At 57.0% G+C, this 48,131-nt stretch carries 36 protein-coding genes, 3 tRNA genes and 3 rRNA genes (1 of these 42 running past the window's edge); 16 read left to right on the forward strand and 26 right to left on the reverse strand.

Features of this window, described 5'->3' with window-relative positions; genetic code table 11:
- From ACP15V_RS05540 to ACP15V_RS05580, 9 genes are all read left to right on the forward strand, one after another.
- Window positions 1-111: the final stretch of a hypothetical protein gene (locus ACP15V_RS05540; protein WP_424942662.1), read on the forward strand. It extends 306 nt beyond the left edge of the window; 111 of the gene's 417 nt are visible here — the last part of the coding sequence; the start codon falls outside the window, past its left edge; its stop codon occupies window positions 109-111.
- The gene (locus ACP15V_RS05545) at window positions 111-734 is read left to right on the forward strand and encodes a MotE family protein (RefSeq protein WP_424942663.1); all 624 of its coding nucleotides are present in this window, start codon (window positions 111-113) and stop codon (window positions 732-734) included. The genes ACP15V_RS05540 and ACP15V_RS05545 overlap by 1 nt, the downstream gene beginning before the upstream one ends.
- A 75-nt stretch (window positions 735-809) precedes the next feature.
- Window positions 810-1,679 (forward strand): flagellar motor stator protein MotA, encoded by an 870-nt coding sequence (motA, locus tag ACP15V_RS05550; protein ID WP_424942664.1) that lies wholly within the window; start codon window positions 810-812, stop codon window positions 1,677-1,679.
- The gene (locus ACP15V_RS05555; RefSeq protein WP_424942665.1) at window positions 1,676-4,003 is read left to right on the forward strand and encodes a hypothetical protein; all 2,328 of its coding nucleotides are present in this window, start codon (window positions 1,676-1,678) and stop codon (window positions 4,001-4,003) included. The genes motA and ACP15V_RS05555 overlap by 4 nt, the downstream gene beginning before the upstream one ends.
- A 72-nt stretch (window positions 4,004-4,075) precedes the next feature.
- Window positions 4,076-4,858: a transglycosylase SLT domain-containing protein gene (locus tag ACP15V_RS05560; protein WP_424942666.1), complete on the forward strand. Its 783-nt coding sequence runs from the start codon at window positions 4,076-4,078 to the stop codon at window positions 4,856-4,858.
- 6 nt (window positions 4,859-4,864) lie between these two features.
- Window positions 4,865-6,952, forward strand: coding sequence for a flagellar biosynthesis protein FlhA (gene flhA, locus ACP15V_RS05565; RefSeq protein ID WP_424942667.1), 2,088 nt, complete (start codon window positions 4,865-4,867; stop codon window positions 6,950-6,952).
- Entirely contained in the window at window positions 6,949-7,725 is a 777-nt protein-coding gene (locus ACP15V_RS05570; RefSeq protein WP_424942668.1) for a flagellar biosynthetic protein FliR, read from the forward strand. Before flhA ends, ACP15V_RS05570 begins: the two co-directional genes overlap by 4 nt.
- A complete protein-coding gene (locus tag ACP15V_RS05575; protein ID WP_424942669.1) occupies window positions 7,725-8,813 on the forward strand; it encodes an EscU/YscU/HrcU family type III secretion system export apparatus switch protein in 1,089 nt (362 codons plus the stop codon). The genes ACP15V_RS05570 and ACP15V_RS05575 overlap by 1 nt, the downstream gene beginning before the upstream one ends.
- The gene (locus ACP15V_RS05580; protein ID WP_424942670.1) at window positions 8,810-9,160 is read left to right on the forward strand and encodes a hypothetical protein; all 351 of its coding nucleotides are present in this window, start codon (window positions 8,810-8,812) and stop codon (window positions 9,158-9,160) included. Before ACP15V_RS05575 ends, ACP15V_RS05580 begins: the two co-directional genes overlap by 4 nt.
- 84 nt (window positions 9,161-9,244) lie before the next feature.
- Here ACP15V_RS05580 and ACP15V_RS05585 read toward each other — a convergent pair whose 3' ends face one another.
- The 3 genes from ACP15V_RS05585 to ACP15V_RS05595 all read right to left on the reverse strand — a co-directional run bounded on the left by ACP15V_RS05585 (window position 9,245) and on the right by ACP15V_RS05595 (window position 12,539).
- Window positions 9,245-10,981: a DUF2793 domain-containing protein gene (locus ACP15V_RS05585; protein ID WP_424942671.1), complete on the reverse strand. Its 1,737-nt coding sequence runs from the start codon at window positions 10,979-10,981 to the stop codon at window positions 9,245-9,247.
- 128 nt (window positions 10,982-11,109) lie between these two features.
- Window positions 11,110-11,739, reverse strand: coding sequence for a glutathione S-transferase (locus ACP15V_RS05590; RefSeq protein ID WP_424942672.1), 630 nt, complete (start codon window positions 11,737-11,739; stop codon window positions 11,110-11,112).
- The gene (locus tag ACP15V_RS05595) at window positions 11,739-12,539 is read right to left on the reverse strand and encodes a crotonase/enoyl-CoA hydratase family protein (protein WP_424942673.1); all 801 of its coding nucleotides are present in this window, start codon (window positions 12,537-12,539) and stop codon (window positions 11,739-11,741) included. Before ACP15V_RS05595 ends, ACP15V_RS05590 begins: the two co-directional genes overlap by 1 nt.
- A gap of 192 nt (window positions 12,540-12,731) precedes the next feature.
- Between ACP15V_RS05595 and ACP15V_RS05600 the strand changes: the two genes are divergently transcribed.
- Window positions 12,732-13,112 (forward strand): DUF983 domain-containing protein, encoded by a 381-nt coding sequence (locus ACP15V_RS05600; protein ID WP_424942674.1) that lies wholly within the window; start codon window positions 12,732-12,734, stop codon window positions 13,110-13,112.
- Window positions 13,113-13,193: 81 nt separating this feature from the next.
- Here ACP15V_RS05600 and ACP15V_RS05605 read toward each other — a convergent pair whose 3' ends face one another.
- The 4 genes from ACP15V_RS05605 to ACP15V_RS05620 all read right to left on the reverse strand — a co-directional run bounded on the left by ACP15V_RS05605 (window position 13,194) and on the right by ACP15V_RS05620 (window position 20,449).
- Window positions 13,194-14,531 (reverse strand): HlyD family type I secretion periplasmic adaptor subunit, encoded by a 1,338-nt coding sequence (locus tag ACP15V_RS05605; protein ID WP_424942675.1) that lies wholly within the window; start codon window positions 14,529-14,531, stop codon window positions 13,194-13,196.
- Window positions 14,524-16,572, reverse strand: a complete 2,049-nt coding sequence (locus tag ACP15V_RS05610) for a type I secretion system permease/ATPase (protein ID WP_424942676.1) — start codon at window positions 16,570-16,572, stop codon at window positions 14,524-14,526. Before ACP15V_RS05610 ends, ACP15V_RS05605 begins: the two co-directional genes overlap by 8 nt.
- A gap of 44 nt (window positions 16,573-16,616) precedes the next feature.
- Entirely contained in the window at window positions 16,617-18,620 is a 2,004-nt protein-coding gene (locus ACP15V_RS05615; RefSeq protein WP_424942677.1) for a hypothetical protein, read from the reverse strand.
- Between the two features lie 191 nt (window positions 18,621-18,811).
- Window positions 18,812-20,449, reverse strand: coding sequence for a hypothetical protein (locus ACP15V_RS05620; protein ID WP_424942678.1), 1,638 nt, complete (start codon window positions 20,447-20,449; stop codon window positions 18,812-18,814).
- 693 nt (window positions 20,450-21,142) lie between these two features.
- Here ACP15V_RS05620 and ACP15V_RS05625 point away from each other — a divergent pair.
- Window positions 21,143-21,907, forward strand: coding sequence for a helix-turn-helix domain-containing protein (locus ACP15V_RS05625; RefSeq protein WP_424942679.1), 765 nt, complete (start codon window positions 21,143-21,145; stop codon window positions 21,905-21,907).
- Window positions 21,907-22,407: a hypothetical protein gene (locus ACP15V_RS05630; protein ID WP_424942680.1), complete on the forward strand. Its 501-nt coding sequence runs from the start codon at window positions 21,907-21,909 to the stop codon at window positions 22,405-22,407. The genes ACP15V_RS05625 and ACP15V_RS05630 overlap by 1 nt, the downstream gene beginning before the upstream one ends.
- Window positions 22,408-22,430: 23 nt before the next feature.
- Here ACP15V_RS05630 and ACP15V_RS05635 read toward each other — a convergent pair whose 3' ends face one another.
- The 12 genes from ACP15V_RS05635 to ACP15V_RS05690 all read right to left on the reverse strand — a co-directional run bounded on the left by ACP15V_RS05635 (window position 22,431) and on the right by ACP15V_RS05690 (window position 34,804).
- Window positions 22,431-23,195 (reverse strand): sirohydrochlorin chelatase, encoded by a 765-nt coding sequence (locus ACP15V_RS05635; protein WP_424942681.1) that lies wholly within the window; start codon window positions 23,193-23,195, stop codon window positions 22,431-22,433.
- Complete coding sequence (locus tag ACP15V_RS05640) at window positions 23,152-24,723, reverse strand: cytochrome D1 domain-containing protein (protein ID WP_424942682.1); 1,572 nt, start codon at window positions 24,721-24,723, stop codon at window positions 23,152-23,154. The genes ACP15V_RS05635 and ACP15V_RS05640 overlap by 44 nt, the downstream gene beginning before the upstream one ends.
- Window positions 24,698-25,912, reverse strand: a complete 1,215-nt coding sequence (nirJ, locus tag ACP15V_RS05645) for a heme d1 biosynthesis radical SAM protein NirJ (RefSeq protein WP_424942683.1) — start codon at window positions 25,910-25,912, stop codon at window positions 24,698-24,700. The genes ACP15V_RS05640 and nirJ overlap by 26 nt, the downstream gene beginning before the upstream one ends.
- 3 nt (window positions 25,913-25,915) lie before the next feature.
- Window positions 25,916-26,401 carry an AsnC family transcriptional regulator gene (locus ACP15V_RS05650; protein ID WP_424942684.1) on the reverse strand — a complete coding sequence of 162 codons (486 nt, stop codon included), beginning with the start codon at window positions 26,399-26,401 and terminating at the stop codon, window positions 25,916-25,918.
- Window positions 26,398-26,847, reverse strand: coding sequence for an Lrp/AsnC family transcriptional regulator (locus tag ACP15V_RS05655; RefSeq protein ID WP_424942685.1), 450 nt, complete (start codon window positions 26,845-26,847; stop codon window positions 26,398-26,400). Before ACP15V_RS05655 ends, ACP15V_RS05650 begins: the two co-directional genes overlap by 4 nt.
- On the reverse strand, window positions 26,844-27,839 hold the full coding sequence (locus ACP15V_RS05660; RefSeq protein WP_424942686.1) for an Lrp/AsnC family transcriptional regulator: 996 nt from the start codon (window positions 27,837-27,839) through the stop codon (window positions 26,844-26,846). Before ACP15V_RS05660 ends, ACP15V_RS05655 begins: the two co-directional genes overlap by 4 nt.
- Window positions 27,840-27,842: 3 nt before the next feature.
- Window positions 27,843-28,997 (reverse strand): cytochrome D1 domain-containing protein, encoded by a 1,155-nt coding sequence (locus tag ACP15V_RS05665; RefSeq protein WP_424942687.1) that lies wholly within the window; start codon window positions 28,995-28,997, stop codon window positions 27,843-27,845.
- Window positions 28,994-29,362 (reverse strand): c-type cytochrome, encoded by a 369-nt coding sequence (locus ACP15V_RS05670; RefSeq protein ID WP_424942688.1) that lies wholly within the window; start codon window positions 29,360-29,362, stop codon window positions 28,994-28,996. Before ACP15V_RS05670 ends, ACP15V_RS05665 begins: the two co-directional genes overlap by 4 nt.
- Window positions 29,355-30,116: a uroporphyrinogen-III C-methyltransferase gene (gene cobA, locus ACP15V_RS05675; RefSeq protein ID WP_424942689.1), complete on the reverse strand. Its 762-nt coding sequence runs from the start codon at window positions 30,114-30,116 to the stop codon at window positions 29,355-29,357. Before cobA ends, ACP15V_RS05670 begins: the two co-directional genes overlap by 8 nt.
- 282 nt (window positions 30,117-30,398) lie before the next feature.
- The gene (locus tag ACP15V_RS05680; RefSeq protein ID WP_424942690.1) at window positions 30,399-30,986 is read right to left on the reverse strand and encodes a cupredoxin domain-containing protein; all 588 of its coding nucleotides are present in this window, start codon (window positions 30,984-30,986) and stop codon (window positions 30,399-30,401) included.
- Between the two features lie 221 nt (window positions 30,987-31,207).
- Window positions 31,208-33,007 carry a NapC/NirT family cytochrome c gene (locus ACP15V_RS05685; protein WP_424942691.1) on the reverse strand — a complete coding sequence of 600 codons (1,800 nt, stop codon included), beginning with the start codon at window positions 33,005-33,007 and terminating at the stop codon, window positions 31,208-31,210.
- Window positions 33,008-33,127: 120 nt separating this feature from the next.
- Entirely contained in the window at window positions 33,128-34,804 is a 1,677-nt protein-coding gene (locus ACP15V_RS05690) for a cytochrome D1 domain-containing protein (RefSeq protein WP_424942692.1), read from the reverse strand.
- A 925-nt stretch (window positions 34,805-35,729) separates the two neighbouring features.
- Between ACP15V_RS05690 and ACP15V_RS05695 the strand changes: the two genes are divergently transcribed.
- Window positions 35,730-38,849: a bifunctional diguanylate cyclase/phosphodiesterase gene (locus tag ACP15V_RS05695; RefSeq protein WP_424942693.1), complete on the forward strand. Its 3,120-nt coding sequence runs from the start codon at window positions 35,730-35,732 to the stop codon at window positions 38,847-38,849.
- Window positions 38,850-38,865: 16 nt separating this feature from the next.
- Here ACP15V_RS05695 and ACP15V_RS05700 read toward each other — a convergent pair whose 3' ends face one another.
- Window positions 38,866-39,759 (reverse strand): haloacid dehalogenase type II, encoded by an 894-nt coding sequence (locus ACP15V_RS05700; protein ID WP_424942694.1) that lies wholly within the window; start codon window positions 39,757-39,759, stop codon window positions 38,866-38,868.
- An 18-nt stretch (window positions 39,760-39,777) separates the two neighbouring features.
- Here ACP15V_RS05700 and ACP15V_RS05705 point away from each other — a divergent pair, with 18 nt between their 5' ends.
- A complete protein-coding gene (locus ACP15V_RS05705) occupies window positions 39,778-40,470 on the forward strand; it encodes a phosphatidylserine decarboxylase (RefSeq protein WP_424942695.1) in 693 nt (230 codons plus the stop codon).
- Window positions 40,467-41,210 (forward strand): CDP-alcohol phosphatidyltransferase family protein, encoded by a 744-nt coding sequence (locus ACP15V_RS05710; RefSeq protein WP_424942696.1) that lies wholly within the window; start codon window positions 40,467-40,469, stop codon window positions 41,208-41,210. Before ACP15V_RS05705 ends, ACP15V_RS05710 begins: the two co-directional genes overlap by 4 nt.
- Window positions 41,211-41,273: 63 nt before the next feature.
- On the opposite strand, the gene ACP15V_RS05715 is transcribed toward ACP15V_RS05710, so the two are convergent.
- Window positions 41,274-41,350, reverse strand: a tRNA-Met gene (locus tag ACP15V_RS05715).
- 140 nt (window positions 41,351-41,490) lie between these two features.
- On the opposite strand from ACP15V_RS05715, the gene ACP15V_RS05720 reads away from it, so the two are divergent.
- Window positions 41,491-42,015, forward strand: coding sequence for an acyloxyacyl hydrolase (locus ACP15V_RS05720; RefSeq protein WP_424942697.1), 525 nt, complete (start codon window positions 41,491-41,493; stop codon window positions 42,013-42,015).
- Between the two features lie 230 nt (window positions 42,016-42,245).
- Here the strand turns inward: ACP15V_RS05720 and rrf are convergent.
- From rrf to ACP15V_RS05745, 5 genes are all read right to left on the reverse strand, one after another.
- Window positions 42,246-42,360 (reverse strand): 5S ribosomal RNA (rrf, locus tag ACP15V_RS05725).
- A gap of 80 nt (window positions 42,361-42,440) precedes the next feature.
- Window positions 42,441-45,269: ribosomal RNA gene (locus tag ACP15V_RS05730) — 23S ribosomal RNA — on the reverse strand.
- A gap of 404 nt (window positions 45,270-45,673) precedes the next feature.
- Window positions 45,674-45,749 (reverse strand) — tRNA-Ala (locus ACP15V_RS05735).
- A 180-nt stretch (window positions 45,750-45,929) separates the two neighbouring features.
- A tRNA-Ile gene (locus ACP15V_RS05740) sits at window positions 45,930-46,006 on the reverse strand.
- Window positions 46,007-46,171: 165 nt separating this feature from the next.
- A 16S ribosomal RNA gene (locus ACP15V_RS05745) occupies window positions 46,172-47,637 on the reverse strand.
- Together the 16S, 23S and 5S rRNA genes with 2 tRNA genes alongside form the textbook arrangement of a ribosomal RNA operon.
- Window positions 47,638-48,131 lie beyond the last annotated feature (494 nt).

The raw sequence follows: 48,131 nt of genomic DNA on the forward strand, positions 1-48,131 counted from the left end.
CCACCGGAACCTGCCGTATCAGAGACCCCGCGTGCCGAACCAGCGCCCGAAAAACCAAACGTTCCGGTGTTTCTCAGCCATCGTCACAATCATCTGGAGGCCGCAGAGTGATGTTTCGCCGCAAAAAGCCCGACACCCCGCCGCACACCTCGCGCAAACGCAAACGCGTTGGCGGCATCGGAACGATGTGGGTCATTGCGATGCTGTTCATTGCATCTGGCATTGTCAGGCTGGGGGACCACGGGGTTGCCATCGCCAAAGAGGTCTCCGCTCTCGCAAGCCAGGCGTCGGATGCGGGGGCATCGGATCAGACATGTCAGACCGAAGAGGATATCACACGGGTTCTGGAAATCCTGCAGGCCCGCGAAAACAATCTGAACAGCCGGGAGTCAGATCTGGAGAACCGGTTGCAGGCGCTTGCGGTGGCTGAAGCGCAAATTAAGAAAAACATGGATGCGCTGATCGCGGCTGAAGCGGCGTTGAAATCAACTATGTCTTTGGCGGATGGAGCTGCAGAAAACGATCTGGATCAATTGACGGAAGTCTATGAAAGCATGAAGCCCAAACAGGCCATTCCCCTGTTTGCCCAAATGGACCCGCAATTTGCCGCTGGTTTCCTGGGCCGGATGCGATCAGATGCGGCGGCTCAGATCCTGGCTGGTCTCACGCCCGAAAAGTCATATGCAATCAGCGTGATCCTCGCCAGCCGCAACGCAAATGTTCCGACCAACTGACGCGGAAACGCACAATTTCTTAACCTGAATTTGTCAGAGTTTCTGTGACACATCCTGTGCAACGGAGTTAGTTTCATGATTGGTATTATTGGTATCGCCCTGATCTTCATCATGGTCTTTGGCGGCTATCTTGCAGCAGGTGGCAAGATGGGCATTATCCTGAAGTCCCTTCCCTTCGAGTTTACCATGATTGGCGGCGCAGCAGCCGGTGCCTTTGTGATTTCCAATGATATTCCGGCGATCAAACACACGCTTAAGGATGTGGGAAAAGTGTTTAAGGGAACAAAATGGGCACATGAGGATTACCGCGATCTGCTTTGCCTGCTGTTTGAGTTGATCCGGCAGGCCCGTCAAAACGCAGTTGCCCTTGAAGAGCACATTGAAAATCCGGAAGAAAGTGCGATTTTTTCCCGATACCCGAAAATCCTTGAAGACAAGGAAGCAATCGAGCTGATCTGCGACACGTTGCGATCAGCATCCATGAACTACGACGACCCGCACCAGGTGGAAGAAGTCCTTGAAAAACGCATGGAAGCCAATCTTCATCATGCCTTGCACGGAAGCCACGCATTGCAATCTGTGGCAGACGGTCTCCCCGCGCTGGGAATTGTTGCGGCTGTTCTTGGTGTGATCAAGACCATGGGGTCCATTGATCAGCCCCCTGAAATTCTTGGCAAGATGATTGGTGGCGCTTTGGTTGGAACCTTTCTTGGGGTGTTTCTTGCCTACGGATTGGTGGCACCGTTTTCAGCCAAGGTGAAAACGGTTGTCGAAGAAGATGCCCATTTCTACCAGTTGATCCGCGAAGTATTGGTGGCAAACCTTTACAATCACTCGGTGAATATCTGCATCGAAGTGGGGCGCCAGAACACTCCGGGCCATAGTCGCCCCAGCTACTCCGAACTTGAGGAGGCGTTGCGCGAGGTGAAGAAGGCTGCCGCATGAAGATTTGGGTCCGCGCATTCATCATCTTGCTTTGCTTGGTCAGAATTGGCCACGCTCAATCCGTCGCCGTGCGCTCGGGGGAACATGAGGATTTCTCAAGGCTTGTTATTTACACCCAAAGCCCCGGCAGTTGGGAATTTGGTCGTGTGGAAGACGGGTACGAGCTGCGATTGGCCGCGCCGGAGATATCCTTCGATATGTCTCAGGCCTTTGACCTGATACCGCGCACTCGCATTCGTGCCCTTGATGATTTGGGACAAGGGCGGCTGAAGGTGCAATCTGATTGTGACTGCCACGCCGAAGTGTTTGTGGCCGAAGGTGGTCAAATTGTTATCGACATCACCACAGGACCAATGCCGGACAATGCCAAGTCCTATAATGCGTATCTCGACCAGAGACACCCGACGCTGGACGCGCATATCAACCCCGCCAGTGACGCGATCACAGCACGGCTGGGGTTGCCCTTGCTTCTTGCGCCTCAGTCAGGGTCTCAGCCCGATCCGGATGCTCAAATCGACGCAACAGATGCGCACACCGATAAGCAGGTCAACATCCACGAGCCGCCCGTTGCACAGCCCGCGGCGGAGCAACAAGAGATCAAAGATCGCGTGCAGCAAACAGAACTGGCGTTGATTGAACAGCTTGGGCGCGCTGCTGCGCAAGGATTGGTGGATGCAAACCTTTCGACACTCGAAGCAGAGGTTGATCGCGTTATGCACCCCACGACCCCGCAAGCCGCTGAACCGAATTATCCCGATCCTCCCGCCCCGGTCGAGAACCTAGAACAACATCAACACATAGCGGTGCAAACATCGATTGATCGCGAATCCATCGAGCAGAAATCAATCGTTGTCTCGACACAAGAAGGGATGGCCTGTCGACCTGACGAGCATTTTGAAATTGCCGCTTGGGGAGGAGACATCGAAAACGGGGTCGATCTAGCACGTCATAAAGTCGGCTTTCTCGGTGAGTTCGACCGCCCCAACAAGGACATTGCCACGGCAAGGGCCAGACATCTGATTTATCTGACTTTTGGCGCAGAGGCGAAAGTCTTGGTAAATCAATATCGTGCCGACATACACGCCCCGGACGTGCTGATCCAAATGGCCGAGATCATGGATGGGCAACAGTCCCGAAGCGCAACGGCGCTTGCCCCTCAGATGGGATGCGATGGCAAGACCGCACTCTGGGCCGCACTTGCGCAACCCCGGTTCCGGCCCGGTCAGGAGATCAACAAAAAATCAATTGTAATGTCGTTTTCGGAGTTGCCCCTTCATCTGCGAAGGCATCTGGGACCGGATCTTGCGCAGAAGTTTCTTGATTTCGGTGACCCGAAAACTGCCAAAGCACTGCGCGACACACTGGATCGGGCTGGCGAAGATCACGGTGCGGGCTACGAGTTATTGGAAGCACGCCTTGAGTTGCAGAAAGGTGAACACGATACCGCCGAAAACAGGCTTACCGAGATCGTTAACCATGACACTGACATGTCGCCCCGGGCCGCGCTGGAATTTGTAAATGCCCGCTTGTCGCAAAATCGACCGGTCCCCGAACGCATTATCGAGATTGCGTCCACCTACGCGTATGAGCAGAGAGAAACCGCATTGGGGGCAGAACTGAAAATGGCCGAGATCCGTGCTTTGGCCGCAATATCCGATTTCGAAGCTGCCTATGCCCAGATCGAACGAGGCGTTGCCGATGAACAGTTGGACCCGACGCATGTCGCGCAACTGCACAGAGATCTACTTGAAAAAGTTGCCCACAATGGTTCGGACAGCCAATTTGCGAGATACAGTCTTGGCAAAACATCCTTGCTTCAACGGATGGATATGCAACTTCGCATAGACATTTCTCAACGTCTGCTCGACCTGGGTTTCACAAGTTCGGCACGTGCGTATCTGGATGTGGAGGGCAACATTCCCGATGCAAGGCAACGCATGATTTTTGCGGAAATCGCCCTGAAAGAGTTCAAACCGACAGTTGCACTTGGATATCTTGCAGGTCTGGAAAGTGAAGCGGCGCTGATACTGCGCGCCAGGGCCATGACCCTGGCCAAAGACTACGAGGCAGCATCACAACTTTATCAAACCTTGAACGCGCCCGAAGAGCAGCAAGTCGCTGATTGGCGGTCCGGAGAATGGCAATCCCTTTCTGACCAAGCCAACTCGCCTCTACGCGATGCCAGCCGATTGATGCTGACCGCTCAAGATAACCCGGTTCCTGCCCAGCAAGGCTCTCTTGCTCAAAATGCAGCACTTCTTGAGACAAGCGAGAATACACGTTCGATCCTGGAAAATTTGTTGGCTACGATGCCCTCTCCCTGACGGCACTTACCATTTCTAAACTTCTGCACCCTAGGCTGGCATTAACCAACGTCAGCAAGAAGTGCGCGTGCCATGACAAGAAATGTCGATCACCCCGTCCAAGTAGAACATCGGTTCAGATCCGTCGCCGTATTCCTCTTGGTCATTGTGAAATTGCTGTTCCCGCAACCTGCGCTGGCGACAGAAGGGGATGATTCCCATGTGTGCGATCAGATTGCATCGCTGGCATCGGCACAAACCGGCGTTCCACTTTCGGTTCTGAAGGCGATATCCCTAACCGAGACCGGGCGAACCCGCGGAGGGAAAGTGCGCCCTTGGCCATGGACGGTCAACATGGAAGGGAAAGGCGTCTGGTTCGACACAGAGGACGAGGCCAGAGCCTATGTTTACAAGCACTTCAAACGCGGGGCGCGCAGTTTCGACGTCGGTTGCTTCCAGATCAACTACAAATGGCACCATCAGAATTTCTCGTCTTTGGAGGAGATGTTCGATCCTCTGGCCAATGGGCTTTATGCGGCAAAATTTCTATCAGAGCTTTATCAGGAGAAAGGCAATTGGAAGGATGCTGCGGGGGCCTACCACTCGCGGACCCCGAAATTTGCCAATCGGTACAAAGAACGCTTTGCAAAACATCGGGCGACGTATGCCAATCAGGACAATCAACCGATCCGCGTTGCCGACACGACCGCTTCTGGCAGCTATCCTGCCCATAATTCCCCGCCGCCCGGCCTGCTAGAACCCCGGGTGAACAATTTCCCGCTGCTGCAACTCGGTCAAGGACAGCGTGGCATGGGATCTCTTGTGCCGATTTCAGGGTCAAGCGCCACCCCGTTGTTTATGCAAGGCAAAGGGTAAAGCTTGATGTATTTCCAGTTGTCAGAAATCTTCAAACCCACAATTCTGTTGGCCCTCGCTCTCATGGCAGTGATTGTCATGATGATCCTGCCGATGCCGGCCTGGGTTCTCGATATTGGTCTTGCTGCCTCCTTTGCCCTGGCCATTCTCATGTTCACGGTCACATTGTTTATTGAACGGCCTCTCGATTTCTCGGCCTTCCCCACAGTGCTTCTTGCCTCGCTCATGTTGCGGTTGTCGATGAACGTGTCCTCGACAAAACTGATCATCGGGCAGGGGCATACGGGCACGTCCGCCGCTGGTGATGTGATTGAAGGGTTTGCGAATTTTGTCATGGGGGGCAGTGTGTTCCTTGGGTTGGTGGTGTTCTGCGTCCTGCTGATCGTCAACTTTATTGTCATCACCAAAGGGGCCACCCGCATGGCCGAAGTGGGGGCGCGATTCGCGTTGGATGGGATGCCGGGCAAACAACTGGCCATCGACAGCGATATGTCCGCCGGCGCCATCGACCATGCCGAGGCCAAAGCCCGGCGCGAGACGGAACAAGCAGAAACCACGTTTTTCGGGTCACTGGATGGCGCTTCAAAATTCGTAAAAGGGGACGCAATTGCGGGACTTTTGATCACGCTTTTGAACATTATAATGGGCTTGATCATCGGCGTTGCCATGCATGGAATGGATCTGTCGCGCGCCTTTGAAACCTATGCCATCTTGACGGTGGGCGACGGGTTGGTCAGCCAAATCCCGGCCGTGATCATCTCTATCGCGTCTGCGTTGTTGCTGGCCCGCGGTGGGGCGACCGGCTCCACCGATATGGCTTTGTTTTCCCAACTGGGTGGATATCCCGCCGCACTGGGCACCGTGGCCATCTTGATGGGCCTGTTTGCCCTGGTGCCTGGCCTTCCGTTCCTACCGTTCATTGCCGGATCGTTGGCCTTGGGGCTGGCCGCATGGCGGGCGCATGTCAGCGCGCAAGAGAAAGCCAAACAGGCGGAAGCCGCTCAGATGGAGCCCGCCCCCGACGCGCGGCCCGAAAGCATTGGGGACATTCTGGATCTGGACGACATTCATGTGGCGTTTTCCCCCGATCTGGTTTCCATGGTGCTGGACCCTGCAACCGGGTTGGACGCACGGATCAACAATATGCGCAACCATGTCGCCGGGGTGTTTGGCCTGATCCTCCCCGAAATTCGCCTGACCGATGACAGCACCCTGTCACCCGGGGAATATCAGGTAAAAATCCAGGGCGTCGTTCAAGCCGCAGATCGCCTGGAGCCAGAGAAGGTCCTGGTTATTCTCAGTGGCCATGAAATCGACTTGCCGGACGGCGAGGATGTGAAAGAACCGGTTTATGGGGCACCCGCACGCTGGGTCTCTCAAGAGGCCCAGGAAGAAGCTGCCTTGCTGGGGGGCACCATTGTCAACCCGACAGAAGTGCTCGCCACGCATCTTCTTGAAATCATCAAGCGCAACTTCCCGCGCCTTTTGACCTTAAAAGCGCTTCGACGGTTGCTGGATGAGTTCGTCAACCTGTCAGATCCGGCGCGCGCGGAGGCCAATAGACGCCTTTTGGAAGAACTGGTCCCTGAAAAAGTACCCATGGATCTGCTCTTGTCGGTCTTGCGATTGTTGTTGGAGGAGCGGGTCTCGATCCGCAATCTCCCACTTATCCTTGAAAGTGTCGCAGAGGCACGCCCGGTTATCCCGACACCAGAAGGCATCTGTGAACATGTGCGTCATCGTTTGGGGTTTCAGCTGGTATCTGACCTGAAACGATCAGACGGGACCATTCCCCTGGTGCAACTGGCCCCGGAATGGGAAGAACGGTTTTCCTCCCATCAGATCGAAAACGAAAGGGGTCCCCAGGACGTTGCTTTGCCCCCTGAAGATTTCAACCGGCTGGCCAATTCAATTGCCGATCGCATTGCCAAAGCCGGGGAAACGGGAATCTATCCGGCCCTGGTCACATCGACCCGACGCCGACGTTTCTTGCGCACGGTTCTGACGGCAAAGGGTATTGCAAACCCCGTTCTGTCCTTTGAAGAGATCGGAACCGAAGCGCGGCCATCACTTGTCGGAATGGTCCCAGCATGACCGCGCAACTGGCCGAGCTTCTGAACCTTGGGCAATCCGCGTTGATTGTCGGGTTCTTTGTCTTTCTGCGCGTGGGTGCAGCGATGGCGCTTTTACCAGCTTTCGGAGACCAGGCCATCCCAGAACGGGTTCGGCTGATGTTGGGGTTTGCCTTCACACTGATTGTTGCCCCCGCTTCGGCCGCCCAGGTTGAAATCGCCTATGCGGACCCGATCAAGGCCGGAATGATGCTGTTTTCCGAACCCGTCGCCGGGTTGGTGCTGGGGGCTGTGGTGCGCCTGTTTGTCTTGGCCTTGCAAGTCGCGGGCAGCATTGCGGCGCAGTCCACATCGCTGGCGCAGATCTTTGGCGGCACAAATGCCGATCCACAGCCTGCAATTGGCCACGTCCTGTTATGGGGCGGTTTGGCTTTGGCCGTCATGATGGGATTGCATGTCCGTCTGGCTGAGCTTTTCATCCTGTCTTACGACGTCATGCCTGCAGGGCAGTTCCTGGCGGGCGATTTGCTTGGAGATTGGGCGGTTGGGCAGGTGGCCCGGGTCTTTGCACTTGGCTTCACGCTGGCGGCCCCGTTCCTGATTGCCTCTCTGATCTACAATGTGGCTTTGGGCGTCATTAACCGCGCCATGCCACAGTTGATGGTTGCATTTGTCGGCGCTCCGGCCATCACCGCTGGCGGGCTTATCCTTTTGTTTGTCACCGCGCCACTGCTGTTGCCCTTGTGGGTGAATGCTCTGCACGCCTTTCTTGATCAGCCGTTCGGAGCGCCGTGATGTCTGAGGAAAATGACGACAAGCAACATGAGGCGACGCAGAAGAAACTTGATGATGCGCGCAAGCGGGGTGAGGTTCCACGATCAGCCGACCTAACCACCACCGCGGCCTATGGCGGGGTTTTGGTCATTTCCCTGGCTTTGGGCGCCCAAAGCCTGCAAGGGTTAGGTGCGTTTCTGGCCGGGCTTCTCTCCCGGGCCGACACCCTGTCAGTCGACCTTTTTGCGGGGGGGGGACCCGTAGGTTTGGGCAACCTGCTGATGGGGGTCGCCAAACCGACCGCCGCCTGGTTCCTTCTCCCCGCCCTTGCGGCAATCCTTCTGTCCATTGCCACCCGCAGTTTTGTGGTCGCCCCGGAAAAACTGAAACCCAAATTGTCAAAGGTGTCTCCGCTATCTAATGCGAAGAACAAGTTCGGGCGCAGCGGGCTTTTCGAATTCGCAAAAAGCTTTGCCAAATTGTTGATTTACTCAATCATCCTAGGCGTCTTCCTGTTTTCAAAACTCCCGACCATTGTCGGCACGGTTTACCTGACACCGCAAATGGCGACATCGGTGTTGTTGGAGCTGTCGATGCAGTTCTTCGCCCTTGTCTGCGTGGTGATGCTGGTGATCGGCGGCGTGGATTTTTTCTGGCAGTCGCAGGAACATCTGCGCAAAAACCGGATGTCGCACAAAGAGTTGATGGACGAGGTCAAACAAAATGAAGGTGACCCGCATATGAAAGGGCAGCGTCGACAAAAGGGGGTGGAAATTGCCATGAACCAAATGCTGTCAGATGTGCCGGATGCGGATGTGGTCATCGTCAACCCGACCCATTATGCGGTTGCGCTCAAATGGACGCGACTGCCCGGTGAGGCCCCGGTTTGCGTGGCCAAGGGGGTAGACGAGATTGCGGCCCGCATTCGTGAAGCCGCGAATGAGGCAGGCGTGCCAATCCATCGCGATCCGCCCACCGCACGCGCCATTCATGCCTCGGTTGAAATCGGTCAGGAAATCCTTCCAGATCAATATCAGGCCGTCGCCGCCGCCATCCGCTTTGCCGAAGCCATGCGCAAGCGCGCTCGTCGCATCGGAGGGGTGACATGACCAAACAACTGAAGTCCCTTGGCGAATTGTCAGACATGATTTTGGATCTGAAGCTTGCAAAGCTGCAGGATGTGAACCGGCAGGCTGATCACCTGTTGGCGCAAAACCGCAAGATGGAGGCGGCGAAGTTGGCCCGGAACGCAGAGATCGCGGCGGCAGGTGGTCCGGATCTGGCCCAGTTTTGCGGCTGTGATGATGCGTGGCATGACTGGATGGGGCAGGCGAAACAGGCCCGCAACCTACAACTGGCCAAGCTTTATGCCGAACGGGAAGAACGAACCGCCGACGCACGAAAAGCACTGGGTCGGGCGGAGGTGATCAAGACACTTCTGGCGCAAAACAAATAAACCCGAACCACGTACACGTAGGCTGCACGCAACACCGGGGACATACACGATGCCCCCGGTGCAAATTTCGGCAGATCTGTTGGTTTACAACGCCTCGATGCTGCGCGCTGTTGCCACAAGAGAAATTGTGCCCGCTCCAAAATCCGTCTCGGGGATCTTCAAATCCACTGATCCATTGGCGGCCACACTCATTGCTGAGAGAGGTTGCGGGGTCAGCGACACACCGGCAAACCAGACTTTATGTGCCGCCCCGGTATCCGGGTGGCCGGAGAAACCACCTGACCGGTTGGAGTAATTCGCTTGCCAGAACACGCGCACAAAGGCGGTTCCGGGGGCGAAGTTGAACGCGGCATTGGTGCCTGATGTATCGATACCTCCGATATGGGCCGAGACATCATACCAGCTGTCGACCGCCGGTGCGTAGTCCCCGTTCATGGCAACGGCTTTGTCACCGCCGATCCCGCTATTGGCGATTGCGGTCCCGGTGGGCCAAATGCCTGACGGATCATCGGGGTTGCCAAGATTTGCGGGCAGCGGTTGGTTCAGGGTCACCACATGGGTGGTCTTGTTGACCTGCCCCAGGTCAAACAGCCCAGCTTCGACAAAGCGCGAGTAATGGGCATAAGCGCGCCCGGCACTGTCCTTGTAGCCAAAGATGATCACGCCCTGCTGATTGCTGTCACTGGTGCTTTCGTTCCAACCGGCGGCATTGGTCAACGTGATGGTTGTATCCCCCGGCTGCAAGGGGGCCGCCAATGTGGTCAGGCTGTCGGTACCACCGTGATAATAGCGCATGTGATGTTTGCTCTCGATCACGTTTTGATCGGCGTCCAGACAGGTCAGCCCCATATACTGCTGATGACGCTCCCCCTCGGTGAAGGCAGACCAATCCCCTGCCACGCTTTCCTGGCGCAGGTAGGCCCCCAAACGATAGGCGCGGTTCGGATCAACAGGGATCAGTTCCGCCATATGGATCGGTCCCACGTGATAGCCGGCAAAGCAGACCGAACCGCGCAGATCCGGTGTGGTGGACGCATCAAATGCCAGTTCGGTCGGGAAATTGTAGTTGTTGCCCAAGCCACAACCGCCATTTGCCACAAGATCCGCGCCCCGGGCGGTGGCATAGCCGGTGGTGATCAATCCGCCGGTCAGCTTTGCATCGCTCAGGCCGGTCACCCCTGACGGAAAGCTGACCTGCCCGGTGGCGGCATCCGCAACAAAGGCTTGGTGGAATGTGCTTCCGTCATCGCTCACCTTGATCTCAAAATTATCGGTCCCGGCGGTGCCCATTTCAGCACGCCCCGACCAATTGGTCTGGAATAAAAGACTGGCGGTGTCCGCCGATGCAGCCTTGTTCACCTTGATCTGGTGGCCATTGCCTTCGTTGTTAAAAAGCGAAGCGGGCGATGTCACCGACAACCGGTTGGTGGCATCCGCCGTGGCATTCACACCAACCATCGACAGGTTCTGGGTCGAGGCGCTGACGCTGAGCGCGCCCCAAGCGGTACCATCATACACCAGCGGCTGATCGACATCCTCGACATAAGCAATCCAGCCTGAAACCGGGGCCAGGAAAACCCAGGCATTCTCCTGATAAACGGCCAGTTTGCCATCTTCACCAGCCCAATCCCCGGTTGCCCCGGTGGGCACGATATGCCGAAGCCCATCGCTTGGCGCACCGGGCGGCGTTGTGGTGGTGGCGCTGGCCACGGAAAGTTGCACGATGGCATCCAGACGGCGCATCCCTTCGTTATGGGTGACGTGCTTTTGTGCCTGCGAGGCTTGGATATAGGGAAGAGACAGGTTTGCGGAAACGGACATGACACCCTCGAATTGCGAAAATCGAGCCTATATCGTCATCAGTTCGTTAAGATCGGCGCAAAGCAGCGCACGGTTGAAAACAGGTGCGCAACGGGCCCGGACCCCATCGCCGGACCCTGTCGGCACCGTCAGTTCGGGAAGGTCTGCGCGGGATCACCTTCGGCCCACGGCGCATATTTTGTCATCACATTTTGCAAGCGAGGACCGGTCAGAAATCGGTCCAACCAACGCCGCACCCCCGGCGTTGCCTCACCATCAAACCGGGTTTTATCGATCATCGCGAACTGCCGGACAAAGGGCAGGATGGCGAGGTCAGCCAACCGGGGGACATCGCCATAAAGCCACGGGTGTTCAGCAAGCTGCACTTCAAGTTCTGCCAGAATATGCATGGCCCTGGCCCGCTCGGCTTCCGGGTTTTTGTCCGGGTGGCGTACCGCATATTTGGTGTGATCGAGCGCCTGTTTGAACGGTCCATCAAACTGCGCAATCAGGTCGTGACCCGCCTGCGGCATGTCCAGAAGATGCTCTGGATCAGCCTGGTTCAGCGCCCAGATCATCACATCAAGGCTTTCATCAATACTGCCATCTTCCGTGACCAGACAGGGCACCGTGGCACTGGGGGAGGCCGCAAGAAACGCCTCGGGCTTGTCGCGCAAAAGGATTTCGCGCAGTTCAACCTGCACCCCGCTGCTGGCAATCGCCAGACGGGCGCGGATCGCATAAGGGCAGCGTCGGAAGGAATAAAGAATCGGCAGCATCACGCCCCCGTAAATTTGGCCGGACGCTTTTCCAACAGCGCAGTCACCGCTTCTGCGTGATCCTCAGTCTGGTGGCACGCGCCCTGATAGCTCGCCGCGATTTCCAGAAGTTGATCGAGCCGCAGGTTCAGACCTTCGCGCAGCAGACGTTTGTTCAGGCGCAGCTGGCGCGGCGGGTTATAGGCGATACGTTCAGCCAGGGCGTGGGCCTCTGCCATAAGATCCTCGGACGAGGTCACCTTGCTGACCAGGCCCCAATCGAGCGCCATTTGCGCCGAGACAGGTTCGCCGGTAAAGGTCATTTCAGCCGCGCGCGACAGGCCGATCTGGCGCGGCAACAGCCACGCACCGCCGTCCCCTGCAATCAGCCCAACCCGCGCGAAATTTTCGGCAAAGACCGCGTTTTCTGAACAGATCCGGATGTCGCACATACAGGTCAGGTCACAGCCCGCCCCATAGGCCGGGCCGTTCACGGCGGCAATCATCGGCACCTCGCAGTCCCAAACCGCCTTGGCCACCTTTTGAATGCCCGCCTTATAGGCATCGCGCACCGCCATCGCATCGCCCGCAAAGATCGAGCTGCGGTCGCGCATGTCTTTCAGATTCCCGCCCGAGGAAAACGCCTTGCCCGCACCGGTCAGGATCACGCAGCGAATTGAATGATCGCCATTGACCCGCTCCATCGCATCAATGATCGCCCCCATCATGCCTTGATCGGTCAGGGCATTGCGCGTGTCTGGCGCATTCAGGGTCAGGGTGACCACATGGCCGGCTTGGTCAAACAGAAGCTTGTCGCTCATCTCGGATCCTCATCTTGCATGCCCATGGTCTAGCGCGATTGCCCCCCAATCCCAAGGGCGACGCAGCGGATCCCCCTGTGACCATGCGCCTCGGGGGATCATGGCAAATTGCTTTGGCACGAAATGCAAAACACGTTAAAGATCTGAGGCAACGCGCGGCCCCGCTGCCGCACCCTATCTGGAGCCCGATCAATGAGCGACATTCACGCAACCGATCAGATGGAACGCCCGTGGAAACCCGCCGTGGCCAAAGGGTTACGCCTGCGCTGCCCAAATTGTGGGGAAGGCAGGCTTTTGCATTCATATCTGAAGGTGAATGACAGCTGCAGCGAATGCGGGGAAGAGCTGCATCATCAACGTGCAGATGACGGGCCGGCCTATCTGACGATCCTGATCGTCGGGCATGTGTTGGGTATCGCGATGCATATCCTATACACGCAATTCGAACCCGAACCTTTGACCTTTGCGATCAGCCTGTCGGTGATTGCCGTGGCCAGTTCCCTTTGGATCCTGCCCCGCATGAAGGGGCTGATGGTGGCCTATCAATGGGCCAAACGCATGCACGGGTTTTGAACCGGGCATAAGCACCGCAAGACAAAACGCGCCGCATTCCACGGCGCGTTTTCTGGTGTCAGCATTGACCAAATCGCGGGATCATTGCTCGCGGAAGGCCCGTGTCATGCTGTCGGTGATTGGCTTGGTGATATATTGGAAAAAGGTCCGTTCTGCCGTCTGGATCATGATCTCGGTCGGCATCCCCGGCGTGGGAGAGAACCCCGGAACCCGTTGCAATTCGCTACTGGGGATCGACACACGGGCCAGGTAAACCTCTTGCACCACACCCGAGGTTTTGTCCGGAATCGTATCCGCTGATACGTAGTAAACCTCTCCATCCAGCACCGGCGTGGTGCGTTGATTAAGCGCTGTCAGCCGCACCGTTGCATGTTGGCCGGTTTTCACACTGTCGATATCCGTGCGCGGCACCTGCACTTCGATGATCAACGGTTGGTCCGACGGCAGGATTTCGGCAATCGCCTTGCCGCTTTCAATCACCCCGCCTTCCGTGTGGTAATGCAGACGCACAACCGTACCGGCCACCGGGGCACGCACCTCGGCGCGGGTCAGCACACTTTGCGCCTTACGAATTTTTTCACGCACGCTTTCCAGTTCCGCCTGCACCTTTTGCAGCTCGTCCAGGGCAGAGCGGCGGTAGCGGCTGATGGTTTGATCAATCTGTGCCTGATATTTCTGGCTAACCTGATCAAACTCTTTGATCTCGGCTTCCAGACGACCAATGCTGCCTTCTGCCTCGGCAATGGCACGACGGATCGACGATACTTCGACCTTCCGCACCAAGCCTTTGTTCAAAAGCTGCTCCTTGCTTTCGAGGTCTTCCATCAGGATGGAAAGTTGCGTTTCAGTCGAGGCAAGCTGTGTGGCATAGCCCGCCGAGCGCATGCCCAGCGCCTCGATATTGCGTTCCAGAAGCGCGATATCATTGCGCAGCCCCTGAACCGCCACATCAAACGAGATTTTCTGGCTATCGAGAATGGTGGCCACCTCAAAATCCGACCGCATCAATTCAAGCTCTTCCGCAAACACAAGGCGGTCTTCGCCATCATATTCGGCCAGTATCCGTGCTTCGCTGGCCTCAAGCCGCACTTTGCGCAGGAACAATTCGCGCTGGCTGGCCATCGCAGAAGTTTCATCCAGGGTCACGATGATCTGGCCTGCTTCAACCCGATCCCCTTCATTGATATGAATTTGCTTGATGATACCCCCCTCAAGGTGCTGAACGATCTTGTTGCGACCAGTCGCGACAAAGCTGCCTTGCGAAATCACCGCAGCGGCCAAAGGAGCGCGAAAGGCCCAGACGCCAAATCCGCCGAGCGCAAAGATCATCAGCGAGAGGCCAAAGATGATATATTTGGTCACCGAGCGTGGCACGTCGTCATACCATTGGATCGGGGTCATGGAGGTTTGATCAGCCATTGTTCACGCCCCCCTTTTTCAATTGCCCCTGCGCGGTGCGGTCACTTGTGAATTGCGGTGGCGGCTGTTGGTTTCCACGCGTCCTTTGCGCAAGCTGCTCCATCACTTTCTGACGTTCCCCGAAGAGGGCAATGTTGCCATCCGCCAACAGCATGATTTTGTCGACGATGCTCAGAAGGGACGGTTTCTGAGTGATGACCACAACGGTAATCCCGGCTTGCTTCGCAGCCTGGATCGCGCGCGCCAGCGCCTGATCACCCTGGGTGTCGAGGTTCGAGTTGGGTTCATCCAACACCAGCAGGCGCGGATCGCCAAAGAAGGCTCGGGCCAGCGCGATACGTTGTTTTTGCCCGCCCGACAGGGGCGACCCATCTGCCGCGACGCGGGTTTCATAGCCGTGCGGCAAATTGGCGATCATCGCGTGCACATCCGCGAGCATTGCCGCCCGGTGGATCTGTTCATCGGTGGCTTCGGGTTTCATCCGCGCGATGTTTTCCTTGATCGATCCGGGAAACAGCTGCACGTCCTGCGGCAGGTATCCGATGCTTTCGCCAAATTGGCGCGGATCCCAGTTGCGCAGGTCCATCAGGTCAAGGCGCACGTTGCCCGATGTGGGCAGGATCGACCCCACCAACATCTTGCCAAGCGTCGTCTTGCCCGCGCCGGAGTTGCCAATCACGGCCAGGGTTTCCCCCGGTTTCAATCCAAAGCTGAGCCCATTCAGAATCACCTGTTTGGTGCCAGCCGGCACATACAGCAGGCGCTCCACATCCAACCGACCTTGCGGTTTGGGCAGGCGCAGCCGTTCATATTTCACCGACGTTTGCGTGAGCAATGCCTTGATGCGCCCATAGGCGGCGCGTGACAGCAGGAACCCGTTCCACCCTTCGATCGCCCCTTCAATCGGGGCAAGCGCCCGACCGGCAATGATTGACGCGGCAATGACCATGCCCCCGGTGATCTCTTCGTTGATCGCCAGATAGGCCCCCCATCCGAGCATGCCGATCTGGGTCAGAAGGCGCACACCACGCGAGATTGCAGCGGTGATGATATTCCGGTCCTGCGCCCGCACCTGGGCTTTCAGCGATGCCGCCGTGTCCTTGCCCCAGATCGTCACTGCCTCTGGCACCATGGCCAGCGCGTTGATGATCTGCGAGTTGCGCGACATGCTGTCGAGATGCACGTTCGCCCTGGATTGCGACAGGTTCGCTTCGGCGAAAGGCTTGGCGGTGATCTTCTGGTTTACGATCGCGATCACCAGCAGCAGGAGCGCCGTTGCGACGACGATCGACCCGAGGTGCGGGTGTACCAGAAAGATCGCAACGATAAAGAGAGGCGCAAATGGAACATCAAGGAAGGAAATCAGGGTGCCCGACACCAGAAAGGCGCGCAGCTGACCCAGATCACCAAGCGTTTGATATTCCCGGCCATTTCCGTGAAGAGAGGCATGGGCGGCGGCGCTGAGCACCGGTGCGCCCAACTGCGCGGCCACTTCGACCGCCGTACGCATCAGGATGAACCTGCGCACCGCGTCGAGGATGGCCTGCAACAGAACCGCCCCCGCGATCACCACTGTCAACATGACCAGTGTATCGAGAGAGCGGCTCGTCAACACGCGATCCGAGATTTGGAAGAGGTAAATAGGGATCGCGAGTATCAACAGATTGGTGGCGCAGGTCAAAACCATGACAAAGGCCAGGTTGTGCCGCACGGCCTGCACACCGTTTTTCAGACCCTTGGCAAAATCATCCGGGCCAAGGCGTTTGTGAAACCGCGGACGTTTCGGGCCATCACCACCCCCATCTCCGCCACCTTCCAACGGGGCGGGCGGCGTTTTCCGGATCGGCCCGGTATCGCCTTCAATCGGGGGTCCCCCGAGGGCATCTGCGGCGCTCTCTCTAGGGGACTTGGTCTCTTTCGCTCTAAGAGACGGCGAGAGCAGAAAGGACTTGTTTCCAGGCACTTTCTCCGCGGTTGGGCTGTCTTTACTTTCGGGACGTGGGACAGCCGCACTGGCCTCCGGGGGATTCTTAATATTCATGGCAAATGGTGCTCCTGCTAAAAGCCGTTTGCGGTTTCAATGGATCAGGCGAGCATCACCTGAAGGCTGTCGGTTGAGGACGAATCCTCGACCGCGGTGGGCACAATTGCGGGATCGTGCCCTTGCTCGGGATCAGTGGGAATCATGTCGTCGGCTAGAAAGGCGACGGCCTCATTGGCCAGATCGCCGGATGCCAGGCTTACACCAAGCGGGTCGGCATCGGTGTCGATCAGATCCGCCTGAACCAGCATCGCGTCGGAATAAACCTCGCCGCCCACGTAAATGTCGCTGTCGATCCCGCCGACGCCAATCGACGCGACATTCAACAACCCGTTTTCACCGGTGTTGATCGCAACATCCCCGTGTTCACCCAGGAAATTATCCAAGGCCACATGGACCTGATCTGCATCCCCCAAAATATTGGTCTGCTTGACCAGGTTCATCTGGATCAGGTCGCCCTTGATGTGCAGCACCCGCAACAATTCGATCCCATTGAACTGTTCCAACTGGGCAAAGGCATCGTGGATGGTGCTCAGGCCTTCCTCGATCTGGTCAAACACGCTGGCCATTCCGTGGCCAAGCGCCGAATAGCTGTCGACACCGGTGCTGCTGATCCCGGCAAAGTTGGCAACCACGTTGCCGCTGCCGTTCACATGCCCGGGTTCACCGCCAGAGGCGGACGAGATGTCATTATCGAACAGCACATTCATCTGGCCGATCGCGTTGATGTTGATGATTGATCCGCCGATGATGATCAGGTCATAGCCAAAGCCGAATTCGGCAATCTTGTTGACGTTGACAAGGCTGTTGTCGCCCAGGCGCAGCCAGGTGTCCTGACCCGAGAGGCTGACTTCGGCAATGTCATTATCGATGGCGAAATTGAACTGTTCCACCCAATTGGCGGCAATCAGATCCGCATCCAGCTCGGCCACCAACCAATGGCTCGGCAAGGCGCCGGTGCCCGGGGCAAAGGGGTTGGTGAACTGGCTGACGCTCGACACGTTCAAGATGTCATTGGTCAGATCGCTGTTGGGCGCAAGGCCGGTGTCGTGGTCGGACACCACGTTGACCTGGCTGATCGCATTGATCGAGAACACGTTGCCCATGACGGCCATCACCGGGGCGTCCAGCCAGCTCATCGCGATGCTGGCTTCGTTGATCAGAAAGTTTCCCCCCATCGTGATGTTATGCCCGGCGGGCACCATCCAGGGCGACGGGGCGTCGGTGGTGTTGCCAGCCTTCAGCGCAGAGGCCGTCGTATCGATACCACTGATCCCCTCCCCTTGGCTGGTCTGACCATTTTCGATCACCGTGCCCGTCCCGTGATCTTCATCTATCTGAAGACGAACAGGCAGCAAGGTGGTCAAGTCAGGAAGTTCATCAACCAACTCTCCATTGACATAGATCCCATTGACCGACGCGCCGAATTGAACCGAGATCGAGGCGCCGTCGGGCGCGTCGTTCAAGATGCCATCGTTGCGGGCGCCTTCGATCAGATCCTGCCAACCCTGCGCAATCTCTTCGGCCGTCTGTTCACTGTTTGGCAAACGACCAACGTCAAAGGCCAGCAGAGCTTCGGCCTGTTCAACCAGGTCTTCCAACGGCGCCATGAAGCTGTCGGGGGATAGGAAATCAACCAGCCCTTCGCCAATGATTACGTCATTGTCGAAAAGAATGTTGTGCTGGACCGATACCGTGGCCACGGAACCCGCAGGTGGCATCGTCATTTCAAACTCGCTTGGTGGGAGGGTGTGATTGATCCCCGGACCAAGCGGAAAAGCATATTCGAGAACGGGTAGCGGAATGAACGGCCAGACCGGATAAACATCAACGTAGAAGATGTTCGGGAAATACGGGCTCGCCTGCAACTCCCCTGGTTCCATGGCGTCGTATTTGATCTTTGGGGCAAATGCCTCCAGCTGGAAAGGCGCTTTCAACTTCACCGTCGCGGCTGTTTCAAACTCCAGACGCTCTTGTTTGGCTTGGTCCATCTTGAACCGATCATAATCGTCGCGCAGGCGCGCACGGTCATCGGCAATTTCAAACAAGCCTATAAAATGTGACAAAACTTCTGTTGTATAATCAAAGGACATATCGGCCACCCCCCTGTGTCCGTTGCCGCTCGATCCTCATATTTTTTGGTTTTTGCGGGCCAATGCCCGGGCAATATTTAATCAGGAAAAGATGCAAAAAAAATAAGGTGCCGGGGCCGCAGACGCGGCCTCGGCATGTGTTTGGATCAGGCAAGATCGTCGTCGCCGATATAGGTGGAGTTCATGTTGCCACCCACTACGGTCATGTCCACGGTGTTGCCCAGGACGTTGGCCCCCATCACGATGCTCTGGTTGAACGCCGTGGTGTCCAGGATGGCATCAGCCGAGGCGGTCGAGGTGCCGGTCACGAACCCATCGTCACCGTTTTGCGAACCCCATTGCCCAGAATTGGCATGGCCGCCATCACCGGTGGTTGCGGTTCCGCCGGCCCCACCGACTCCGCCACCCGCAGTGCCAGTTGACCAGGCATGTCCGCCGTAGCCGTCACCGGTCATGCCGCCGATCGCCATTGCGGGCCCGCCGTCACCACCGTCACCACCAGCGCCGCCGTTGCCACCTTCAGCCCAGGCTTCGCCAGACTGAGCACCAGCATAGTTCATGGCACCTGCAGCTGCACCAGCGTCACCGCCGTTGCCACCGTCAGCATCACCACCTGCGCCAAGGCCAATGCCCTGACCGGCACCCATGCCGATTGCACCGGCGTCGCCGCCGTCGTCACCGTCGCCACCCATGGCTCCGGCACCGCCAAGACCCAGCAGACCAAGGCCTACGCCAATGGCACCAGCGTCGCCGCCATCACCACCGTTGCCACCTTCAGCATTGGCAGCACCCAGGCCAGCACCCAGGCCACCGCCTGCGCCGATCGATCCGGCGTCGCCGCCTTCACCACCTTGAGCGCCAGCACCGGCAACTGCGCCACCCAGGGCACCAGCTGCGCTGATTGCGCCAGCGTCGCCGCCGTCGTCACCATTGCCGCCGTCATCGCCGTCGCCGCCATCGGCATCAACGTCTTTCACGTTGCCGCCGTCACCGCCACCGGCAACAGCCAGCCCGCCAAGAGCGAAGCCACCGTTGCCATTGCCACCATCAGCGTCGGCATCCTTGCCTCCGTCACCGCCGGTCGGATCGGCATCGATCCCGTCATCAGAGGTTGCATCACCACCATTGACCTTGGCATTGGACAGGTTCAGGTTGCCGCCAACTTCAGCTTTCTCAAGCGTGTCGTTGTCGATCAGGTTGTTGCTCATCGCATTGACGGTGCCGACATCATTTCCTGCACCATTCAGCGAGTCGTTCAGGATGTCCTCAAGCGACATTTCGTTGCCCGGGTCATAGCTGAGATCGCCATGGGCCATGATGATGTCGCCAGTGGTCGAGTTTTCCAGATCGATATCAGCGAAATCATCATCGGTCGGCTCATAGCCTTTCAGATCGATTTCCACATCAACGTCAACATCAACATCGGTTTCATTCTTGTTGGTGTTGGTGTTGTTGCTGCTGGAGCTGGACCGTGCTGCGCTGGCATTGGAGTTTTGGTTGGTGTTGCCATTGGTGTTGTTCGAACTTGCGTTCGCGGCACCCGTGGCATTTGCCTGGCCCGTGCCAGATCCGATACCAGTACCCGAGCCAACTCCGGCTCCGGCTCCGGTCCCCGTACCTTCACCCGAAGAATGGTTGTCATTCAGGTTCATGTTGCCATTGCCATTGCCATTCAGGTTCAGGCTATGCTGCCCCTGATGCTGGCCCTGCCATTGGTCCTGGTCTTGGTCCTGAGATTGATGTTGGCGTCCAAGCGGCCAGTAAAAAAACGGACGATGTCCCATAACAATATACTCCTGTTGGTTCACCGTCCGGACCGTCGGTCATTTCAAAAACGATCATCAGATCGGTGAATGCGTTGGATTGAATGCAGGCGTTGTCAGAAAATTGACGTCAGCCCGCCTGTACTCGCTTACTAAAAAAAACCCCCTGTAAATCAACGAGCTGCGGGGTAGCCAAAGGAATGAAGTTTCTGTTGAAACGTTGGGCTTATGGCCCGTTGGCAGCAGTTCGTCAGCAGAAGAGTGTCGCCAAACAAGCGACGCGACCAATGTGGCAAAAGGGGGGCGGGTGACCTAGCTGGCCAATGGGACTAGCCCTTGCGCCTCCCGGCTGAGTTGAACGTTAACAAGAGGTTAACCTGAGCGCGTCTTAGGGGCTTGCCCGACCGATTGAGGGCAAATCCGGAGAGAATCACCCCGAATCGCACATCAAATGTTGGAAAGGTTAAGGCCGAATCGGATGCTTCAAACGAGGCGACCATGATAAGATATTGTTTTTGCTTAAATTTCTTCTTTCGGTTGTAAAAATCACATTAATCAAGAGGATAGGAAACCCGTCCCAGAACACAAAAAATACTACCCTTTTTGGCAAGTTGCCCGGCAACGATCATCGTCTAAACTGTTAAGTATTACTGCATTTGTTTGTTTTTTCAGGCGAACCATTTCGGTCGCCATCAATTTCACCAGTGATTTGGGGTGTATTTTGAATTTTTAGGGAGAGAGTTGATGTATGGAGGGGACAGAGGTGCATTTGCACCCGCTAATGTAGCCATCGGTGGAACCAGCCAACCCACCGTGATTTTCGTAGGAAGTGCGTTGAGCTTTTCGGATCAGATCATCCGTGTGGCCAATGTGGAATTTGATGGGGTCGCCTTTGAAAGATGCGACTCGATCAACGATCTTCGAAACAGTGCGACCAAGTTTGAAAACATTATCGCATTGATTCTTGATGAAAGCCTTGCAAACGAACTGCCAAATCTTCTTGCCAATTGCGAGAGCAGCGACTGGGCTTGCCAGATGGTTCTGGGGTATCGCGACGTGAATGCGGCCACATCCGTGTTCCAATCTCACTATGCTGACGATCATCGCGTGGCCGTCAGCTTCCTGCCGATGAATCAACAGTTCGATATCTGGCTGTCAATCATGCGGCTGCTGCTTTGCGGGGGGAAATATATCCCGGAGGAGTTGCTTGAAGGAATGTCGTCCGACACTGTGTCAAACCGGAGCGCCCCAGCGGATACCGATTTGTCCGACCTGACAGATCGCGAACGCGAGGTGCTGGCGCTGGTGTCCGAAGGCAAACCCAATAAGACCATCGCGTCAGAGCTGGAATTGTCTGAACATACCATCAAGCTGCATATTCATCACGTGATCACCAAGCTGGGCGCGCGCAATCGCACCGAAGCGGCAATCATGTTTCTGGGCGGCGGCGGAGGCGGAACAGATCCGGCGCCCTGCTGATGTCCGGTTCAAAAGCTCCGGTTCAGCTTGATGATCTTCTGCTGCGGGTTGGCAAGCTGAACTATGCGTGGACCAACACGGAAAGCCTGTTGATCCACTTGATTGCCGGCCTGTGCGACACGGATAAGGAAACCGCCGTGGTGATTTTCCTGACCCTGAACACCAGCCGGGCGCGGCTGGATCTGGTGGAACGTCTGGCCAAAATGGATCGCCGCACCCAAGACGAACACCAGCGCATTCTGGATGTGACTGGACGGATCAAACGGCTGAGCGCCCTGCGCAACCGGTTCAACCACTGCATCTATGCGTTTGACCCGGATGGCGGCAATCCCAAGACCATCCTGATGCGGATTGCCGACCGGAAACACGATATCCGCATGGGACAGATAAGCGAGGTGGACGACCTGGTTCTGGCCGATATAGAAGCCGCCATCCAAACCCTGATCACCATCAATCAAGACATCTGGACCATGGTGCAGGACTTCAACTATCCCAGTTGACCCGTCGCCGCCCGGCCGCGGGGTTACCCCCCCAGCCGTTTCGCCATCGCATGCGACAGCGCATCAATTGCAATCTGCTCGGCACCATCCAGGTGGCTGATCGAGGGGAGCACTGGCCCCTCGAACCCACCCATTTTCAACGCGGCCGGGACGTCCAGTTTTACGTGATCCCCCATCATCGCAAAGAAGGGCAGACAGATCGCGCCGTCGCCCAGCGCCTTGGCCTTGTCCCCAATCGACGGTTCCTGTTCCAGAAAGCCCAACTCCATCCGCGTATCGGGCAGCTCCGCCTGAAGGCGTTCCATGAACAGCCGCGCCGACGCGGCGGGCGCATCGCCAAAGGCCGAGCCATGGGCGACGATCAAAAGCTTATCGTTGCCGGTTTCTCCCATCGCTTTGCGCACATGGTTCGCCGCGATTTTTGGCAATCTGGTCGACAATCCATAAGGCGGCATGATGCTAACCACGATATCCAGCGCGGCATCCGAAATTCGGTTGATCAGTGCCGTGCGCACGAACCAGCCATCCGCCATGAACAGGGGATAGATCACCCCGCCATCCGCCATGCAGGCCAGGCTTTCTTCCAACTTACCGGGTGCCGCCAAGGTGGCCGACCTGATCACATGATCGGGAACAGCCGCCTGAATACGCGCGGCATATTCTGCCAAGGCCCGTTCTGCAGGCTCCGGATCGGACGGCTGACCGTGGGATACGATCAGCGCTTCGATCGGTTCGATCTCTGCCTCAGTGGCTGGTTCCTTCTGAGAAGGTGATTTTGTTCCAGACATTGTATTTCCCTGAAGGTTTGCGCATCGGCAGGCGGTTCACCAGCTCCAGCGATTTCGCATCATAAATCAAGACTTCACCGTCGTCTTCCCAAACCGACACAAGCGCGTGGCTGCCATCTTTGGTAAATTCCACATGGGCCACGGTTGCCCCCGGTACGGGTTGAAGGGTTTTGACGATCTCAAGCGTGTTTTTATCGATCACATGCATCTTGTCCTTGTTCGGACCAAAGAACACATCGGCCCAGACATAGGGCGAGTTTTCATGGCTGCGCATGAAGAACCCCGGCCCTTCGGTGGTGATCTGTTTCACGGTTTCCCAGCTGTCCATATCAATCACGGACACGGTGCCATCACGCAGGTGCGGCGTGGCCATCACGGTCTGATCGCCGCGTTTCCAGGTGATCCCGGATCCCAGATGCGGCATGCCCGGCAGGTCCAGATCCGCCACTTTCTGACCGATCACAAGGTCGATCACCAACCCGCCTGCCCCTTCGCGCGAGGCGCCCATGACATGTTCATAGGACTGATCAAAAAAGAAATCGTCCAGAAAATCCGGCGTGGTGATCCGGCGGATCGGGAAATTGGTATCCTGCGGCACCGGCCCTTCGATCTTCCAATCATGCGCGAGCCCGCCGCCGAAGTAATTCATGTCCGGGTATTTGGCATAGGACACTTCCCAAATCTCCGGCACATCCTTTAGCGCCAGAACAAAGCTTTCGCGCGGCGGGGCCTGATAGACCGCAGACACGCGTGACGGCGTGCCATCTTTTCCAACCACCTCATGCACCTCGGCCACCGACAGATCGTCTGTCGACAGGATGGTCAGCGAATTGGGCAGGTAACTGGCCACGGCCAGCCATTTCCCGTCACCGGACATGGCAATGTTGCGGCTGTTCAGCCCGGCGCGCACGCGACCCACCTCTTGCAGGGACCAGATGTCATATTTCTGCACCCAGCCATCCCGCGACATGATGAACACGTAATGCCCATCGGGGCTGAATTTCGGGCCGCCATGCACGGCAAAGGGCGTGGCGAACCGGTCCAGCCGTTCAAACGTATCCCCATCCAACACCGACACATGGTGATCGCCGGTTTCAACCGCCAGCGTGATATTCATCGGATCGGACGACCAGACGGGCGCGGCCGCGGCGACGTAATCTTCGTTCATCACGCGGCTCGCCATGATCTCTTCCTCGCCCCAGGGCGGGATGCTTTCGAGCGGAGATTTCACATATTCGGCCAGCGCTGTGATCTGCTCATCCGACAGCTCTTCGGCAAAGCCGGGCATTTGGGTCGCGACCCGACCTTCGCGGATCACCGCCTCGATCTTCGGCCCCCGCATTCGTTTGAGCGTTTCCGGAATCAGAGCAGGCCCCGCCGCCCCCAACCGGTTTTCCAGATGGCAGTCAGCACAGAATTCCTTGTAATCCGCCACCGGGTCGGCCGTGGCCGCCCCACTTAGAACCATTGCCCCCAACCCGATCAGCCAGGCGCGCGCGCGTTTAGAAGAACTGATGTTTCGGGTCATTGCTTTTTCCTCGGAACGGGGTGGTTTCAAGACGGTCGGCATCCGCCACACCGATCTCGGCATTTGACAGGTAGCAGGCGGGGTCTTCCGCCCAGGGATCCCCGGTCACCTGCAGGGCGCGAATGCGGGTGTTGCCGCCGCAGATATCCTTGATCTTGCACGCGCCGCAACGGCCCTTCAGCGGGCGGGGGCGGGTGCGCAGGGTTGCCAGCATCTGATCATCGCTGGTCCACCATTCGGAAAACTTTTTCTTTTTCACATTGCCGATCGTGTAATCGGACCAATAGGTGTCGGGGTGGACATAGCCCAGATAGTCGATATTGGCGACGCCCAGCCCGGACGAGTTCCCACCCCAGGCGGTCAGGTGATCGCGCAGATGGGCCACTTTGTCGGCATCAAACCGTTCCTGGGCCCATTGCAGGAAATACCCCGCATCCGCGTCATTGTTGCCGGTGACGATATCCAGCGGCCGGTCTTCTGACACCGCGGACCACGCGCGCTCCAGCAACAGATCCAACCCCTGACGGGTCATCTGGTGATGCGCATCTTCGCCCCGGTGTTTGTCGCCGCGACCTGCATAAACCAGGTGCGACAGGTAAAACTTGTCCACACCTTCGTCGTCACAAAGCTTCAGCAGATCGGGCAGGTGATGCTGCGTGCCTTCGGTCAGGCAAAAGCGCAGACCAACCTTCACGCCGCGCTTCTTGAGTTCCCGCACGCCCCGCACGGCAGCGTCATACGCACCGTTCACACCGCGGAACCAATCGTTTGTCTCGCCAATCCCGTCGATCGAAATGCCCACGTAATCAAACCCGATCTCGGCCACCTTATCGGCGGTTTCGCCAAAGATCTTGGTGCCGTTGGTCGACAAGGCCAGCACGCGCACCTTGTCGCGCGCGGCTTTTGCCAGCGGGAACAGGTACGGGCTGTCGAGCGGTTCACCCCCCGACAGGATCAGCGCCGGCACTTTGAAATCTCCCAGATCGTCGAGCACATTCATCGCCTGCGCTTCGTCCAGCTCGCCGGGGAAATTCACATCCGCCGACACCGTATAACAATGCCGACAACGCAGGTTGCAGCGGCGGGTCAGGTTCCAGATCACCACCGGTTTCACCATGCCCGTTCCGCGACGCTGGCGCACCGGGGTCGGGTTCACAAGTTGGCTCATGTATTCGGTCAGTCGAAACATTGGTCAGCCTTTCTTACGAAGCCGCAGCCCCGTCTTTTTCAGAATGCGGGTGGAATAAAGGATGTCTTTGCCGCGCAGCGCATCGCCCAGAATACCGGCAATTTCGGCGCTTTTTTCTTCCACCTCGTCAGAGGTTTCGCCATGGATCATGGCAAACAGATTATAGGGCCAATCGGGCAGCGCCCGGGGCCGTTCATAGCAATGAGTCACGTAAGGCAGCGCGCCGATTTTCTGGCCCAGCGCGGTCAGCTGGTCATCGGCCACGTCCCAGACGCTCATCCCGTTTGCGGTCATGCCCAGCTTGTAGTGATTGGGTGCGGCGGCAATGCGGCGGATCACGCCGCTGTCCTTCATGGCGGTCAGGCGGGTCATAACCTCATCTTCGCCAAGACCAAGGATGGCCCCCAGATCGGCATAGGGCGTAGGCGAAAGCGGCAGGCCCGATTGGGTCACCTCGATGATCTTGCGGTCTGTGTCGTCGATTGTCATGCCGCCACCCGGAAGCCGATGTAAAACTCTTGCAGTTTGGGGAACTGGTGGACCGTCAGCCCGGTTTCCCCTTCGATCACATCCGCCGTGGCCCCGATCCCTTCGGGGGTTTCACAGGCCAGCACGAACCACATGTTCAACTGATGCGCACGTTCATAATTATGCGCGACTTCGGGATGCGCATTGACCTTTGTCATGACCTCATCGAATTTTTCATCCGGCACGGCCATGGCACACAGACAAAAAGCCCCGCCCATGGCGGCGGCATCAAAGAACGGGCCAAAACGGGTCAGGACGCCCGCGTCTTTCATGGTGCGGATCCTGTCCAGCACGTCGGCTTCGGTGATGTCCAGTTCTTCGGCCAGGGGCTGAAACGGGCGGTGGGTCATGGGCAGATCATCTTGCAGGCTGTTGATGATCGCGCGGTCAATCTGGTCCAGGGTCATGCGGGGACCTCCGTTGTGCGGGCGCGGTCGATCAGCGCCCCTTTTTGTTTGAAGCAACGGGTGGAGAAAAGCACTTTGCGGTTTGCCCCGGACAGTTCCGGCAGGGTTGCGGCAGCTTCGATATTCTCCAATGCCACGTCGCGGGATTTGGCGTGGAACATGGTGTAAAGACGCCAGGGCCAGACATCATCCACCGGGCGACGTTCATAGCACAGCGTGACACCTTTCTGCGCAGCCAGCTTCGGGCCAATCTCGCCAATCTGATCTGCGGGCACATCCCAGACGACCATCGCGTTCGACGCCCAGCCAAGTTTCCGGTGGCGCACAATCACACCAAGACGCGAGATCAGCTTGGCGTCCTGAAGCACGCGGATACGGTCCAGCACATCCGCTTCTTCGCGCCCCAAATGGGTGGCGAGATCTGCGTAGGGTGTGGGTGACAAAACCATGCCTGACGACAACGCCGCCATGATCGGGCGATCCCCATCGATCAGCGCCGCATGGTCCACTTTGCGCGCGGGCGGCATGGCGTCGCCGGTGCCCGACAGCTTGAACCCAAGGTCGATGTTAAACGGGCGCACGAGGCGCAGATCAATCACGCGCAGCCCGGTCCGTTCGCTGATCCGCGCCAGGGCCGCGTCGACAAACGCCCGATCCGGCCCGGTCATCACAAACCAGATGTTCCAGTGATCTTCGCGCAGATAGGAATGGTTGACCCCGTCTTCTTCGTTGATCAGCCCGGCCACCTCTTCGATCCGATCATCGGGGGCGGCGACCGCAGCGAGGGTCGAGGCGGACACGGTGTTGGGCGCGCAGGTCGCCCCGATCCGGCTGATCTGCCCGTCTTCCAGAAGGCGCGCATAACGGCTCAGGACCTCATCTTCACCAAGGCCCAGCGCGTCACCGATGGCGTGATACGGGCGGTGCGAGAGGGGAAATTCCCGTTGCCACCCGTCCAAGAGGGCGCGATCCATGTCGTCAAATTGATCCACGGGTCACAGCCCCGTGCGATGGGCGCGCGCGGTGAAGAAGATGCCCGATGGGCTGTCGGCCTCGATCTCGCGCAGCAGTTCAAACGTGTGCGTGTCGTAAATCTTCACCTTGTTTTCATCGCGCACCGACACCCAGATTTCATTGCCGCGCGGGGTGAACTCCATATGCAGCACGGCGGGGCCGGGTTTGAATTCATGCACAATCTCTTTGCTGACGCTGTCGATCACCTGGATCGTGTCATTCAGCGGGTGGGCAAAGTTCACCCAGACCTGCCGCCCATCGGGCCGCGCCATGGCAAAGACCGGCTGACCGTAAGTTTGGGTGCGCGCGGTTTCTTCGAGCGAACCTGCGTCGATCCACAGAACCTCGTGGTGGCCCACGGCGGGCAACACAAATTCGGCCCCCGTATGCGCCCACCCTTCGAGGTGGGGCATTTTGTAAACCGGCATTTCTTCTTTCCCGCGACCGTAATTCGGCAATACGCGAATGGGTTCCGGGTTTTCGGCCCAAAGGTCCAGCGCGGTCAGGCCATCCTCGCCGAAAAGCCCGGTGATATAGGTGCGGCCATTGGCGGTGACCAACGCGTCATAAGGGTTTTCACCCATGTCCGGGATCTTGGTGATCTGTGCTTCGCCAGATGACATATCGGCAATCCAGGTCTCGCCGGTGTCCCACATGGTGAAGACAAATTTGCGACCGGGCGCATCGACCAGCCCAATGGTTTTTGACCCGGTGGGCAGATCCGCGACCAGCTCCAACGTGTCGGCATCAAAGATTTTTACACCGCCGGGTTCGTAGTTTGATACGGCGACCAGTTTGCCGTCATCAGAAATGGCGCCACCGATTGAATTGCCGCCTTGCACCACGCGATTTGCGATTTTCCGTTCAACGATATCGACCTTGGTCAGGCCCCCATCGCGGCCAAACACATAGGCGTAGCGTTCATCCGGCGAATAGACCATCGAGGCATGGCTAAGATCGCCCAACCCCTCGATCCGGGCAAGCGCCGCGCGGTCGGATTGGTCGATCAGGATCACGGATCCTTTGGCACGTTCGATCACAAGGCCCAGATCACCGGTGGCAATCGTCTTGGTCTCGGCCAGTGCGGTGGTGACCATCAAAAGCGACAGGGCGAGCGCGGTGCGGAACGGTTTCATTGCGCGTCTCCATTCAAAAGATAAAGGGCGATCCATTGCGCTTCCTCTTGGGTGATGAGGGGGCGCCAGGGCGGCATCGCGGTATCGGGGATGCCCTCCATGATCACGGTTTCCAAAATGTCCGGTTCATAATGGGTCAGGCTTTCCGGACGGATGTCAGGACCAAGCCCGCCCTTGAGCGTCAGCCCATGGCACGATCCGCAATCCTGATGCACGAGGCGCTTCAGCTCCTCGGTATTCAGCCCCCCTGAAAGGTCGGTTTCAGCAGGCGGGGCGTCGGCCCACACAGCCAAGGGGGTCACCGCTGCCCAACCCGCAACAAGAAGTGCCGGCACAAGGGAGAGAGGGGGCAGCGTGTTAGCCATGAAGAGAGACCTCTTCCGGTTCGACCTGTTGGTGTTGATAAAGCGACACCACTTTGCCGATGATGAAGAGCGTGGGCGGCTTTAACCCCGCCTCGCGCGCGTCTTGCGCAATGCGATCCAAACGCGACACCATGCGGCGTTCATGCTGGGTGGTGGCGCGCGAAATGGCAAAGACCGGGGTCGAGGGATCCAGCCCCTCGGTCATCAGACCCACGGCGATCTGCCCGATATTGGCCACGCCCATATAGACCACCAGCGTGGTCATCGGATCGGCCAGACGTTTCCAGTCAAGGTCCAGCGTTTCGTCCCGCGCGCGGTGACCGGTCACATATTGCACACCGGTCGCCAGATCCCGATGGGTCAGCGGCACGCCGGAAATCGCGGCAGCCCCTTGCGCGGCGGTGATACCCGGCACATATTCGCATTCAACGCCTTCAGCGGCCAGATCCGCGGCCTCTTCCGACCCACGGCCAAAGATCAGGGGATCGCCCCCTTTGATCCGGGCCACCTTGTGCCCGGCCTTGGCTTCGGCCACCAGAATGGCATTGATCTGGTCCTGCGGCACCGGGTGGTTGTGGGCGGATTTGCCGACGAAAATCATCTTGGCGTCTTTGGGCGCCATCGCCACAATCTCGTCCGACACAAGGCGGTCATAGACCACCACATCGGCCTCTTTCAGCAGGCGCACGGCCTTATAGGTCATAAGCTCCGGGTCGCCGGGGCCTGCGCCGATGAGGTAAACTTTGCCGGTCATGTCTGGTCTCGCTCGTCCTGTGGATGGCTGGACGCCGGACCCTCTCCGGTTACAAGCGGCATGGCTGTTCCACGGGTGGGGGTGAGGGGACAGCGATGAGAACGGAGCCGTTGAGGGCCAGGCTTTTATGACCTCAGACTTAACGGCTTGCCGATCTGATTCCTTGACATGTGTTAAGGTGGGCCGGTTTTTGGGCCGCCCCACCTTCATTAACAGTGAAAATAATTGCATTCCGGCGATAAAACCCGGGCAACGTGGCGCGCCCGGACCCGTGTGCCGGGATCAGCTTTCGGTCTCGGCCGGTTCGACGGTGATCTTGCTGAACATGTCCTGCGTTTCCCAATGAGGGCCACACAGAATGTCCTGCGGTCCTTCGGTCAGGAAGGTAAACTCGATGGTTTCCTCGGGAAAGGCACGGTCGCTTTCAGGTTCCCCCGATCCCTTGACGATCACCGAATGGCTGGTGCGTTTGTCCACATTGACCCAGCGCACGGTGGTGCCCACGGGCACACTCAGTTCGGACGGGCAAAAGTTGTATTTATACATGGTGACCACCGTCACGCCCTCCTCCTCGGATGAGGGGTGGCCGAACAGCTCTACATACCGATCCTCGGCTTCGGCGCAAAGTTCGCTGTCCGCATTTCCCTTGGACGCGGTTTGCGCATCGTCGGACCCTTGGGTTTCGGTCTGGGCGTCATCGGCAGTTTGCGACGCGGCCGGCGCGTCATCGGCAGTTTGCGACGCGGCCGGCGCGTCATCGGCGGTTGGCGTCGTGGCCTGCGCATCATCAGACGCCGCCCCCCCTGCCAGGGCGGACCCTGCGAGGGTGCTTGCCAAAAAGGCTGCGGCCAAAGGTTGGATTATCTTCATTGCTGTATCTCCTGATCGGTGAGAGGCCCCCGTGGTGCCGACACGTGGGTGAGTGTCGCAAACGGGTCGGGCGCCGGGCCTCGCGTGTTTCAGTGGAACGGCTTTGAGACGACTAAACCAAATATTCTGCCGCTCTGCAAATGGCTTGCGCAAAAGACGCGGGCCCCGCGTAATGCAGGGCCCGACGGGTTTTCTGTGCGCTGATTGGGATCAGCGGTGGATCATTGCCCAACCACGTTGATCTGGGCGTCGGCGCTGTCCAGGGCCATCGTCGTGTTCAACGTGACGTGGTGGAACCGCGCGGCGGCATAGTCGTCGTGGATCGCGAAACCGACCGTATAGGTCTTGCCTGCTTCCAGGGCGACGTCGCCAACCCCACCGGCAAGCGGGCGGGCAAAGGTCACGGTCCACTGGCCAGCGGACAGTTCAGCAGAGCCGGTGATCTCGCCTTCATTCTGCACCCGGCGTTCCAGCAGGTAGCCATTGGTGGCTGACCCGTCTGCGTAGACGCGCATCAGGTCCATGAAGGTGCCATCTGCCAGCAGTTGCTCGATCTCTTCAGGCGTTTTCAGCTGATCCCAACCACCCTGGGCTTTGCCACGGCGACCTTTGACCTCGATCTTGGTGCGGCTTTCCGACAGGTATTTGGTGATCGACCCCTGGGCCTGAAGCTGGGCGGCCACCGCATCATTTGCGGCAATCGCCTCGGCACCCGGATCAAACGGCATATAGGTGTTGTCCGCGTGACAGGTGGCCCAACAGCCCGCCTGGTCACCCAGTTCAATCCCCGTGCCGGTGATCATCATGGCAACTTTCACCTGGTTGTCCGGATCCATCTTGCCGCCATCCACGAAGGGTGCCGGGTTGTGGCCATTGTCTGCCCAGCTCAGTTGGACATAGAGGTTGTCGGCGTCATGGGCTGCTTTCAACGTGGCGCCAATAATGCCCGGCTTGCCCGGAATCGGGGTCGGCTCCAGCTCGTCATCCTTGCCGCCACCACCGGCCACAACCTTGCCACCAATGGCTTCCAGTTCTTTCGCGTGGCAGGTGGTGCACTGATCGCCGCCTTGGGTCAGCGGACGGGCACCGCCGTGTTGCTTGCCGTTTTGCACCCATTCAAACGAGGCTTGCCCCGGGTAGAACAGGGTCAGGTCGGTCGAGGGCACCGCGGCCCAATCCACACCGGGGGCGACATCTGCGCCACCTGTGGCTGCGGCGGGGGCCGCACCGGAGGCTTTGGCCTGCTCTGCGGCAACTGCCGCGTCAACAGCGGCCGCAATCCGCGCCTGAAGCGCCTCTTGCTCAGCCGCCTTGGCAACCTTCACGGCCTCGGCTTCCTCGGCTTCCTTCGCTTCGATCCGGGCGAGGCTGTCAAGATAGGCCTGTGGAATTTCGCGGATAAAGTCCGGGTTCGGTGCTTCCAGCGTTTCCAGATATTCGTCTTCGGCCCGATCGCGCAGATCCGAGTGGGCGATGCCCTTGTGACAGTCGATACAGGTCTGGCCGGTCTTCATCGCGTTCAGGTGCTGTTGACGGGCGCGCGGGCGTTGAAATTCCGGCATCATCGATTGGAAATCGTGGCAGTTACGGCATTCGCGGCTGTCCGTGGCCTTCATCCGCTCCCATTCGTTCATCGCCAGATGAAGACGCTTGGCTTCGAATTTCTCTTCGGTGTTGATGGTGCCAACCATCTTGCCCCAAAGTTCTTTCGACGCCTTGATCTTGCGGATCATCTTGTGCGTCCAATCCTTTGGAACGTGGCAGTCGGAACAAACGGCCCCCACGCCGGACCGGTTCACGTCATGGATCGTGCCCTTGTATTCCTGATACACGAAATCTTCCATTTCGTGGCAGGAGATACAGAAATCCTTGGTGTTGGTGGCTTCCATGGCGGTGTTGAAACCACCCCAGAAGATGATCCCAGCGACAAAGATGCCGGCGATCGCGGCAACGGGCATTCCCCAAAGGAAATAGCGTCGCCAAATTGGTTTTTTCGGTTCAGCACCGTTGGTCTGGGTCATGTCCAGGCTCCGTTCTGGCTGCGAGTGGCTTCGTTAGGGGCACCCGGAAGGTGCCAAAGAAAAGGGGCGGGCGTGATGCCCGCCCCTTTATAGGCTTGCCCCTGGGGGCAATGTCTTGACTTAGGTCACGTGGTTCGAACGGTTGTAGACGTTGAACTTACCGGTCGGAGCATAGAGCCCTTTCACGCGGCCGATCTCTTCCAGAGTTTTGGCGTCATAGATAACCATTTCGCCGTTCGGCTCTTTCGAGGAAGCCCGGTTCCATTTCGAAACCCAAACTTCGGTCCCGTCCTTGTTGAACTCGAAGTGAACGGCAACGTTGCCTTCGTCTTCGGTCACCTGGATGGTTTTCACGATTTCACCGGTCTCTTTCGAGATAACCTGCACAGACTGCTGCACTTCCAGTTCCGGGTGCTTGGTCTGGTCAGCCCAGATGTAATCCGAGTTCGGGTGGGTCCGAATGAAGAGGCCTGCGCCGTCGGTTTCAACCTCATAGCAGGTTTTCCAGGCTTTATCCGGGTTGCCTTCGGGGTCGTTGCCCCAAACCGTCACGGTGCCTTCGCCGAGGTGGGTGGTCCCGGCCACCGGGCCACAGTTCGGGTCGTTCCAGTTGGCGCCCGGGCCGGGGTGCGGCAGGGCAGCAACGTCGATCATCGCTTCAAGCTTGCGCTCTTGGGTGTCGACAACAACCATCTTGTTCGATGCGTTGGCCGCGATTTGGAAATAACGACCGGTCGGATCAAAGAACCCGTCATGCAGGAACTTGGCCGAGTTGATCTTGTCGATCCGCAGGTTGTCCAGGTCGGAATAATCCACCTGCCACAGTTGGCCCAGCTCTTTCACGGCAACGATCCAGGTCGGCTCGTTCGGCGTGGTGTAGATGGCTGCCACGCGGCTTTCTTCCACATAGTCGCCGTCCACGTTGGTCCCGCGGGTCGAAACAACTTTCAGCGGCTCCATGGTGTTTGCGTCAACGATGGCGAAGTGCGGAGGCCAGTAGGCACCACCGATCACGTATTTGCCGTCGCCGGACACCGCAACGTCGCGGGCGTCATAGCCAATGGTGACTTCCGAAACCAGCATCTTGTCCGGGGTCTGCCAGAGGTCGATCTTGGTCATCTTGCCATCGCGGCCCATAGTGTACCAGAAGCGGCCCGGGTTTTCCGGCTCTTCCAGTTTATGGTGCTCAGAGGCTTTCAGAACGTGCACAGCATACCCGGTCGGGATGTGGGCCAGAACTTCTTTGGTGTCGCCGTCGATCACGGCCACCTTGCCTACGTCACGTTCGATGACGACGAAGAAGTTTTCCCAGTTGCGGCCGTGCAGTGGCTCGGTCGGGTAATCGGCTTCTTCAACATAGACCTTGCGGGTCTCTTTCATCTGCGCCAGCGACATTTCTGGCGGCTTCGGCGGATCCATCTGGATGTAGGTCGCCATGTCTTTGATTTCTTGCTCGGTCATGATGTCCGAGAAGTTGTTCATGCCGCCTTCGGTCCCCCAGGAGATGATTTTCTCCAGGCGTTCCTGACCGAGTTTCAGCGTACCGGAAACCGTTTCGGTGCCGTCGGCATTCTTTTTCTTCACAACCGGTTCAAGGCTTTTCCCGGTGGCGCCTTTGCGCAGAACACCGTGACAACCGGCGCAGCGTTCAAAGTAAAGTTGTTTAGAAGCTTCGAAGGCTTCCTCGCTCAGGGTGGGGCCTTCAGCAACAGCCGGCAGAGCGACGCTGCCGAGCAGAAGTGCGAAACCAATCCCTAGCGTATGGCGTGTTTTATTGTAGGTGATTCCAAGTGACATGATCACTCTCCGTTTGCTTGGTGAGGCAGGGGAAAGATGGAATGTGTGCGGGTTGCGAGTCTTGACATTTGTCAACGAAGCTAACGAAAAATTGAACTTCGCAATTTACGGCCCCATCTCGCACCGCTTCTTACGCACGCGCGCGCGACGGAAATTCAAATTCCGATCCGGCCCAATTGTCCCCCAGCACCGCGCCACACCCCGATATCGCGCGGGGGATCGCCTCGGCGCAAAATTGCAGAAACTGCGACAATCTTGACTTTCGTTAAGAACGCGCCTGCGAAATGCGGCCATCTTGCGGACAATCAGATCATGATCGCACGGGATTTCTGTGCGATTTCACAAAAGGAGAATTCTGCGAAGAAGGGGTTTCATCCACCGCGTCCATCACCCGGGCAACCTGCCCCTGGATGCAGACCCGATGAAACGTTCCCTTTGACCCTGTTCAAACACCCCGGCACTCTCCTCTCTCCTGCGATTTCGACCTCCCACATCGTAACCGCGAAATCGAGTTTCCGAGCGTGTCCGCGGGTGGGTGCCAGTCGGCTGCGTCCCTTGTTCGGCTGGCACCACCTTGTCGCATGCCCCGCGGGGCGGGTTTGCCCAAAATATCGCCACGGCAAACAGCAAATGCGGCCTCTGTTTCCACCCCTGCTGTCTTTGGGTGAGGCCAGCAGATTCCGGAAACACCAATGTGCAACTGTCCCGTGAAGGAACGGTCATGGGCGACCCGCACATACTGCCAGCCGTCTGTTCGCACCCAGGTGCAACCGAGGCCGCTTCCGACCACTGTGTCGGCGGACGGCTGGCCTTCTTTCTTCAGATCCAGATCAAACATGGCTATCGGGGGGCATGGTTCAAAAATGAAAGCTTGCCTTAAGGTGTGATCGCCTTAAGATTGCGTTGTATTTTGAGATATCCCCTTATGTCGACGCTAGGTGCCAGGATCAGGTCCATTTTGCTTTTGATTGCTGCCCCGGCAATCCTACTTGTGGTTGTGCAAACCCTGCTTGACCGACACGCAATCCTGAAAGAACGGCGGGCTGACGCCCTTTTGATCGCGGATCGATTGTCGGAAAAACAGGAAAAGACCGTCGCCGATGCCGAAACGTTTCTGAAACAACTGGTCCAGCTGCCCGCGGTCCAGGATCCAGCCCGTGAGGAATGCACACGCTTTCTGCAGTCGATCCTGCCTTTTGCAACCGATTATTCCAATCTGGGTGTTCCATCAGCCAGCGGTGATCTTCGGTGCAATGCTTTGCCCTTGGATATGCCTGTGAACGTCGCGGATCGGCTTTATTTCCAGCAAGCTCTGACAGAACGCCGATTTGCCATTTCATCCGTCCAGCATGATCGCGCCACCAAAATCCCAAGCGTGAACTTCGCCTATCCACTGGCCCCGGCTTCCACGGCGGAACACCCGCCCGGGGTTGTTGTCGCGGTCATGTCTCTGCGCCACTGGAACGAACAGCTCAACACGCGCGATATGCCTTTGGGCAGCGTGGCTTTTGTGCTGGACAGTTTGGGGCAGTTGGTGGCCCGATACCCGCCAAACCTGTCTCAGCTGGGCATGTCGCCCGCCGAACTTGGGCTTTCGATCCCGGATCAACTGGGCATTGGCGATACGCTTGTGCAACAGGACCAGGATACGCGACGCCTGTATTACCGGAAGGCATTGTTCAGCGAAAACTCCGGCGGGTCCCTTGATGTCGTGATAGGCATTCCTCTCGACTCCGCCCTGGCCGCAGCAAATTGGCAAGCCATGCGGAGCATCGGCATTCTAACCCTTGCAGGGCTGATTATTTGGTTCACGGTGCATCAGATTGCCCAGCACGCCATATTGCGTCCGCTAAACTCCCTGACCCGTTCCGTGGGGCAGGTGGCCAGCTACGATCACTTTCATGAGCCGCCTTCGGCCAAACCAACCGGAACGGTCGAAGAGTTTGCTTTCCTCAGCACGCGTTTTGCCCGGGAACAGCACAGTCGACGCGCTGCGGAGCTGGCGGAAAGACAGCGCCGGGAAGAGCTCGAGGCGGTTCTGGACGCTCTGCCAGATATCTATTTCCGAATAGATCACGACCAAACCATTGTCGATTACCACGCCCATGACATGACAGACCTGCTGATGCCGCCGGAACAGTTTATGGGAAAGCGCATGTCAGATCTGCTGCCTCCGGATGCCGCGCAGAAGTTTGAACGTCACATTCAAACGCATCATGTGACACGAGAGGTGGTAACATGGACATACGAGTTGGATCTTGGTGATGGTGTGCAGACGTTTGAAGCCCGCGCCTGCGCCATCAGCGGCGGCGATGAAACCGTTCTGGTCATCCGGAATATCACCGCCAGAGCCCGCGCCGAAGACGCCATGCGCCTGTCGACCGTCGTCTATGACAGCAGTTCGGAAGGCATGGTTGTCACCAATGAAAAGATGGAAATCCTGACCGTGAACCCGGCCTTCCGCACGCTTGTCGGGGCGTCATCCTCCCTTCTGATGCATGTGGACTTTCCCAGTCTGGTCCACAAGACCAGCCGTCAATCCACAGTTGCCGGGTTTCGACAAGCCCGGGCCAACGGTGGATGGGATGGTGAAATCGAGATTCTGGGTCACGACAATACCTCCATCCCGGTCTGGCTCAGCATCAATGCCAGTCACAAACCAGATGGCACCTTAAGCAGATACGTCATCCTTGCCCGGGACATGACCGACCAAAAACGTGCAAACGAAACGATCTGGTTTCAGGCCCATTACGATGCGCTGACCGGGCTTTTGAACCGCGCCGCATTGTGTGAAACCCTGGACGAGAAAATCCAGCATGCACAAAAGGGCGGCAAGGACGTTGTGGTCTTGTTTCTGGACCTGGACGGCCTGAAGCAGATCAATGATCGTTTGGGGCACGCGGCGGGCGATCAGATGCTGTCCCTGGTGGCAAAGCGGCTGCGCAATCAGGGCGGTACTGGATTGGATATCGCGCGCTACGGCGGGGATGAGTTTGTGGTGGTGCTCAACGGCGCACAGGCGCGCAAAGTCGATGACATTGCCTCATCACTTTTGGCCGACATCGCCAGGCCCTATGATCTGGATGGTGAAAAGGTTCATCTGACCGCCAGCCTGGGCATTGCCCGATACCCCACCGATGCCGACACCTCGGGAACCCTGCTTTCAGCTGCGGATCAGGCGATGTATGTGGCCAAATCCACAGGTCGCAACCGCGCCACCCCGTTCAGCCCGGACATCCAACGCGCCGCGACAGAAAAGCTGAACATGATTTCAGACCTGCACAAGGCCGTTCACAACGGCGACTTTGATGTGCATTTCCAACCGATTGTTGATCTTAGATCCGGCCAGATCACCAAGGCCGAAGCGCTATTGCGTTGGCAGCATGGCGATCATGGCAACATCCCCCCTGATCAGTTCATACCGCTGGCAGAAGAGATTAGATTGATCGAACCCTTAGGGGAGCTGGTGTTTCATGAATGCCATAAAGCCTTGCCAAAGCTTCAAAAAAAGTTCGGGCAAGCCTTCCAGATCTGCATCAATGTCTCTCCGATGCAATTGAACGAACATATGGCCGCCCTGAAAAGCTGGACCGATAATTTGCAGCGAAACGGGTTGTCCGGGTCAAATTTTGTCATCGAAATCACCGAAAGTGCCTTGCTGGATGATGGCGGTCCGATGGCAGAACGTCTGGCCTCGTTTCAGGCCGCGGGGCTTCAGCTGGCGCTGGACGATTTTGGCACCGGCTACTCCTCGCTCTCCTACTTCCTGAAGCACAAGATCGATTTCCTGAAAATCGACCGCAAGTTCATTCGCGACCTTCCCGAGAATGCCAAGGCCGAAACGCTGTGCAAGATCATCTTGGACATGGCCCATAAAATGAATGTTCAGGTGATCGCCGAAGGGATCGAGACCCCTGAGCAGCAGGAATTTGTGACGACATTCGGGGCCGATTTTGGACAGGGGTTTCTGTTGTCCCGTCCCATGCCACTTAAACGATTGCTGCAAAGTTCCGTGACATCCGGCCAGATTGAAGTTCCTGCGTGATCCGGTCTGATCGCAATCACGATTGCCCGGCTGCAATCACCTCGGCAACATCGTTCAGCGATGTTCCAAGATGATGAGGGCTGACGCCCAGGCGCTCCATCGGTTGACCAAAACGGTTTAGCCAAAGGGTTGTGTACCCGTACCAGGTGGCGCCGCAGACATCCCAACAGTTTGACGACACAAACAAGATTTCGGATGGGGCGCAGTCAAAGGCATCGGGGCCCAGCTTATAAGCCTCGGGTGCGGTCTTGAACCGACCCACTTCCTCGACGCTCAGCACATGGTCAAAATACTCTGCCAATCCCGATGAGGTCAGCGCACTGTCGAGCATCTCTGGCGTCCCGTTGGACAGAATCGCCATCGGCACACCCGCATCCTGCACCTGTTGCAAGGCTGCACGATTTTCCGGGAACGCCGTAAGCTCCGCATATTGCTCCATCAGCACGCCCCGCTTTTGCGCACACAGCTCCACCCCATGAAACGCACAGGTGAAGTCCAGCGCATCCCCGGTCACCTGCCAAAAGTCGGCATGCCGCGCGCACAGCGTCCGCAAGCGCGTATATTCAATCTGTTTTTCCCGCCAGGTGGACGCAATTTTTGCCCCAAAGCCAGGAAACATCTCCTCAGCCAGAACAGAAACGGAATAAACGTCAAACAAAGTGCCATAGGCATCAAAGGCAACCGCCTTGATCAAGCGCGTCATCGGGGCCTCCTCTCTACGCTTTGCAGCCGCCCAATTCGGTGCCATGCATGCAAAAGTCTCCTGAATTGGTATAAAGACTGCAAGTTCCGTCGTCCAATCCCGCTTCTTCGCTTGAATCACGCACCGGATAAGGCGATTTATACGCAACTTGCCCCGCAAGCTGCTTTGCCCGTCGCGGGTCAGGGTATCAACGGGCTTATTGACCATTTGGTGCGGAGTCGACCGATGAACATGATGGATTTTGTTGTGGTGCCGATGCACCGTGAAGGGCGTAAATTTGTCGCCATCTTCGCAGCCGTAACGTTGGTGCTGGCCCTGATCTGGCAGCCCTTGTTCTGGATCGGTCTGGGGTTGACGGTCTGGTGCTATTACTTCTTCCGCAACCCGGACCGGATTGTACCACAAGGCGAAAGCCTGATCATTTCACCTGCAGACGGGATCGTATCGCTTATCCAGGAGGTGGTGCCACCGGCCGACATGGGCCTGGGAGAAGAACCGCTGACCCGCGTTTCGATCTTCATGAGCGTCTTCAATTGCCACGTAAACCGCGCATCGATTTCCGGCAAGGTTACCCACGTAAACTATCACGCCGGGAAGTTCGTCAACGCCTCGCTGGACAAGGCGAGTGAACATAACGAACGCAACTCCATCACCATTGAACGCGAAGATGGAATGCGCGTCGGCATCACACAGATCGCCGGACTGGTCGCGCGCCGCATTGTGTGTTTCGTGGCCCCTGGCCATCCTCTGCAAGCAGGAGATCGATTTGGGTTGATCCGTTTCGGAAGCCGCCTTGACGTTTATCTGCCCAAAGGTGTGGCGCCGCTGGTTGCCCTTGGTCAAACCGCCGTTGCCGGGGAAACCATCCTGGCCGATATGGAAGGCCCTCAAGACGCCCGTCTGGGGCAGCGGATATGAAACCCGGCAACAAACCTCAAAACGGCCATTTCTCGATCAAGGCCGCGCTGCCCAACCTGATCACGCTGTTTTCGATCTGTGTGGGCCTGTCAGCGGTGCGACTGGCCTTCACGGAACGCACCGAGCTGGCCGTGGTTGCCCTGGTGATCGCGATGGTCATGGATGGGATCGACGGCCGTGTGGCACGCGCGTTAAACAGCCAGTCCGAAATGGGGAAAGAACTCGATTCCCTTGCCGATTTCTTCAACTTCGGCATCGCCCCCGGCCTGATCCTGTTCATGACCATCTTCAACGGCACAGATTATTCCAACTTTGGTTGGGTGGCCGTCATGTTTCTTGCCGTATGCTGTGCCTTTCGGCTTGCCCGCTTCAATGCCTCGGTCGAAGATGAAATCTGCGGCCACTTCGAAGGTGTGCCTGCACCGATCCTGGCGCTTTTGTCACTGATCCCGGTTTATCTGCACCTTCTTGGCTGGGATCTTGTAACAGATCACCCCTATCTGGTCACAGTCTACCTGTTTTTCTGCGGCCTTTTGGCGGCCTCACGCGTCCCAACCATATCTTTGAAATCGCTTACGATTCCCACGTCAGCGCAGTCCCTTCTTATCATTTTGGCAACCGTATTTTTCGCCTGCGGCCTGGTCTTCCCCTGGGAAACCCTGTCTCTATTCGGATTTTGCTACCTCTTGTCGATCCCGATTTACGCTCGACGCCTGAAAGCCAAAGACACCAACCCATAGCCCCTGACGGGTTTCGGATGGCCAAAATGAAAACGCCCCGTAGATTAACTACGAGGCGTTTTTTGGTTGCGGGAGCAGGATTTGAACCTGCGACCTTCAGGTTATGAGCCTGACGAGCTACCGGGCTGCTCCATCCCGCGACAGTGGGGTTGATATACGCCCGCAGATCGGGAACCACAAGGGGGTCATGGCAAAAAACTGTCATATTTCTTTCATCTCTTTCCGACAGGTGACTTTCCCGCAAGATTGCCCTAAGTCTTTGTTCTGAAAGGAGCCCTTCATGGACGGCACATTGGCGGTATTGTTCCTGCTCACCGGGTTGATCGACATGGCAGTCAACCATTGTGACCGTGGCTGCGTCAGCGCCGCATGGACAGGGATTCGCCACACGATGGCGGCCGGCCAGGTGGTGTTTGAAGCGGATGTGATCGGGCAAGAGGCCTATTACCGTCTGGACGCCCCGGTCAGTTTCGGCCCCTTCCGCCCTGCCGTCGGAATCTCGGTCGATACACTTGGCGATGTCTGGATTGGGGCGGGTGCGGTGAATGAGTTTTCCACCGCCAACGGGCACGGTTATGCCGAGCTTAGCTTTATGCCCGGCTGGTGGATGCGGTCAGATACCGGCCCAAAACTTGGGTACCCGCTGGAGTTTCGCTCGGGCATTGAGGTGGGGATCTACCACGCAAACGGAGATCGCGTGGGCGTGTCCCTCGATCATCGTTCCAATGGAGAATTGAGCGATCCGCTCCCGAACCCCGGGCTGGAAACCGTGTTGGTAAGATATGGTCGATCAATCGAGCATTAAGGGGGGTGCGCCGCTGACGGGCCACCACAATCCACGCTGCCTGAAGCGGAACGTACAGCGCTCCAAATCATTGATGGTATTCGGATGCCGCTACAATCGGCTACACCAGATCGTGTTTCATACAGCGCAAATTTTTGTAGAGTTTAAAACGTCAAACGCCGCCTGCAATTCTGCAAGCGGCGTTTTTGTATTTGTCATCGTTATGAGGGAATACATTGGATTTTTACTAGGTTTGGCGGTGACCTACTCTCCCACACCTTAAGATGCAGTACCATTGGCGCGACAGTGCTTAACGGCCGGGTTCGGGATGGGACCGGGTGTTTCACTTGTGCTATGACCACCAAACCGAGTAAAAATCCAAGTCCAAGTTTGTACACTATGGTGTGTATGCTTTTGATTGTCAGTAGGTTTGCTTTCTACTGGATCAAATCAAGCCTATCGGACCATTAGTACCAGTCAACTGAACGCATTGCTGCGCTTACATCTCTGGCCTATCGACGAGGTAGTCTACCTCGGTCCTCAGGGATACCTTGTTTTGAGGGGGGCTTCCCGCTTAGATGCCTTCAGCGGTTATCCTGTCCGATCATAGCTACCCAGCACTGCCGTTGGCACGACAACTGGTCCACCAGTGGATCGTTCACCCCGGTCCTCTCGTACTAGGGGCAACTCCTCTCAAGTATCCTACACCCACGGCAGATAGGGACCGAACTGTCTCACGACGTTCTAAACCCAGCTCACGTACCTCTTTAAACGGCGAACAGCCGTACCCTTGGGACCTGCTCCAGCCCCAGGATGAGATGAGCCGACATCGAGGTGCCAAACACTGCCGTCGATATGGACTCTTGGGCAGTATCAGCCTGTTATCCCCGGCGTACCTTTTATCCGTTGAGCGATGGCCCTTCCACTCGGGACCACCGGATCACTATGGCCGTCTTTCGACTCTGCTCGACTTGTCAGTCTCGCAGTCAGGCTGGCTTCTGCCATTGCACTCAACGAGCGATTTCCGACCGCTCTGAGCCAACCTTCGCGCGCCTCCGTTACGCTTTAGGAGGCGACCGCCCCAGTCAAACTACCCGCCACGCAGGGTCCCGGATCCGGATAACGGACCGCGGTTAGACATCAAGCAGAACAAGGGTGGTATCTCAAAGGAGGCTCCACAGGAACTGGCGTCCCTGCTTCGAAGCCCACCACCTATTCTGCACATGTTGTGCCTGATGCCAGTGCGAAGCTGTAGTAAAGGTGCACGGGGTCTTTCCGTCTAACCGCGGGAAGCCTGCATCTTGACAGGCAATTCAATTTCGCTGAGTCGATGTTGGAGACAGCGGGGAAGTCGTTACGCCATTCGTGCAGGTCGGAACTTACCCGACAAGGAATTTCGCTACCTTAGGACCGTTATAGTTACGGCCGCCGTTTACCGGGGCTTCAATTCGGAGCTTGCACTCCTCCTTTTAACCTTCCGGCACCGGGCAGGCGTCAGACCCTATACGTCGTCTTGCGACTTCGCAGAGCCCTGTGTTTTTAGTAAACAGTCGCCACCCCCTGGTTTGTGCCCCCAGTCAATACTTGCGTAGAAACTGGGCCTCCTTCTCGCGAACTTACGGAGGTATTTTGCCGAGTTCCTTCAACATCGTTCTCTCAAGCGCCTTGGTATACTCTACCTATCCACCTGTGTCGGTTTAGGGTACGGTCTCATGAAGGGCTATTTCCAGGAACCTCTAAGCTGCCCATTCAATCCGATAAGGATGAACAACCTTCGAGATCCGTCACTTCCTTCTGGCCCAGGAATATTAACCTGGTTCCCATCGGCTACGCCTTTCGGCCTCGCCTTAGGGGCCGGCTTACCCTGCTCAGATTAGCTTTAAGCAGGAACCCTTGGATTTTCGGCGAGGGGGTCTCTCACCCCCTTTGTCGCTACTCATGTCATCATTCTCGCTAGTGATCTCTCCACCGGATCCCTCACAGGCCGGCTTCACTGAAAGCTCCGATCCTCAAATGGTTCCGAAGAACCTAATGAGGAATGGAACTATGTCACACTACGCTCTGCTACCGCGTGCTTACGCACACCCTAAGCTTCGGCTCATGGCTTGAGCCCCGGTACATCTTCGCCGCAAGACAACTTATTTAGACCAGTGAGCTGTTACGCTATCTTTAAAGGATGGCTGCTTCTAAGCCAACCTCCTGGTTGTTTTGGTCGTCTCACCTGCTTTCCCACTTAGCCATGAATTAGGGGCCTTAGCTGTAGGTCAGGGTTGTTTCCCTCTCCACAACGGACGTTAGCATCCGCTGTGTGTCTGCCATATAGTACTTCCCGGTATTCGGAGTTTGATTAGGATCAGTAAGGCTGTGGGCCCCCATTACCCATTCAGTGCTCTACCCCCGGGAGTATTCGTATGACGCTCTACCTAAATAGATTTCGCAGAGAACCAGCTATCTCCGAGTTTGATTGGCCTTTCACCCCTAGGCACAGCTCATCCCGATCTTTTTCAACAGATGTGGGTTCGGTCCTCCAGTGCGTGTTACCGCACCTTCAACCTGGCCATGCCTAGATCACTCGGTTTCGGGTCTGATCCACCTAACTCATTCGCCCTATTAAGACTCGCTTTCGCTGCGCCTACACCTAACGGCTTAAGCTTGCTAGATAGACCAAGTCGATGACCCATTATACAAAAGGTACGCCGTCAGCCCGCAAGGGGCCTCCGACTGATTGTAGGCGTTCGGTTTCAGGTACTGTTTCACTCCCCTCGTCGGGGTGCTTTTCACCTTTCCCTCACGGTACTGGTTCGCTATCGGTCAGTAAGGAGTACTTAGCCTTCGAAGGTGGTCCTCCGATCTTCAGACAGAATTTCACGTGTTCCGCCCTACTTAATACGTCCTATCATGCTTCATATACGGGACTGTCACCCACTATGGTTGGCCTTTCCAGACCATTCTATCCACACTCAAGGCTCGGCTGGTCCCCGTTCGCTCGCCGCTACTAGGGGAGTATCAATTGATTTCCTTTCCTCCGGGTACTTAGATGTTTCAGTTCCCCGGGTTTGCTCTTAAAACCCTATGTATTCAGGTCTTAAGTACCTGTTTCAGAACACTATAAATAACCGAAGTTATTATAATGAACTGTCAGGTGGGTTCCCCCATTCGGAGATCTCTGGGTATCACGGCTATTCTCGCCTTCCCAAAGCTTATCGCAGAGTATCACGTCCTTCATCGCCTCTTACTGCCAAGGCATTCACCAAACGCCCTTCTCGCGCTTGATTTGATCCAGAAGAAGACAGACCTTTTGTTCATCTGACCTCTTATCCCTTGCGGGACAAACTGGACCAAAAGCATACTTTCCCGCTCCTTACCCTGGAACCCGCGCTGCCGATGTCGGTCGGCCCCACGCAGAGGATAAGGAACATAAGATCTGATCTCTCAGACCTTGGTTAGTGTACTTGACTTGGACAACACCGTCGTTTCAGGCGGGATATCGAAGAAGATCCGAGGAAAAGGATCTAAATCAACCTTCTTCCGAAGAAGAACCGCGCTGAGATCTGCACCCACTTGTGCGATCAACAGTGTTGTTATTGTATTCTCTCTTAACGATGTAAATTAGTGTCATCCGATTGGATGGTTAAGAACCCGAAGGTGCTTAACGATCAAATCGAGGATGGGCAAGATTTGGTGGAGCCTAGGAGATTCGAACTCCTGACATCCTGCTTGCAAAGCAGGCGCTCTACCAACTGAGCTAAGGCCCCTAGAGCGAATTGGGAACCAATTCGCGGATACCTGACAGGCGAATTTGCGTGCAAATTCTGCCGAGAAGGTTACAGACCAATTCCTGTGAGCCGCTCTCGGTCATTCGCATGCGAATAACCTGTCGCTTCCCGCCAAGAAGAACTGTTGCTCCTGATAATTTGCTTACGCAAATTACAGGTTGGTGGGTCGAGGAGGACTTGAACCTCCGACCTCACGCTTATCAGGCGTGCGCTCTAACCACCTGAGCTACCGACCCTTACCAGACCGGCAGGTCTGTCTTTGATTTTACTTGGACTGAAGAGATATGAGGACGGCCTGGCCCAAAACACAAATGAATGTGCTGATATAGATCTGCAAAGGACAGATCTTTTGCTAAGTGCATCACGATTTGAGCAAGCTCAAATTCTAGATACATCCTTAGAAAGGAGGTGATCCAGCCGCAGGTTCCCCTACGGCTACCTTGTTACGACTTCACCCCAGTCGCTGATCCTACCGTGGTCCGCTGCCTCCCGAAGGTTAGCGCACGGCCGTCAGGTAGAACCAACTCCCATGGTGTGACGGGCGGTGTGTACAAGGCCCGGGAACGTATTCACCGCGTCATGCTGTTACGCGATTACTAGCGATTCCGACTTCATGGGGTCGAGTTGCAGACCCCAATCCGAACTGAGACAGTTTTTTGGGATTAACCCATTGTCACTGCCATTGTAGCACGTGTGTAGCCCAACCCGTAAGGGCCATGAGGACTTGACGTCATCCACACCTTCCTCCCGCTTATCACGGGCAGTTTCCCTAGAGTGCCCAGCCGAACTGCTGGCAACTAAGGATGTGGGTTGCGCTCGTTGCCGGACTTAACCGAACATCTCACGACACGAGCTGACGACAGCCATGCAGCACCTGTCACTGATCCAGCCGAACTGAAGGAAAGTATCTCTACGATCCGCGATCAGGATGTCAAGGGTTGGTAAGGTTCTGCGCGTTGCTTCGAATTAAACCACATGCTCCACCGCTTGTGCGGGCCCCCGTCAATTCCTTTGAGTTTTAATCTTGCGACCGTACTCCCCAGGCGGAATGCTTAATCCGTTAGGTGTGTCACCGAACAGTATACTGCCCGACGACTGGCATTCATCGTTTACGGTGTGGACTACCAGGGTATCTAATCCTGTTTGCTCCCCACACTTTCGTACCTCAGCGTCAGTATCGAGCCAGTGAGCCGCCTTCGCCACTGGTGTTCCTCCGAATATCTACGAATTTCACCTCTACACTCGGAATTCCACTCACCTCTCTCGAACTCAAGACTAGCAGTATCAAAGGCAGTTCCAGGGTTGAGCCCTGGGATTTCACCTCTGACTAACTAATCCGCCTACGTACGCTTTACGCCCAGTAATTCCGAACAACGCTAACCCCCTCCGTATTACCGCGGCTGCTGGCACGGAGTTAGCCGGGGTTTCTTTACCAGGTACTGTCATTATCATCCCTGGCGAAAGAGCTTTACGACCCTAGGGCCTTCATCACTCACGCGGCATGGCTGGATCAGGCTTGCGCCCATTGTCCAAGATTCCCCACTGCTGCCTCCCGTAGGAGTCTGGGCCGTGTCTCAGTCCCAGTGTTGCTGATCATCCTCTCAAACCAGCTATAGATCGTAGACTTGGTAGGCCATTACCCCACCAACTATCTAATCTAACGCGGGCTAATCCGATACCGATAAATCTTTCCCCCGAAGGGCGTATAAGGTATTACTCACCGTTTCCAGTGGCTATTCCTTAGTACCGGGTATATTCCCACGCGTTACTAACCCGTCCGCCGCTCACTCCGAAGAGTGCGCTCGACTTGCATGTGTTAGGCCTGCCGCCAGCGTTCGTTCTGAGCCAGGATCAAACTCTCAAGTTGAAACGCATTACTGCGTATCCTTGACGTTCGAACCTCTGCACATACTGTGCTTCCAATTGACTTGGAAACGTTCCGGTCCAACCGGCTGGTTGAACCTACTTCTGTTTGTGACATCAGTATCAAAAGATACCGAAAGCCGACAAACAGTGAAGCTGACTATCCATCATCGGGGCGAACCCCTAGGTAGTTGGATATATGTGCAGTTGTTTGTTCATCGAATGAACCAAACCGCCCACATATCTCTTCAGATACCATCAATGTCAAAGAGCGCGGATCCCGGTAAAACCAGAACCCAGAGACAAAAACCAACCAGAAGCGCTGCCGTTTCCTTTAGCGCAACCCGCCGATAAGCCCCTGTTTTTCCACCAAACTTTGCTTCCTCTTGCGTCTCTCGACCCCGTCGTCCGCGCCGTCTGGCGTCCCGTTGTGCGCCTCAGCGCCGCCGGTGAAGTGGGTTCTAAGGTTATCCATCACCAGCCGCAACACCTTTTTTC

It is taken from the genome of Aliiroseovarius crassostreae (genome assembly GCF_049803815.1).
In the GTDB taxonomy this organism is placed as follows: Bacteria; Pseudomonadota; Alphaproteobacteria; order Rhodobacterales; family Rhodobacteraceae; genus Aliiroseovarius; species Aliiroseovarius crassostreae_A.

Excerpts from the sequence above, each read along its gene's own strand:
- ACP15V_RS05695 (WP_424942693.1), top strand. The coding sequence starts at position 35,730 with ATGTCGACGCTAGGTGCCAGGATCAGGTCCATTTTGCTTTTGATTGCT.
- ACP15V_RS05575 (WP_424942669.1), top strand. The coding sequence starts at position 7,725 with ATGTCTGAGGAAAATGACGACAAGCAACATGAGGCGACGCAGAAGAAA.
- ACP15V_RS05555 (WP_424942665.1), top strand. The coding sequence starts at position 1,676 with ATGAAGATTTGGGTCCGCGCATTCATCATCTTGCTTTGCTTGGTCAGA.
- ACP15V_RS05545 (WP_424942663.1), top strand. The coding sequence starts at position 111 with ATGTTTCGCCGCAAAAAGCCCGACACCCCGCCGCACACCTCGCGCAAA.
- ACP15V_RS05630 (WP_424942680.1), top strand. The coding sequence starts at position 21,907 with ATGTCCGGTTCAAAAGCTCCGGTTCAGCTTGATGATCTTCTGCTGCGG.
- ACP15V_RS05710 (WP_424942696.1), top strand. The coding sequence starts at position 40,467 with ATGAAACCCGGCAACAAACCTCAAAACGGCCATTTCTCGATCAAGGCC.
- ACP15V_RS05590 (WP_424942672.1), bottom strand. The coding sequence starts at position 11,739 with ATGCTGCCGATTCTTTATTCCTTCCGACGCTGCCCTTATGCGATCCGC.
- cobA (WP_424942689.1), bottom strand. The coding sequence starts at position 30,116 with ATGACCGGCAAAGTTTACCTCATCGGCGCAGGCCCCGGCGACCCGGAG.
- ACP15V_RS05650 (WP_424942684.1), bottom strand. The coding sequence starts at position 26,401 with ATGACAATCGACGACACAGACCGCAAGATCATCGAGGTGACCCAATCG.
- ACP15V_RS05610 (WP_424942676.1), bottom strand. The coding sequence starts at position 16,572 with ATGAATATTAAGAATCCCCCGGAGGCCAGTGCGGCTGTCCCACGTCCC.
- ACP15V_RS05665 (WP_424942687.1), bottom strand. The coding sequence starts at position 28,997 with ATGAAACCGTTCCGCACCGCGCTCGCCCTGTCGCTTTTGATGGTCACC.
- motA (WP_424942664.1), top strand. The coding sequence starts at position 810 with ATGATTGGTATTATTGGTATCGCCCTGATCTTCATCATGGTCTTTGGC.
- ACP15V_RS05640 (WP_424942682.1), bottom strand. The coding sequence starts at position 24,723 with ATGACCCGAAACATCAGTTCTTCTAAACGCGCGCGCGCCTGGCTGATC.
- ACP15V_RS05705 (WP_424942695.1), top strand. The coding sequence starts at position 39,778 with ATGAACATGATGGATTTTGTTGTGGTGCCGATGCACCGTGAAGGGCGT.
- flhA (WP_424942667.1), top strand. The coding sequence starts at position 4,865 with ATGTATTTCCAGTTGTCAGAAATCTTCAAACCCACAATTCTGTTGGCC.
- nirJ (WP_424942683.1), bottom strand. The coding sequence starts at position 25,912 with ATGTTTCGACTGACCGAATACATGAGCCAACTTGTGAACCCGACCCCG.
- ACP15V_RS05670 (WP_424942688.1), bottom strand. The coding sequence starts at position 29,362 with ATGGCTAACACGCTGCCCCCTCTCTCCCTTGTGCCGGCACTTCTTGTT.
- ACP15V_RS05570 (WP_424942668.1), top strand. The coding sequence starts at position 6,949 with ATGACCGCGCAACTGGCCGAGCTTCTGAACCTTGGGCAATCCGCGTTG.
- ACP15V_RS05585 (WP_424942671.1), bottom strand. The coding sequence starts at position 10,981 with ATGTCCGTTTCCGCAAACCTGTCTCTTCCCTATATCCAAGCCTCGCAG.
- ACP15V_RS05685 (WP_424942691.1), bottom strand. The coding sequence starts at position 33,007 with ATGACCCAGACCAACGGTGCTGAACCGAAAAAACCAATTTGGCGACGC.
- ACP15V_RS05580 (WP_424942670.1), top strand. The coding sequence starts at position 8,810 with ATGACCAAACAACTGAAGTCCCTTGGCGAATTGTCAGACATGATTTTG.
- ACP15V_RS05600 (WP_424942674.1), top strand. The coding sequence starts at position 12,732 with ATGAGCGACATTCACGCAACCGATCAGATGGAACGCCCGTGGAAACCC.
- ACP15V_RS05680 (WP_424942690.1), bottom strand. The coding sequence starts at position 30,986 with ATGAAGATAATCCAACCTTTGGCCGCAGCCTTTTTGGCAAGCACCCTC.
- ACP15V_RS05560 (WP_424942666.1), top strand. The coding sequence starts at position 4,076 with ATGACAAGAAATGTCGATCACCCCGTCCAAGTAGAACATCGGTTCAGA.
- ACP15V_RS05595 (WP_424942673.1), bottom strand. The coding sequence starts at position 12,539 with ATGAGCGACAAGCTTCTGTTTGACCAAGCCGGCCATGTGGTCACCCTG.
- ACP15V_RS05655 (WP_424942685.1), bottom strand. The coding sequence starts at position 26,847 with ATGACCCTGGACCAGATTGACCGCGCGATCATCAACAGCCTGCAAGAT.
- ACP15V_RS05720 (WP_424942697.1), top strand. The coding sequence starts at position 41,491 with ATGGACGGCACATTGGCGGTATTGTTCCTGCTCACCGGGTTGATCGAC.
- ACP15V_RS05605 (WP_424942675.1), bottom strand. The coding sequence starts at position 14,531 with ATGGCTGATCAAACCTCCATGACCCCGATCCAATGGTATGACGACGTG.
- ACP15V_RS05635 (WP_424942681.1), bottom strand. The coding sequence starts at position 23,195 with ATGTCTGGAACAAAATCACCTTCTCAGAAGGAACCAGCCACTGAGGCA.
- ACP15V_RS05690 (WP_424942692.1), bottom strand. The coding sequence starts at position 34,804 with ATGTCACTTGGAATCACCTACAATAAAACACGCCATACGCTAGGGATT.
- ACP15V_RS05620 (WP_424942678.1), bottom strand. The coding sequence starts at position 20,449 with ATGGGACATCGTCCGTTTTTTTACTGGCCGCTTGGACGCCAACATCAA.
- ACP15V_RS05700 (WP_424942694.1), bottom strand. The coding sequence starts at position 39,759 with ATGGTCAATAAGCCCGTTGATACCCTGACCCGCGACGGGCAAAGCAGC.